Source organism: Staphylococcus gallinarum, assembly GCF_000875895.1.
Taxonomy (GTDB): Bacteria; Bacillota; Bacilli; order Staphylococcales; family Staphylococcaceae; genus Staphylococcus; species Staphylococcus gallinarum.
On sequence record NZ_JXCF01000026.1, the window covers coordinates 170,203 to 227,873 of the forward strand.

At 32.5% G+C, this 57,671-nt stretch carries 53 protein-coding genes and 2 tRNA genes (2 of these 55 only partly in view); 39 read left to right on the forward strand and 16 right to left on the reverse strand.

Annotation, left to right across the window (positions count from 1 at the left end; translation table 11 throughout):
- The 3 genes in view from SH09_RS11590 to SH09_RS11600 are tightly spaced (at most 18 nt apart) and all read left to right on the forward strand, a layout consistent with a single transcriptional unit that may run on beyond the window.
- Nucleotides 1-754: the 3' portion of an ABC transporter ATP-binding protein gene (locus SH09_RS11590; RefSeq protein ID WP_042739808.1), read on the forward strand. Its footprint begins 332 nt before the window's first position; 754 of the gene's 1,086 nt are visible here — the last part of the coding sequence; its start codon lies beyond the left edge, outside the window; it ends in the stop codon at nt 752-754.
- On the forward strand, nt 741-1,685 hold the full coding sequence (locus SH09_RS11595) for an ABC transporter ATP-binding protein (RefSeq protein ID WP_042739809.1): 945 nt from the start codon (nt 741-743) through the stop codon (nt 1,683-1,685). The genes SH09_RS11590 and SH09_RS11595 overlap by 14 nt, the downstream gene beginning before the upstream one ends.
- Nucleotides 1,686-1,703: 18 nt before the next feature.
- Nucleotides 1,704-3,359, forward strand: coding sequence for a peptide ABC transporter substrate-binding protein (locus tag SH09_RS11600; RefSeq protein WP_042739810.1), 1,656 nt, complete (start codon nt 1,704-1,706; stop codon nt 3,357-3,359).
- Between the two features lie 106 nt (nt 3,360-3,465).
- Here SH09_RS11600 and trpS read toward each other — a convergent pair whose 3' ends face one another.
- A complete protein-coding gene (gene trpS / locus SH09_RS11605; RefSeq protein WP_042739811.1) occupies nt 3,466-4,458 on the reverse strand; it encodes a tryptophan--tRNA ligase in 993 nt (330 codons plus the stop codon).
- Nucleotides 4,459-4,761: 303 nt separating this feature from the next.
- On the opposite strand from trpS, the gene spxA reads away from it, so the two are divergent.
- From spxA to SH09_RS11630, 5 genes are all read left to right on the forward strand, one after another.
- A complete protein-coding gene (spxA, locus tag SH09_RS11610) occupies nt 4,762-5,157 on the forward strand; it encodes a transcriptional regulator SpxA (protein ID WP_040030144.1) in 396 nt (131 codons plus the stop codon).
- Nucleotides 5,158-5,460: 303 nt separating this feature from the next.
- On the forward strand, nt 5,461-6,183 hold the full coding sequence (gene mecA / locus SH09_RS11615) for an adaptor protein MecA (RefSeq protein ID WP_042739812.1): 723 nt from the start codon (nt 5,461-5,463) through the stop codon (nt 6,181-6,183).
- 126 nt (nt 6,184-6,309) lie between these two features.
- Nucleotides 6,310-7,305: a competence protein CoiA gene (locus SH09_RS11620; RefSeq protein ID WP_042739813.1), complete on the forward strand. Its 996-nt coding sequence runs from the start codon at nt 6,310-6,312 to the stop codon at nt 7,303-7,305.
- 49 nt (nt 7,306-7,354) lie between these two features.
- Complete coding sequence (gene pepF / locus SH09_RS11625) at nt 7,355-9,163, forward strand: oligoendopeptidase F (RefSeq protein ID WP_042739814.1); 1,809 nt, start codon at nt 7,355-7,357, stop codon at nt 9,161-9,163.
- Between the two features lie 322 nt (nt 9,164-9,485).
- On the forward strand, nt 9,486-10,100 hold the full coding sequence (locus tag SH09_RS11630) for an NAD(P)-dependent oxidoreductase (protein ID WP_042739815.1): 615 nt from the start codon (nt 9,486-9,488) through the stop codon (nt 10,098-10,100).
- A 530-nt stretch (nt 10,101-10,630) separates the two neighbouring features.
- On the opposite strand, the gene yjbH is transcribed toward SH09_RS11630, so the two are convergent.
- The 3 genes from yjbH to SH09_RS11645 form a co-directional block, all read right to left on the reverse strand.
- Entirely contained in the window at nt 10,631-11,419 is a 789-nt protein-coding gene (gene yjbH, locus SH09_RS11635; RefSeq protein WP_042739816.1) for a protease adaptor protein YjbH, read from the reverse strand.
- 17 nt (nt 11,420-11,436) lie between these two features.
- Complete coding sequence (locus SH09_RS11640) at nt 11,437-11,808, reverse strand: truncated hemoglobin YjbI (protein WP_042739817.1); 372 nt, start codon at nt 11,806-11,808, stop codon at nt 11,437-11,439.
- Nucleotides 11,809-11,895: 87 nt separating this feature from the next.
- Nucleotides 11,896-12,480, reverse strand: coding sequence for a CYTH domain-containing protein (locus SH09_RS11645; protein ID WP_042739818.1), 585 nt, complete (start codon nt 12,478-12,480; stop codon nt 11,896-11,898).
- A 190-nt stretch (nt 12,481-12,670) separates the two neighbouring features.
- Here SH09_RS11645 and SH09_RS11650 point away from each other — a divergent pair, with 190 nt between their 5' ends.
- The 7 genes from SH09_RS11650 (at nt 12,671) to fabI (ending at nt 19,602) form a co-directional block, all read left to right on the forward strand.
- Nucleotides 12,671-13,018, forward strand: coding sequence for a UPF0738 family protein (locus tag SH09_RS11650; protein ID WP_042739819.1), 348 nt, complete (start codon nt 12,671-12,673; stop codon nt 13,016-13,018).
- Nucleotides 13,019-13,034: 16 nt separating this feature from the next.
- Complete coding sequence (locus SH09_RS11655; RefSeq protein WP_042739820.1) at nt 13,035-13,670, forward strand: GTP pyrophosphokinase; 636 nt, start codon at nt 13,035-13,037, stop codon at nt 13,668-13,670.
- A gap of 12 nt (nt 13,671-13,682) precedes the next feature.
- Nucleotides 13,683-14,492 (forward strand): NAD kinase, encoded by an 810-nt coding sequence (locus SH09_RS11660; RefSeq protein WP_042739821.1) that lies wholly within the window; start codon nt 13,683-13,685, stop codon nt 14,490-14,492.
- The gene (locus tag SH09_RS11665) at nt 14,492-15,346 is read left to right on the forward strand and encodes an RluA family pseudouridine synthase (protein WP_042739822.1); all 855 of its coding nucleotides are present in this window, start codon (nt 14,492-14,494) and stop codon (nt 15,344-15,346) included. The genes SH09_RS11660 and SH09_RS11665 overlap by 1 nt, the downstream gene beginning before the upstream one ends.
- Before the next feature lie 25 nt (nt 15,347-15,371).
- A complete protein-coding gene (gene mgtE, locus SH09_RS11670; protein ID WP_042739823.1) occupies nt 15,372-16,757 on the forward strand; it encodes a magnesium transporter in 1,386 nt (461 codons plus the stop codon).
- 9 nt (nt 16,758-16,766) lie between these two features.
- Nucleotides 16,767-18,614, forward strand: a complete 1,848-nt coding sequence (locus SH09_RS11675; RefSeq protein WP_042739824.1) for a monovalent cation:proton antiporter family protein — start codon at nt 16,767-16,769, stop codon at nt 18,612-18,614.
- Between the two features lie 217 nt (nt 18,615-18,831).
- Nucleotides 18,832-19,602 (forward strand): enoyl-ACP reductase FabI, encoded by a 771-nt coding sequence (gene fabI, locus SH09_RS11680; protein WP_042739825.1) that lies wholly within the window; start codon nt 18,832-18,834, stop codon nt 19,600-19,602.
- Nucleotides 19,603-19,882: 280 nt separating this feature from the next.
- Here the strand turns inward: fabI and cozEa are convergent, their stop codons facing one another.
- Nucleotides 19,883-20,968, reverse strand: a complete 1,086-nt coding sequence (gene cozEa / locus SH09_RS11685; protein ID WP_042739826.1) for a lipoteichoic acid biosynthesis protein CozEa — start codon at nt 20,966-20,968, stop codon at nt 19,883-19,885.
- A 331-nt stretch (nt 20,969-21,299) separates the two neighbouring features.
- Between cozEa and SH09_RS11690 the strand changes: the two genes are divergently transcribed.
- The 3 genes from SH09_RS11690 to SH09_RS11700 all read left to right on the forward strand — a co-directional run bounded on the left by SH09_RS11690 (nt 21,300) and on the right by SH09_RS11700 (nt 24,307).
- Nucleotides 21,300-22,874, forward strand: coding sequence for an alanine/glycine:cation symporter family protein (locus SH09_RS11690; RefSeq protein WP_042739827.1), 1,575 nt, complete (start codon nt 21,300-21,302; stop codon nt 22,872-22,874).
- A gap of 91 nt (nt 22,875-22,965) precedes the next feature.
- Complete coding sequence (locus tag SH09_RS11695; RefSeq protein WP_042739828.1) at nt 22,966-23,712, forward strand: esterase family protein; 747 nt, start codon at nt 22,966-22,968, stop codon at nt 23,710-23,712.
- A gap of 85 nt (nt 23,713-23,797) precedes the next feature.
- Nucleotides 23,798-24,307: a YjcG family protein gene (locus SH09_RS11700; protein ID WP_042739829.1), complete on the forward strand. Its 510-nt coding sequence runs from the start codon at nt 23,798-23,800 to the stop codon at nt 24,305-24,307.
- Between the two features lie 331 nt (nt 24,308-24,638).
- Here the strand turns inward: SH09_RS11700 and ltaA are convergent, their stop codons facing one another.
- On the reverse strand, nt 24,639-25,832 hold the full coding sequence (gene ltaA, locus SH09_RS11705) for a lipoteichoic acid biosynthesis MFS flippase LtaA (protein ID WP_042739830.1): 1,194 nt from the start codon (nt 25,830-25,832) through the stop codon (nt 24,639-24,641).
- Nucleotides 25,810-26,985, reverse strand: coding sequence for a diglucosyl diacylglycerol synthase (locus SH09_RS11710; RefSeq protein WP_042739831.1), 1,176 nt, complete (start codon nt 26,983-26,985; stop codon nt 25,810-25,812). The genes ltaA and SH09_RS11710 overlap by 23 nt, the downstream gene beginning before the upstream one ends.
- A gap of 431 nt (nt 26,986-27,416) precedes the next feature.
- On the opposite strand from SH09_RS11710, the gene SH09_RS11715 reads away from it, so the two are divergent.
- The 7 genes from SH09_RS11715 (at nt 27,417) to SH09_RS11745 (ending at nt 37,480) form a co-directional block, all read left to right on the forward strand.
- Complete coding sequence (locus SH09_RS11715; protein ID WP_042739832.1) at nt 27,417-28,901, forward strand: UDP-N-acetylmuramoyl-L-alanyl-D-glutamate--L-lysine ligase; 1,485 nt, start codon at nt 27,417-27,419, stop codon at nt 28,899-28,901.
- Nucleotides 28,882-29,130: a YueH family protein gene (locus SH09_RS11720; protein ID WP_261793607.1), complete on the forward strand. Its 249-nt coding sequence runs from the start codon at nt 28,882-28,884 to the stop codon at nt 29,128-29,130. Before SH09_RS11715 ends, SH09_RS11720 begins: the two co-directional genes overlap by 20 nt.
- Nucleotides 29,131-29,142: 12 nt before the next feature.
- Nucleotides 29,143-30,705 carry a peptide chain release factor 3 gene (locus tag SH09_RS11725; protein ID WP_042739834.1) on the forward strand — a complete coding sequence of 521 codons (1,563 nt, stop codon included), beginning with the start codon at nt 29,143-29,145 and terminating at the stop codon, nt 30,703-30,705.
- 466 nt (nt 30,706-31,171) lie between these two features.
- Nucleotides 31,172-31,966 (forward strand): TerC family protein, encoded by a 795-nt coding sequence (locus SH09_RS11730; RefSeq protein ID WP_042739835.1) that lies wholly within the window; start codon nt 31,172-31,174, stop codon nt 31,964-31,966.
- Between the two features lie 518 nt (nt 31,967-32,484).
- Nucleotides 32,485-34,398 (forward strand): S1C family serine protease, encoded by a 1,914-nt coding sequence (locus SH09_RS11735; protein ID WP_042739836.1) that lies wholly within the window; start codon nt 32,485-32,487, stop codon nt 34,396-34,398.
- 18 nt (nt 34,399-34,416) lie between these two features.
- Nucleotides 34,417-35,775, forward strand: a complete 1,359-nt coding sequence (locus SH09_RS11740; RefSeq protein WP_042739837.1) for a TrkH family potassium uptake protein — start codon at nt 34,417-34,419, stop codon at nt 35,773-35,775.
- A 196-nt stretch (nt 35,776-35,971) separates the two neighbouring features.
- Nucleotides 35,972-37,480: a bifunctional metallophosphatase/5'-nucleotidase gene (locus SH09_RS11745; protein WP_042739838.1), complete on the forward strand. Its 1,509-nt coding sequence runs from the start codon at nt 35,972-35,974 to the stop codon at nt 37,478-37,480.
- A gap of 102 nt (nt 37,481-37,582) precedes the next feature.
- Here SH09_RS11745 and SH09_RS11750 read toward each other — a convergent pair whose 3' ends face one another.
- Both SH09_RS11750 and SH09_RS11755 read right to left on the reverse strand, forming a co-directional pair.
- On the reverse strand, nt 37,583-38,185 hold the full coding sequence (locus tag SH09_RS11750) for a CPBP family glutamic-type intramembrane protease (protein WP_042739839.1): 603 nt from the start codon (nt 38,183-38,185) through the stop codon (nt 37,583-37,585).
- A 5-nt stretch (nt 38,186-38,190) separates the two neighbouring features.
- Complete coding sequence (locus SH09_RS11755) at nt 38,191-38,376, reverse strand: YkvS family protein (protein WP_042739840.1); 186 nt, start codon at nt 38,374-38,376, stop codon at nt 38,191-38,193.
- Between the two features lie 199 nt (nt 38,377-38,575).
- On the opposite strand from SH09_RS11755, the gene SH09_RS11760 reads away from it, so the two are divergent.
- Complete coding sequence (locus tag SH09_RS11760) at nt 38,576-39,565, forward strand: lipoate--protein ligase (RefSeq protein ID WP_042739841.1); 990 nt, start codon at nt 38,576-38,578, stop codon at nt 39,563-39,565.
- Between the two features lie 114 nt (nt 39,566-39,679).
- Here the strand turns inward: SH09_RS11760 and SH09_RS11765 are convergent, their stop codons facing one another.
- Entirely contained in the window at nt 39,680-39,898 is a 219-nt protein-coding gene (locus SH09_RS11765; protein ID WP_042739842.1) for an IDEAL domain-containing protein, read from the reverse strand.
- Nucleotides 39,899-40,146: 248 nt separating this feature from the next.
- On the opposite strand from SH09_RS11765, the gene SH09_RS11770 reads away from it, so the two are divergent.
- The 3 genes from SH09_RS11770 (at nt 40,147) to SH09_RS11780 (ending at nt 41,029) form a co-directional block, all read left to right on the forward strand.
- Entirely contained in the window at nt 40,147-40,710 is a 564-nt protein-coding gene (locus SH09_RS11770) for a competence protein ComK (RefSeq protein ID WP_042739843.1), read from the forward strand.
- A gap of 154 nt (nt 40,711-40,864) precedes the next feature.
- A tRNA-Asn gene (locus SH09_RS11775) sits at nt 40,865-40,939 on the forward strand.
- Nucleotide 40,940: 1 nt separating this feature from the next.
- Nucleotides 40,941-41,029 (forward strand) — tRNA-Ser (locus SH09_RS11780).
- A 123-nt stretch (nt 41,030-41,152) separates the two neighbouring features.
- Here SH09_RS11780 and SH09_RS11785 read toward each other — a convergent pair.
- Nucleotides 41,153-42,289, reverse strand: a complete 1,137-nt coding sequence (locus tag SH09_RS11785; RefSeq protein ID WP_082039225.1) for a CapA family protein — start codon at nt 42,287-42,289, stop codon at nt 41,153-41,155.
- Nucleotides 42,290-42,571: 282 nt separating this feature from the next.
- Here SH09_RS11785 and SH09_RS11790 point away from each other — a divergent pair, with 282 nt between their 5' ends.
- Genes SH09_RS11790 through arsC form a run of 3 tightly spaced genes read left to right on the forward strand, consistent with a single transcriptional unit; the run spans nt 42,572 to nt 44,592 of the window.
- Nucleotides 42,572-42,892, forward strand: a complete 321-nt coding sequence (locus tag SH09_RS11790) for an ArsR/SmtB family transcription factor (protein WP_042739844.1) — start codon at nt 42,572-42,574, stop codon at nt 42,890-42,892.
- Nucleotides 42,889-44,178, forward strand: a complete 1,290-nt coding sequence (gene arsB / locus SH09_RS11795; RefSeq protein ID WP_042739845.1) for an arsenite efflux transporter membrane subunit ArsB — start codon at nt 42,889-42,891, stop codon at nt 44,176-44,178. The genes SH09_RS11790 and arsB overlap by 4 nt, the downstream gene beginning before the upstream one ends.
- Nucleotides 44,179-44,190: 12 nt before the next feature.
- Complete coding sequence (gene arsC / locus SH09_RS11800; protein ID WP_042739846.1) at nt 44,191-44,592, forward strand: arsenate reductase (thioredoxin); 402 nt, start codon at nt 44,191-44,193, stop codon at nt 44,590-44,592.
- A 351-nt stretch (nt 44,593-44,943) separates the two neighbouring features.
- Here arsC and SH09_RS11805 read toward each other — a convergent pair whose 3' ends face one another.
- Nucleotides 44,944-45,156 carry a TM2 domain-containing protein gene (locus SH09_RS11805; protein ID WP_042739847.1) on the reverse strand — a complete coding sequence of 71 codons (213 nt, stop codon included), beginning with the start codon at nt 45,154-45,156 and terminating at the stop codon, nt 44,944-44,946.
- A 175-nt stretch (nt 45,157-45,331) separates the two neighbouring features.
- Here SH09_RS11805 and SH09_RS11810 point away from each other — a divergent pair, with 175 nt between their 5' ends.
- The gene (locus SH09_RS11810) at nt 45,332-45,886 is read left to right on the forward strand and encodes a GNAT family N-acetyltransferase (protein ID WP_042739848.1); all 555 of its coding nucleotides are present in this window, start codon (nt 45,332-45,334) and stop codon (nt 45,884-45,886) included.
- Between the two features lie 105 nt (nt 45,887-45,991).
- Here SH09_RS11810 and SH09_RS11815 read toward each other — a convergent pair whose 3' ends face one another.
- Nucleotides 45,992-46,930 (reverse strand): 1,4-dihydroxy-2-naphthoate polyprenyltransferase, encoded by a 939-nt coding sequence (locus SH09_RS11815; protein WP_042739849.1) that lies wholly within the window; start codon nt 46,928-46,930, stop codon nt 45,992-45,994.
- A 186-nt stretch (nt 46,931-47,116) separates the two neighbouring features.
- Between SH09_RS11815 and SH09_RS11820 the strand changes: the two genes are divergently transcribed.
- The 5 genes from SH09_RS11820 (at nt 47,117) to SH09_RS11840 (ending at nt 52,403) form a co-directional block, all read left to right on the forward strand.
- Nucleotides 47,117-48,469 (forward strand): isochorismate synthase, encoded by a 1,353-nt coding sequence (locus tag SH09_RS11820; RefSeq protein WP_042739850.1) that lies wholly within the window; start codon nt 47,117-47,119, stop codon nt 48,467-48,469.
- Nucleotides 48,462-50,144, forward strand: a complete 1,683-nt coding sequence (gene menD / locus SH09_RS11825) for a 2-succinyl-5-enolpyruvyl-6-hydroxy-3-cyclohexene-1-carboxylic-acid synthase (RefSeq protein WP_042739851.1) — start codon at nt 48,462-48,464, stop codon at nt 50,142-50,144. The genes SH09_RS11820 and menD overlap by 8 nt, the downstream gene beginning before the upstream one ends.
- Nucleotides 50,131-50,937: a 2-succinyl-6-hydroxy-2,4-cyclohexadiene-1-carboxylate synthase gene (gene menH / locus SH09_RS11830; RefSeq protein WP_042739852.1), complete on the forward strand. Its 807-nt coding sequence runs from the start codon at nt 50,131-50,133 to the stop codon at nt 50,935-50,937. Before menD ends, menH begins: the two co-directional genes overlap by 14 nt.
- Complete coding sequence (gene menB / locus SH09_RS11835) at nt 50,930-51,748, forward strand: 1,4-dihydroxy-2-naphthoyl-CoA synthase (protein WP_042739853.1); 819 nt, start codon at nt 50,930-50,932, stop codon at nt 51,746-51,748. The genes menH and menB overlap by 8 nt, the downstream gene beginning before the upstream one ends.
- Nucleotides 51,749-51,953: 205 nt before the next feature.
- Nucleotides 51,954-52,403 (forward strand): MarR family winged helix-turn-helix transcriptional regulator, encoded by a 450-nt coding sequence (locus SH09_RS11840; protein ID WP_042739854.1) that lies wholly within the window; start codon nt 51,954-51,956, stop codon nt 52,401-52,403.
- Nucleotides 52,404-52,515: 112 nt separating this feature from the next.
- On the opposite strand, the gene SH09_RS11845 is transcribed toward SH09_RS11840, so the two are convergent.
- Nucleotides 52,516-53,676, reverse strand: a complete 1,161-nt coding sequence (locus tag SH09_RS11845) for an aminotransferase class I/II-fold pyridoxal phosphate-dependent enzyme (protein WP_042739855.1) — start codon at nt 53,674-53,676, stop codon at nt 52,516-52,518.
- A gap of 116 nt (nt 53,677-53,792) precedes the next feature.
- Complete coding sequence (locus SH09_RS11850) at nt 53,793-54,797, reverse strand: acyltransferase family protein (protein ID WP_042739856.1); 1,005 nt, start codon at nt 54,795-54,797, stop codon at nt 53,793-53,795.
- 198 nt (nt 54,798-54,995) lie between these two features.
- Here SH09_RS11850 and SH09_RS11855 point away from each other — a divergent pair, with 198 nt between their 5' ends.
- Nucleotides 54,996-55,415, forward strand: a complete 420-nt coding sequence (locus tag SH09_RS11855; RefSeq protein ID WP_042739857.1) for a MarR family transcriptional regulator — start codon at nt 54,996-54,998, stop codon at nt 55,413-55,415.
- 112 nt (nt 55,416-55,527) lie between these two features.
- Here SH09_RS11855 and SH09_RS11860 read toward each other — a convergent pair whose 3' ends face one another.
- Nucleotides 55,528-57,671, reverse strand: the 3' portion of a protein-coding gene (locus tag SH09_RS11860; protein WP_052495448.1) for a GW dipeptide domain-containing protein. It continues 1,849 nt past the right edge of the window; the window shows 2,144 of its 3,993 coding nt (coding positions 1,850-3,993); its start codon lies beyond the right edge, outside the window — the gene reads right to left on this strand; it ends in the stop codon at nt 55,528-55,530.

Below are 57,671 nucleotides of genomic sequence, written 5' to 3' on the forward strand. Positions count from 1 at the left end.
TGGCAAACAAGTAATGGAACCATTAATGAAGCATAAAAATTATAGTAAGTCTAAGGCTAAAGAAAGAGCATTAGAAATTCTAAATCTTGTCGGTTTACCAAATGCGGAAAAAAGGTTTAATGCATATCCACATCAATTTTCAGGTGGGCAAAGACAAAGAATCGTCATCGCAACTGCGTTAGCATGTGAGCCCAAAGTATTAATTGCTGACGAACCTACAACAGCATTAGATGTTACGATGCAAGCTCAAATTTTAGATTTAATGAAGAAATTACAAGATAAAATTAGCACATCAATCATCTTTATTACACATGATTTAGGTGTAGTGGCAAATGTTGCTGATAGAGTTGCTGTAATGTATGGTGGCCAAATGATTGAAACAGGAGATGTAGATGAAATATTCTATGATCCTAAGCACCCTTATACATGGGGACTATTATCATCAATGCCAGATTTAACAACTGGTACAGATACAGAGTTATTGGCAATTCCTGGTACACCACCTGATTTACTACATCCACCAATAGGTGATGCTTTTGCTGAACGTAGTACGTATGCGCTAGAAATTGACTTTAAATCACCACCGCCATGGTATCAAGTGTCACCGACGCATTTCGTGAAATCATGGTTGTTAGATGAGCGTGCACCAAAGGTTGAACCACCAGAAATGGTACAAAAACGTTTGAGTAGTATGCCTAATAATTTCGACAAACCTCAACAAGTAGAAAGGGTGTCGTTTAATGAAGCAAAATAATGAAGTGTTATTACAAGTCAAAAACTTAAAACAGTATTTTAACGAAGGTAAACATAATGAAGTGAGAGCTATAGAAAATATTTCCTTTGATATTTATAAAGGTGAAACATTTGGTTTAGTTGGTGAATCTGGGTGTGGAAAATCTACTACGGGTAAAGCGATTATTAAATTAAATGATATTACAGATGGTGAAATCCTATATGAAGGTATCGATATTCAAAAGATTAAAAACCGTAAAGATTCTTTGAAATTTAATAAAAAAATGCAAATGATATTCCAAGATCCATACGCATCTTTAAATCCTAGACTAAAAGTTATGGATATCGTTGCAGAAGGCATAGATATACATAAACTAGCAACGAGTACGAGAGATCGTAAAAAACGTGTATATGATTTATTAGAAACTGTAGGTTTAAGTAAAGAACATGCCAATAGATATCCACATGAATTCTCTGGTGGCCAACGTCAACGCATTGGCATCGCTAGAGCCCTTGCAGTAGAGCCAGAATTTATAATTGCCGATGAACCGATTTCTGCATTAGATGTATCGATTCAGGCACAAGTCGTTAATTTACTATTAAAATTACAAAGAGAAAAAGGGATTACTTTCCTATTTATTGCACATGATTTATCCATGGTGAAATACATTTCGGATAGAATTGCGGTCATGCATTTTGGGAAAATCGTAGAGTTAGGTTCTGCCGATGAAATTTATAATCACCCTATGCATCCTTATACTAAATCGTTACTTTCAGCTGTGCCACAACCAGATCCTGAAAGTGAACGCGTACGAAAAAGAACAGTTTATACGGAAGATTCTGCTAATAATAGTCGAAGAACATTACACGAAATCACACCAAGTCATTACGTGTTTACTACTGAAGATGAAGCAGAAAATCTCAAAAATCAATTTAAGCAGACAATAGTATAGAGGGAAAGGGGGATTTCTATGAAAAGGATAAAATTATTTATTGTACTGTTAGCTTTAACTGTAATCACAGCAGGCTGTAGTAGTGCAGAGGGTGTATATTCTGATAAGGGACAAGTATTTAGAAAGGTGTTACCTCAAGATATTTCATCTCTTGATACGGCTTTAGCTACAGATACAGTGTCATTTGATTTATATAACCAAATTTATGAGGGATTATATACTTTAGATAAAGATGATAAAGCAGTACCTGGTGTTGCCAAATCAATGCCTAAGAAGAGCGATGGTGGCAAAACATTAACTATAAAATTACGAAAAAATGCTAAATGGTCTAATGGAGATCCTGTGACAGCACAAGATTTTGTATATGCATGGCGACGTGTAGTAAATCCAAATACTGCATCTGAATATGCATACATAATGTATGATATTAAAAATGCTGAAGAAATCAATATGGGTAAAAAGAAAGTTGATCAACTAGGGGTTAAAGCACTAGATGATTATACGTTACAAGTGAAGTTAACAAAACCTATTCCGTATATTAATGAAATGCTAGCCTTCGCTACATTTATGCCTCAAAATGAAAAAATAGTAAAAAAATACGGTGAACAGTATGGTACAACAGCACAAAAAACAGTATATAATGGACCATTTAAATTGAATGATTGGAAAGTCGAAGATAAACTTCAACTTTCTAAGAATAAAGACTATTGGGATAAAAAGGCAGTTCATTTAGATCGTGTGAATTATAAGGTGTTGAAAGACCAACAAGCCGGAGCTTCGTTATTTGATACTGGTTCAGTAGATGATACTGTTATTACAGCTGACCAAGTAGATAAATATAAGGATAATCCAGGTTTGAAAAAACGTTTGTTGGCAAGTACATTCTATATTAAATTAAACCAAAAAAATGTACCGGAATTTAAAAATAAAAACTTACGTCTTGCAATTTCACAAGCTATTGATAAAGAAGGATATGTTAACTCAGTGAAAAATAATGGTTCTACGGGTATGGATGGCTTTACATCTAAGATGACAGCTAAAACACCTGATGGTAAAGACTTCTCAGAAACTATAGATTCACCACTGACATACAATCCTAAGTCAGCAAAAGCACACTTAGAAAAGGCTAAAAAGGAGCTTGGTGTGAATCAAGTTACATTCACGATGAATACTGAAGATACGGCAGATGCAAAAGTATCAGCAGAGTTCATCAAATCACAGGTAGAAAAGAATTTGCCTGGTGTTACATTGAAAATCAAACAACTTCCTTTTAAACAAAGAATTAACCAAGAACATGCAGAAACATTTGAAGCATCATTATCTGGTTGGGGACCGGATTATCCAGACCCATTAACATATTTAAGTATTATGACAACAGGTAATGCATCAAACAACACTGGTTGGGGTAACAAAGAATACGATAAATTAGTTAAAGATGCTAATGGCAAATTATTGACTAAACCTGACGAACGTAATGCAGCAATGAAAAAAGCTGAGGAATTAATGTTAAGTGATGCACCAGTTGCACCCATTTATCAAAAAGGTGAAGCACACTTAACAAACCCTCAAGTTAAAGGACTGATATATCACCAAATTGGTGGAGATACAACATTGAAACATGTGAAAATAGACAAATCCATCGATAGAGAAACTGGAAAGAAGAAAGACAAATAATTTAAATTTAATGACCTAACCTTTACTCAAGGTTAGGTCGTTTTTGAAACTGAAAAAAAACTGTCACCAAACATCACCGTTTGTTAACAGTTTTTATAAATAATATTTATCTTTTGCGTCCAAGACCCATAGCTTTTTCCATTTTTTTCAATGTTTTAAATGAAACTTTTTGAGCTTTGTCGCGACCTTTATCTAAAATATCATCTAACTCTGAAGAATTGAAGTAGCCTTCGTATTTTTCTTGGAAGTCTGTTAAGAATGTTTTAACGATTTCAGCAAGGTCTGTTTTAAATACACCATAATTAGATTCTTTATATTTTTCAACGAGTGCATCTATTGATTCGTCAGTTAAGCTTGAATAAATAGATAATAAGTTTGAGATACCTGGTTTATTTTCTCTATCGAATTTAATAACGCCATCAGAATCAGTTACAGCACTTTTTATTTTCTTAGCTGCCACGTTTGGTTCATCTAATAATGAGATAAAGTTTTTTTGATTGTCATCGCTTTTACTCATTTTTTTAGTAGGATCTTGTAAACTCATCACACGTCCGCCAACTTTTGGCATTCTTATTTCTGGTTTCACTAAAATATCATTATAACGTGAATTGAAACGATCAACTAAGTTACGAGTTAACTCTAAATGTTGCTTCTGATCATCTCCTACTGGAACGATATTTGTATTGTAAATCACGATGTCTGCTGCCATTAAAGGAGGATATGTTAGTAATCCTGCTGGAACACCTTCAGATGATTGTTTCGCTGATTTATCTTTGAACTGTGTCATGCGTTCTAATTCGCCAATTGAAGATATCGTCGTTAACATCCAACTTGCTTGAACGTGTGCAGGAACCTCAGATTGTATAAATAATGTAGATTTATCTGGGTCTATGCCTGCAGCTAAATATATTGCTGCAAGTTGTCGTGTTTGTTTACGCAATTTTAAGCGGTCTTGTGGCATTGTGATTGCGTGTTGATCGACGATGCAAAAGAAACAATCGTAATCGTCTTGGACTTCACGAAATTGTTTCAATGCACCAATGTAATTACCAAGTGTTGGAATTCCGCTTGGCTGGATACCTGAAAATAATGTTTCCATTTTATGATGCCTACTTTCTAAATTATTATTTTATGCATATTACGTATAGTATAACAGTATTTCTTTCATTTGTAAGTTATGTTAGACTAAACATATATCAATATTTTTAACAAAAAATTGAACAAGAATTGCTTAGTTATGAAAAAAAATTTAAATAATTAAGAAATTCTCATTTAATTTTAATGTTAGAAGGGTATACTGTGTATTGTAAGGTTAGGAAGAGGAAGATACTTAGTATTTCTTAATCATATAAATAATGAAATCAAATGAATTTTATTCATGAAAAATAGGAGAGTGAGATGTATGGTAACATTATTTACTTCACCAAGTTGCACATCTTGCCGTAAAGCGAAAGCATGGTTACAAGAACATGACATTCCGTATACGGAGCGTAACATTTTTTCAGAACACTTAACAATTGACGAAATCAAACAAATTTTAAAAATGACTGAAGATGGAACAGACGAAATCATTTCTACACGTTCTAAGACTTATCAAAAATTAAATGTAGATATTGATGCATTACCACTTCAAGACTTATATTCTATTATACAAGACAATCCAGGTTTATTACGCCGTCCAATCATTTTAGATGACAAGCGTTTACAAGTTGGATATAACGAAGATGAAATTAGACGTTTTTTACCTAGAAAAGTGCGTACGTTCCAATTACAAGAAGCGCAACGTATGGTTGACTAATCAACACATAACAAATCAAAGATTGAGCCATAAAGTAGCATTGCATAGTGTTGCTTTATGGTTTCTTTTTTGTACCATAACAGATAACTACCGTACTAGGTCAACTCATCTGATTTTCAATTGTTTTATGCGTTATAATTATAGTTTAAAGCGTGCTGTTTTTTTGGCTTATGTCAGGGTATATGTTAATATAAGTAACCGGATAGAAAAAGGTGAAATTTAATCAAACAAAAGAATTGTAATTTTTTATATATTCTAATACAATAATGAGTACTATTCATCGACTGTAAGGAGTGAGATGATATGAGAATAGAGCGAGTTGACGATACTACTGTTAAATTATTTATAACATATAGTGATATTGAAGCAAGAGGATTTAAGCGTGAAGATTTATGGACAAATCGTAAGCGTGGGGAAGAATTCTTTTGGAATATGATGGAAGAAATAAATGAAGAAGAAGATTTTGTCGTTGAAGGCCCACTTTGGATTCAAGTGCATGCGTTTGAAAAGGGCGTAGAAGTTACAATTTCTAAATCTAAGAATGAAGACTTGGTTAATATGTCAGATGACGATGATGAAAATGAACAATTTGATTATCAAGTTAATGAATTATTATCACAAACATTTGAACAAGATGATAGCTTAGAAGAGCTATTCGATCAAAGACAACAACAAAAGACTAATGAGCAACCTAAAGGTCGTAAAGAACGCAAACCACAAGATGTTCGCACTGTTATTGTTAAGTTTGATGATTTAGAAGAAGTAATCGAATTTGCTTACCATAATGATCCTAAGACAGACGAATTTGAAGATTTATTATATAGTTTTAACAATGTTTATTACTATGCTGTTCATTTTGATGCAACAGTGGATCAAGAAACAATTAATGATAGTTATAGTCAATTACTTGAATTCGCATATCCAACAGATAAGACAGAAGTTTATCTAAATGACTATGCAAAAATTATTATGAGCCATAATGTTGCAGCACAAGTTCGTCGATATTTCCCAAGCACATCAGAATAAAGCAAGCTTTAATGAAAGCATCAATAGATAGACCTATCGAAGTATTACTTTGATAGGTTTTTTTAATTTTTTATATAAAAAGAGTAATAATCCTTTCTACAACGTGTATATTTATGAGGTGAGAAAATGATATATGCAATTGATCAATTACACCAACTCATTGATGCACGTAGGGCCAACAGACAGTTTACTTATTGGTGTCCACATTGTTCACATAAAGTATATTTGCGCGATGGGACAAAAAAGATTGCACATTTCGCACATTATAAACAGGATGACGCATATTGTAATAAAGGTGAAGGTGCTGAACATTACTTATTAAAATATAAACTAGCAGAATATTATAAAGTTTACGGATATGCGGTAAGTATTGAACCTTATATTAAATCGGCATTGCAGTATCCTGATATCGTAGTTGAACAAAGATATGCCATTGAAATTCAATTTTCTCAAATTAATTGTGATTTCGTGTTGAAAAGAACAAATGGTCTAACATTAAATAATTTAAATGTAGTATGGATTATAAAGAATCCTAATTATAATAAACGTAAATATTTATTGTTCTTGACTCGTTTTCAACGGGCATTTATTAATCCACGTAATAGAACATTGTTTGCTTGGGACTGGGTAAATCAGAAATTATTGTTGTATTATAATATTCAATTTTTAGGTGGTAAGTCATTTAGGGCGCAATGTAAGGTGATTTCGCCCGTTGAAATTATTTTAACAAATCAAATTTCAGAAGATATAAAGTTATATAAGTTGAGCTATAGCAAAGTAAAGCAATACATAAACCAGTGTCAGCATCGTCACTCAGTGTTAGAACCAACATTAAGCGTCATTTACAATTTAAGATTACAAATCAATGATGTGTGTAATTGCTTTGGTTTGATATTCAAGGAGCAGTTATTTATTCAATCACATCCAGTTTATTGGCAGTTACAACTGTATTATTTATTCTATACAGGGACTTATACTTTAGACAGCTTTAAAGAATTACTCAAATTTAATACATTTTATTTAAATGATATGAATCAAACAGAGATTGTACAATCAATTGTAAATCAATTTAAATTATATTATCGTATTTTCAATTGTAATAACGTGCAAAAAAACCGCTGAAATGAGAAAATTAAAGATAAGGAATTATATAGGAGGTTTACAGCATATTATGAGTCAACAATTAACAAGAGAAGAACAAGAACGTAAATATCCAGAATATACATGGGATTTATCAACTATATTTGAAAATGACGAAGCATTTGAAGCTGCCTTTAAGGAAGTAGAAGGTGAATTAGGTAAAGAGGAACAGTTTAAAGGACACTTAGGTGATAGTTCTGAAAAGCTATACCATGCCTTAGCTTTAGAAGATGAACTTGGTTCTAAACTTGAAAAAATTTATGTTTATGCGCATCTAAAGCAGGATCAAGATACAGCAAATGATAAATATAAAGGACTTGAATCACGTGCATATCAACTGATTATCAAATTTAGTTCTAGTTGGAGCTTTTTAATACCTGAAATTTTACAAATTGACGAATCTACCATTCAAGAATTTGTAGATTCAAATGAAGCATTGAAACGATATGCATTTGATCTTAAATTGATTAACGAAAAGCGTCCACATGTATTGAGTGCAGATAAGGAAAAATTATTAACAGAAGCACAAGATGCCTTATCTACTGCGGATAATGTTTATGGTATGTTTAGCAATGCAGATTTAGAGTTTGAAGATGCAATTGATAAAGACGGTAATGCACATTCATTAACACAAGGCACATTTATTAAATGTTTAGAATCAGATGACCGTGTATTACGTAAATCAGCATTTGAAAATTTATATAAAGCATACGGTGCATTTAATAATACATTAGGTTCAACATTAGCTGGTGAAGTTAAGAAAAATGTATTTAACGCAAGATCACACAATTATAAAAGTGCTCGTGAAGCAGCACTAAGTTCTAATCATATACCAGAAACTGTTTATGATAACCTTATTAAAACAGTTCATGATTATTTACCATTACTACATCGTTACACAGAGTTACGTAAGTCACTATTGGGATTAGATGATATGAAAATGTATGATTTATATACACCATTAGTTAAAGATGTAAAATTTGAAATGCCATACGAAGAAGCAAAAGATTGGATGATTAAGGCACTACAACCAATGGGTGAAGAGTATATGAAGGTCGTCGAAGAAGGCTTGAATAATCGTTGGGTAGATGTATTTGAGAATAAAGGTAAACGCTCTGGTGGCTATTCATCTGGTGCGCATTTAACAAACCCATTTATCTTATTAAATTGGTCTGATACAGTATCTGATTTATATACTTTAGTACATGAATTTGGCCATTCTGCACATAGTTATTTCAGTAGAAAGCACCAACCTTCAAATTCAAGTGATTACACTATCTTTGTGGCTGAGGTTGCATCTACATGTAATGAAGCTCTATTAAGTCATTATATGGATCAACATTTAGATGATGATAGACGTTTGTTATTACTAAATCAAGAATTAGAACGCTTTAGAGCAACATTATTCAGACAAACAATGTTTGCAGAATTTGAACATAAGATTCACCAAATTGAAGAAGCAGGTGAACCATTAACTGCTAATAGAATGAATGAAGAATATGCTAAATTAAATAAGCAATATTTCGGTGATTCTGTTGAAACGGATGAAAACATTAGCAAAGAATGGTCTAGAATTCCTCACTTCTATATGAATTATTATGTTTATCAATATGCTACAGGTTATAGTGCAGCACAAAGTTTGAGTCATCAAATTTTGACTGAAGGTCAACCAGCTGTAGAACGTTATATTAATGAATTCTTGAAAAAAGGTAGTTCAAATTATCCTATTGAAATATTAAAAAATGCTGGTGTGGACATGACAACTCCTGAACCAATTGAGCAAGCATGTAAAGTATTTGAAGAGAAATTGGATGCATTTGAAAAGCTTATGAAAGCTTAGTATGAATGAATTCGTTTTCAATATGACAAGTTTGTGACAAAGTGCATTTATTTAATTTAAATGCTTGAAAGGGTCATTTGACCGTGTTATATTATAAACATGAAATTAATCACATAACAAACATACCCCTTTGTTAGAAGTGAAAAAATTTCTCCCATCCCCTTTGTTTAGCGCCGTGTAATCAGACACGGCGTTTTTTTTTATGCTCTTTTTTAAATAATATCTCACTTGTATTTCACAGGAACATATATTTGACATCATAAAGAGAAGTAACTATAATTAACTTGTATCTAAAATTAATACATGTAGGAGTTGGTTAATTATGAAAATAGCAGTCGTAGCAGCGAATGGTAAAGCAGGTAAATTAATAACAAATGAAGCGGTAGAAAGAGGGCTTGACGTAACAGCCATAGTGCGTAGTGAAAATAAAACAAAAGCCACACAAGTCATTCAAAAAGATTTATTCGATTTAACAAAAGAGGATATTGCAGAATTTGATGTAATTATTGATGCATTTGGTCAACCAGATCAGGATAAATTGGATCAGCATAGTAAATCATTAGCATTATTAAGTGACTTAGTGAGTCATAGTGACCAACGTTTGTTGATTATTGGAGGAGCAGGAAGTTTATTTGTGGATGAAGCACACACTATGCGATTAGTAGATTCACCTGATTTCCCAGAAATGTTTAAGAAAACTGCATTGGCACAAACTAAAACATTAAATGAAATACAAGAACGCAATGACGTATTATGGACATTTATTAGCCCAGCACCTGATTTTCAAGTTGATGGTGAAAGAACTGGTGAATATCAAATTAGTGATGATGAAGTAATTGGTACTAGTGTAAGTTATGCTGATTATGCAATTGCAATGGTTGATGAGGCAATAGAAGGTAATCATATTCAAAAAAGATTTGCTGTATTTAGTAAGTAGTAATCAAAATAATTTGCTTTAGCAGTAGTTGTAAGTAAATATTTAATTAAAGTTAGTAATATAAATAGTTTCATCTTGAGTAATATTAGAAAATGCAATTCCATAGGTATTATATATAAATGGTAATAATTTATAACAAAAATAGAGTGTTTTCGACATCAAACCAAATCATACAAAAGAGAGCTAATCCTTGAAGGATTAGCTCTTTTTTATATATAAAATCATAAATTCTGGCTGAGTATTTGAGTGCATTCTATAATGTTTTAGAGTTGTATATTGGTGAGACACTTGTTGAAGTTATGCCAGTCGATGACAAAGGGTGAGACAGCATTCTTAGAAAACGAGTCAATCATACTAAAGTATTGAAAATAGCTATTCATATAAATAGAATTCATGCATCTAAGTAATAGTTATGTTGAATTTAAGGGCCTTAAGTTCTATAACAAAAAATAGCTATGAAAATATCTATCATAATAGATTTCTTCATAGCTAAGTTTAATATGTTTTTTATCAAACATAAAAAGCGTGTTTCAAATTTTTGATCTCCAAAATTTGCCCTCTGGAGATTGCAATTTTTCAATTTTTTGTTGCAATGCTAATTTTTTAAGTTCTTTATTCATCAGTTTTTCAGGCCACTCATAAATAGTTAATAATTCCTCTTTAGTTACTAATTGTTGTTGTTTGATGTAATCTTCTAAACTTGGTGGTAATTCTTTTTCAATTGTAGTACCAATGAGTTCATTTATGATATACGTATAAATGTGATACGGATATAGACCTTCAACTTTCAAACCTTCTTCATGTACATCTTCATTAAAGAATACAAGAGTAGGCGCTTCTTCGATATCCATTTCTCTAGCAATATGCAAATCAACTTGTAAGCTTTCTTTAAGACAACTATTGTGTAAGTCTTCCTTGAATACCTCATAGTCGAGGCCGGCATTGGTAATGCAATTATTAACCATAGATTCTGTGATGATGTCTCGCTTAGGGATGATTTCATTTTGTACAAGATGAATAAAGCGTTCTGCACGTAATCTACCTTGTAATTCGGCAGCTTTATAAGATAGTGCAATATTGTCTAAGTCTGATGTACTTTGTGCTTGGCACTTTGTCAAAACACGTAATGAAGGGTTAAGTATATGCCTAATGCTGACATATTGCTTATATTCAATTCTCAGTTTTGAGAGTATTGCAGATAGTTTAAAACATTCTTTACTAAATGGATCGAAAAATGAATAAATTTCTATTTTACTCACAGGTGAAAGATTTGCATCTTCACGACTATTAGCATGTATCAATTTTAGTTCTTCAGTCATGTTTTTTTCACCTACAATTAAATTTCGGAATTTACCATATGGTTTGCTGTTAAACGTAATCTTTCAAATAAATAATCTCCGACACCTGCTGGCAATTGTGCATGTTGTATTGCACTATACATATTTTCGAGCCAAGCGTCACGCTCATAATTTGAAATTTTAAAATCTAAATGACGTCTTTTTAACATAGGGTGACCATGTTCTTCTGAATATAATGGCGGTCCACCTAAAAACTGCGTCAAAAACTGCTTTTGCTTTCGACTTGTTTCACTAAAATCTCCCGGAAAAAGATGATTAATTCTATCATCCTTTTCTACGAGTGAATAAAAGTAATCAATCATGTTATATAAGGCATCTTGTCCTATAATTTCATAAGGTGTTTGCGTCATATTATCACCATGTTCTCTTAATATAATACTAATATAACATGAATATTTACATTTGGAAGTAATTCGACTTTTAGGCAATTGTGTTGACTATTCTTCGTTGAGTTTTGCTTTGCGTGAGAAGAATCTTTGGACTTTATTATCAGGTGTTTGGTGTTGGATACTGAATTGTTCTAACAATGATTTGAAGTTCTGTAGTCCTTGATTATAATCGCTCACTTCATATTCCAATTCATAATCCTCTTGGTCTAAATAGCTACTGTGATCAAGTACAAGTAAATTATCTGACACCTTACTTTCAACACGATTCGTTGTAAGTGCTCCTAAGATAGTTAATTCATCTAATGTTATATCCATCTGTTTAAGTTGCTCTATAATGTCTGGTGGTATTGTATCTGGAGTTATAACTTTATCTAGCTGTGGGACAATAGAGGTCTCAAAGTTATACTCCATTAAACCAACTTCTGCTGGGACCTTTAAAGTCATTTCATTATAATCGGCTTTAACACGAATTCTTAAGGCAGATTTATGTGCTTTTAATTGGAAATCTGGGGTATCAATATAATAATTCGTTTGGCTAAAAGGAATAATTCCTTTAAAATACGTGTCGTAAATTTGTTGATATTCTGTTTGCGACAAAAGTTGTTTAAATTCAATTTCATTATTCGTTGACAATATATACACTCCTAAGTTTAGGCAATTAATGTATTAATTTTAAACTACAGAGCGAATAATTTAAATTGAAGTGCATTATTTTGAAAAATAATTTAATAGCGAACATCGGTTGATGATATTTGAGTAGTCATGTAACGTGTTATGTAACTTCAAATTATGTTAAAATAGTGGGGAATAAGGAGGAACAAGCATGCGTATATATGTAAATGAGATTAAAGTAACAGAGGATAGTATAAATTGTTATACAGTAGCGTCAACAGAAGGTTTACAGGAAGCTGGACAAATGCTTGTTGACAGTGATAATTATAGTTTTGCGTATATTTTAGATGATGGGCAATCGTATTCCTATCTAATCTTTGTACAAGAAACTTGGTCGATGTTACATGAAAATAAGGGTAAAAAGATTATAGTTAATGATGATTTAGAATTAGAACATTTCGAAAGAGAATTCAATTACATATTGGATAATATCCAAGGTAATTCAAATTATGGTAAGGAGTTTGTTTCCGTTGTTGAAGAGACTTTCGAATTAGAGTGAAGCGGAGTGAGGCACAATGAATCAATGGGATCAATTTTTGTCGCCCTATAAACAAGCAGTCGATGAATTGAAAGTGAAACTAAAGGGCCTTAGAAAACAATATGAGGTTGATGATAATGCATCGCCAATTGAATTTGTCACAGGTAGAGTCAAACCAATGACAAGTATCATTGATAAAGCAAATAAACGTGGCATTCCTTTTGATCGATTGCATGAGGAAATGTATGACATTGCTGGTTTGCGCTTAATGTGCCAATTTGTCGATGACATTGATGTCGTAGTCAATTTATTGAGACAACGACAAGACTTTAAAGTTGTAGAAGAGCGTGATTACATTAGTAATACAAAGCAAAGTGGTTATCGTTCATTTCATGTCATAATTGAATATCCGATTGAAACTTTACAAGGGGAGAAAAAGATTTTAGCGGAAATTCAAATTAGAACGTTGGCGATGAATTTTTGGGCAACGATAGAACATACCTTGCGTTACAAATATGATGGTGATTATCCACCTGAAATCCAACATCGATTAGAGAGAGCAGCCGAGGCAGCATTTTTACTAGATGAAGAAATGTCAGAAATCAAAGAAGAAATTCAAGAAGCGCAAAAATATTATTCTAAAAAGCGCGCAAAAAAGCAAAATGATAACTAGAGAGGTGCAATCTTGCGATATACAATTTTATCTAAAGGTGATTCGAAATCAAATGCATTAAAGCATAAAATGATTAATCATATGAAAGATTTCCAAATGGTTGAAGATCCAGATAATCCTGAAATTGTTATTTCAGTTGGTGGTGATGGGACTTTACTTCAAGCATTCCATCAATATAGCCATATGTTGTCTCGATGTGCCTTTGTCGGTGTACATACTGGACATTTAGGCTTTTACGCTGATTGGCTTCCTCACGAGGTTGAAAAGTTAATCATAGAAATAAACAATTCTGAATTCCAAGTGATAGAATATCCATTGCTCGAGATTATCGTACGTTATAATGATAACGGATATGAAACACGTTATTTAGCATTGAATGAAGCAACGATGAAGACTGAAAATGGCTCTACTTTAGTTGTAGACGTTAATATACGTGGTAATCAATTTGAACGCTTTAGAGGTGATGGTTTATGTGTGTCAACGCCATCAGGTTCAACAGCTTATAACAAAGCTTTAGGTGGTGCATTAATCCACCCATCATTAGAAGCAATGCAAATTGCCGAAATTGCTTCTATTAACAATAGAGTGTTTAGAACAGTAGGTTCACCTTTAGTATTGCCAAAGCATCATACTTGTTTAATTACACCAGTTAATCACGATACAATATTGACGTCTATTGATCATGTGAGTATCAAACATAAAAATGTAAATGCAATACAATTTCGAGTTGCTAATGAAAAGGTAAGATTTGCAAGATTTAGACCTTTCCCATTCTGGAAAAGGGTTCATGATTCATTTATTTCTAGTGGAGAAGATGAATAATGGAATTTAACTTTCATATTCGTCATCACGAAACAGTTAAAGCTTTTTTACAAAATAATGATTTTTCAAAGAAAAGTATAAGCGCCATTAAACGTAATGGCGCTTTATTAGTTAATGGACAACCAGTAACCGTTAGACACAAACTCTTGGAAGGTGATAGCTTATGCATTCAATTACCCAAAGAGCAACCTAGTGGTAATTTAGTGCCTTATGATAAAGCACTTACTGTTTTGTATGAAGACGAATATTTGCTTATTGTATCTAAACCAACAGAGCAAAATTGTGCGCCTTCTAGAGACCATAAACATAAAAGTTTGGTAGAACAAGTGTTGAGCTATTTTCAACAACATTCCCTCGAGTTAACACCACATATAGTCACACGTTTAGACCGAAATACCTCAGGCATTGTAATTATTGCTAAACACGGTTATATTCATCATTTAATGTCGCAAACGTCTATAGATAAACGATATATTTGTGTTTGTCATGGGAAAGTGAAACAACAGAGCATGATAGAAGCGCCCATTGCGAGGCACCCAGATAGTATCATTCAACGTCATGTTCATGATTCTGGAAAGTATGCACAAACAATGTTTCAAAGATTAAAGGTTAAATCACAATATAGCTTATGTGAGGTCCAATTGTTAACTGGTAGAACGCACCAAATTCGTGTTCATTTTCAATATATAGGACACCCGTTAGTCGGTGATGATTTGTATGGTGGAAAACAGGATATATATAATCATCAATTATTGGGATGTAAAAAAGTTTCGTTTATACATCCAATAACAAACCAAAAAATTGAAGTAATTGATCAATATGACACAATAGAAACAAAATTTAATATGCTATAATTTAATCATTCATGGAGGTGTGAATATGGCAAATGAAAGAGATTCAATCACTTTAGAGGACGAACAGGTATATGATAAAGATTTACTCGATCGATTACTACATGAGAATCAGATTGACGCGTTTAGAGAAGAATTTTTATCAATGCACAACTATGAACAAAGTGAATATTTTGAAGACAGTGATGATGATATTCGTCAACGAATCTATGAAGTATTATCGCCAGAAGAGGTTGCAGATTTCTTCGAACAACTAGAAATTGATGAAGAAGATTATGAGGCATTGTTTGATACGATGGATGCTACATATGCGAGTAAAGTGTTAGAGGATATGTCATATGATAACGCCGTTGATATTATGAACCAATTGTCTAAGCAAAAGGTCGTCAGTTTACTGACATTGATGAATCGTGAGGACGCTAAGGAAATCAAAGCGTTATTACATTATGAAGAAGATACTGCCGGTGGTATCATGACTACCGAGTATATTTCGCTTAAAGCAACAATGCCAGTAAAGGAAGCATTGATGCATGTTAAAGAACAAGCTCCAGATGCTGAAACAATTTACGTTATATTTACTGTCAATGATGATAAACAATTAGCAGGTGTGTTATCACTGAGAGATTTGATTGTTGCAGAAAATGATGCTTATATCGAAGACATTATGAGTGAACGTGTCATTAGTGCTAATGCTGCCGACGACCAAGAGGATGTAGCACAGAAGATGCGAGACTATGACTTTATCGCAATGCCAGTTGTCGACTATCAAGATCATTTGTTAGGGATTATCACTATCGATGATATCTTAGACGTTATGGATGAAGAAGCAAGTGAAGACTACTCTCGTTTAGCCGGTGTATCAGATGTCGATGCGACAAATGATTCTATTTTGAAAACAGCAACGAAACGTTTGCCGTGGTTAATCATCTTGACGTTCTTAGGCATGATTACAGCAACAATATTAGGTTCATTTGAAGATACATTAGCGAAGGTTGCATTACTAGCAGCATTTATTCCTATTATTAGCGGGATGTCAGGGAATTCAGGGACACAATCATTAGCCGTATCAGTACGTAATATTTCAACAGGTGAAATTGATGAGGAAAGTAAATTTAAGGTTGCTTTACGTGAAGCAGGGAGTGGCTTTTTAAGTGGCTTGGTTTGTGCAATATTACTCTGTATTATCATTGTGATTATTTATGGACAACCAATTTTAGCAATAATTGTCGGATCAAGCTTGACAATTGCAATGACAGTAGGTACATTAGTTGGTTCAATGATTCCTTTAGTAATGAATAAATTGAAGATAGATCCAGCCGTTGCTAGTGGACCATTTATAACAACAATTAATGATATTGTTAGTATGTTAATCTATTTTGGATTAGCTACATCATTTATGTCTTATTTAACATAGGGGGGTTATATGGAATTCGTATCACTTGTTGTAGTAGTTTTAGCAGCATTTTTAACACCTATTTTAGTAAATCGACTTAGAATTACATTTATACCCGTCGTCGTTGCAGAAATATTAATGGGTATCGTTATTGGTCACTCATTTTTAAATTTAGTAGAACGTGACGAAATGCTAAATATATTATCAACATTAGGATTTATATTTTTAATGTTTTTAAGTGGATTGGAAATAGATTTTAAAGCTTTTAAAAAGGATAAAAGTGGAGAACAGCAAGAAGAAGGAACACGCAAAAAGAAAGAACCGGGGCATTTACAATTAGCACTTGTAGTATTTATGTTTATCATGATTATTTCAATTGTTTTTGCATACATGTTTAAATGGTTTGGATTGATTGATGATGTCTTATTAATGGTCATCATTATTTCAACGATATCACTTGGCGTGGTAGTTCCAACATTAAAAGAAATGAATATCATGAGAACGACAATTGGACAATTTATTTTGCTCGTTGCAGTCTTAGCAGATTTAGTAACCATGATATTACTTACAGCCTATGGTACCTTACATGCGTCTGGTAGCACTTCACTTTGGTTAATAGGTAGCTTGGTTGTATTTACAATTATCTTTTACTTATTGGGTGGTATCTTTAAGAAGGCCCAATTCTTGCAAAAATTAATGGACGGTACGACACAAATTGGTATACGTGCAGTGTTTGCATTGATCATTATGCTTGTAGCATTAGCAGAAGGTGTTGGCGCAGAAAACATTCTTGGTGCATTTCTTGCAGGTGTCGTCGTATCACTATTAGGACCTGATGAAGATATGGTTGAAAAGCTAGATTCATTTGGTTATGGTTTCTTTATTCCTATATTCTTTATCATGGTCGGGGTTGATTTAAATATCCCAAGTTTAATCAAAGAACCGTCATTATTATTAATTATTCCATTTTTAATAATTGCGTTCTTAATTTCTAAGCTGATTCCAGTATTTTATATACGTAGATGGTTTGATATGAAGACGACAATTTCATCTGCCTTCTTACTCACATCTACGTTATCATTGGTTATTGCATCTGCTAAAATTGCAGAACAACTAGGAACAATTTCTCCTGAAATTTCAGGTATTTTAATACTAAGTGCAGTAATTACATGTGTATTTGTGCCAATAGTATTTAAAAAGATGTTCCCAATACCAGATGAAGCGACAAGACAAATTGAAGTGAGCTTAATCGGTAAGAACCAACTGACGATTCCAATTGCTCAAAATTTATCATCACAGCTATATCAAGTTTCGCTTTATTATAGAAACGACCTTAGCGATAAGCGTAAACTATCTGATGCAATATCTATGATAGAAATTGCAGATTATGAGGAAGAATTATTAGAGCGACTAGGTCTATTCTCTCGTAATATCGTTGTTTGTTCGACAAATGATGATGCCATTAACCGTAAAGTAGCATTAATGGCTAAAGCGAAAGGTGTCAAACGTGTAATTTGTCGTCTAGAGTCAAGTTCTGAAGATGAAACATTACAGAAACAAGGTATCGAAGTCTTTAGTAGTTATATGAGTAATAAGATTCTCTTAAAAGGTTTAATTGAAACGCCTAACATGCTTAATCTCTTAAGTAATGTTGAGACATCATTATATGAAATTGCCATGTTAAATCATCAATACGATCAAATTCAATTACGTAATTTCCCATTCGATGGCGATATTATCTTCGTGCGCATTATACGTAACAATGAATCAATTGTTCCACATGGAGATACTCAATTACGTTATAGAGATAGATTAATCGTTACAGGTTCTAAAGAATATGTAGATGAATTGAAACGAGAATTAGAATTATATTACTAATGATAGAAGACAATGGTCTAAAGCAATTGCTTTAGGTCATTGTTTTTTTATGTGGTGAAATAATTTAAGTATATCTAAGCACAATGTTAGTAAAATAAATTGTTCAAATAATATAACCAATGTTAAAATAAAGAGTATTGAAATTGGTATCGAGTGGGCACCATTATTCATTATCTCGAACCAGTTTAAATTGAATATTTTCAAAAGGAGTTATATCATGTTTAATTTAGAAAATAAAACATATGTTATTATGGGTATCGCTAATAAGCGTAGTATTGGTTTTGGTGTAGCTAAAGTATTAGATCAACTTGGTGCGAAATTAGTATTTACATATCGAAAAGAACGTAGCCGTAAAGAGTTAGAAAAGCTTGTTGATCAATTAAATCAAAAAGAACATCATATCTTCCAAATTGATGTTCAAAATGATGAAGATGTTATTAATGGTTTCTCAAAAATTGGTGATGAAGTAGGTCATATTGATGGCGTGTATCACTCAATTGCATTTGCTAATATGGAAGACTTACGTGGTCGTTTCACTGAAACATCTCGTGACGGTTTCTTATTAGCACAAGACATCAGTTCATATTCATTAACAATTGTTGCACGTGAAGCTAAGAAATTGATGCCTGAAGGTGGTAGTATCGTTGCTACAACTTACTTAGGTGGCGAATTTGCAGTTCAAAATTATAATGTAATGGGTGTAGCTAAAGCAAGTTTAGAAGCAAACGTACGCTATTTAGCATTAGACTTAGGTGAAGATAACATCCGAGTAAATGCCATTTCTGCAGGTCCAATTCGTACGTTAAGTGCTAAAGGCGTTGGCGGATTTAACACAATTTTAAAAGAAATTGAAGAACGCGCACCATTAAAACGTAACGTAGATCAAGAAGAAGTTGGTAAAACAGCTGCATATCTATTAAGTGATTTATCTAGCGGTGTAACTGGTGAAAATATTCATGTCGATAGTGGATTCCACTGTATTAAATAATATATAAGATTGAACAATAATGAACTACTACTGAAGTATTGTTACTTCGGTAGTAGTTTTTTATGCTTAATTTGATGCAGTAAAGAATTTCATAGAATAGATTGAGTTACAGTCAAAGGTTGAATATATAAAATTAATAGAATATTTTTATTAGTGGATATATCGACTGTCATCATAGTCTAAAAATCTAAAAAAATAGAGAGCTAATCCGTATTGAATCATACGGGTTAGCTCTCTTATTTAATATTAAAACTTTATTACTTAATGATTTAGCATAATGTTAATCTTTGACATCACTGTTTGCTTTATCGATGATTTGTTGTCTATAGTTATAAATATTTCTGACTATCGTTTTTATCACTGCGTAAAGTGGTACGGCTACAAGGATTAAAGTGAAGCCACCTAAATTACCCGCAGCAAGGATTACTACAATGATTGTGAGTGGATGAATGTTTAATGATTTCCCCATAACATTTGGTGTAATAACATTACCTTCTAACTGTTGAGCAATTAATGTAATAATACAAACCCAAATAAATGTTGCTGGACTTTGGATGATAGCAATAATAGCTGCTGGTGCAAATGCCATCCATGGTCCTAAGAAAGGAATCATATTAGCAATACAAGCAAACATAACTAATAGTAATGTGTAATTTAAACCAACAATTGTGTAACCGATGTATAAAATGATTCCTAAGATAATACTTACGGTAACTTGACCTTGGATATAAGATTTAAGTGTGTTATCTAAATCTTTTAACAATTCTACAACAAAAATCTTTCTATTAGATTTAAATAATTTTGCGATAAATGGAATGAATTTCTCGTGATCTTTTAACATATAGATTAAGAAAAACGGTACCATTATGAGTAAGAATAATGTAGAAATGAATGACGTAATATAAGTGAATGAGTTTGAAAGGATATCTGCAACGCTATCACTCATATTTTGTACCATTTTATTGATTCGATCAGTCACATCTGATGGTAGTCTCTCCATCTGATCAAGAGAGAAATTAATAATATGTTGTACCTCATGTTGTAACGTAGGAATTTGATTAATTAAATTCTCTATTTGCTCCATTAATAATGGACCAACGATACCTACAATAATACTAATAATAATGATTAAACCAATAAAGATGATTAAAATGCTTCCCCATCGAGGGACTTTGTATTTTTCCAATAACTTTTGAAATGGTAAACAAACATAGAATAGAAATCCACTCAGTAAGAATGGAATCAATACTGACTGAATAATCACAATAAATGGAGTAAAGACGCTATGGACTTCCATTGCTAGTTTAATAAGTAGAAACAGGATTAATAGCGCGATACCTGTTCTAAACCATACTTTATTTAGCATGGGGCAGTTCCTCCTAAATTTAACTTTAATTGAAGTACTTTTCAGTATATATCATAAATAGAGAGAACAAAAGATAAAACTTAATAGTAAATAAAGAAGATAAGCTACAGTATAGTCTTTATTTAAAGATTTAATTATAATTACTTCAACGTTTCTTTATAGTAGTATTACGTTAACACTATAATACGATAAAATGTTTATAAATTAGTGTTTATTAACTTTATAGATAATTAAAAAATAACTTTAGAAATTCATTGCGAGGAACTTTTCGCACGTGTATAATGAGTAAAAATATATCATTTTACATATTGTACAATAAGGGGGATACATTATGTTCGAAAGTTTTCTTACTTGGATTTATGATATTGTGTGGAGTAAGCCATTAGTTTACGGATTATTATTAACGGGGATTATTTTTTCATTGATGATGCGCTTTTTCCAAGTGCGTCACTTTAAGGAAATGATTAGATTGATGTTTCATGGTGAGAAATCACCAACGGGTATTTCAAGTTTCCAAGCGATTGCATTATCGCTTGCAGGTCGTGTTGGAACCGGGAATATTGTTGGTGTGTCAACTGCTATATTTATTGGTGGTCCTGGAGCAGTGTTTTGGATGTGGGCTACGGCGTTCTTAGGTGCGAGTAGTGCATTTATAGAATCGACGTTAGGTCAAATATATAAACGAGAAGAAAAAGGTCAATACCGTGGTGGTCCAGCGTTTTATATTGAATCAGGTATTAAGGGGAAAATGGGCAAAATATATGGTTTAATATTTGCTGTTGTAACGGTTGTATCCGTTGGTTTACTTCTACCGGGTGTACAATCCAATGCAATAGCTAGTTCGATGAAGAATGCATTTAATATCCAACCTTGGATTATTGCTATCGCGCTTGCAATTATTTTAGGTCTCATTATATTTGGTGGAATAAAATGGATTGCGAATGCAGCAACAGCAATCGTACCTTTTATGGCAATAGCTTATATTTTAATGGCAGTTATTATTATCTTTTTAAACATAGAGCAAGTTCCAGCGTTATTTGCACTTATCTTTAAATCAGCATTTGGTTTACAAGCAGCATTTGGTGGAATTTTTGGAGCAATGATTGAAATTGGTGTTAAAAGGGGACTTTATTCTAACGAAGCTGGTCAAGGTACTGGCCCACATGCGGCAGCAGCTGCGGAAGTATCGCATCCAGCTAAACAAGGATTAGTTCAGGCATTCTCAGTATATGTTGATACATTATTTGTATGTACAGCTACTGCATTAATTATTTTGTTATCTGGCACGTATAATGTATCTAGTAATAATGGTGAGACAACAGATAAGTCTAATTTAATTAAAGATAATGGTATTTTTGTTGAAATGTCTAATGGAGATAAGGATTACTCAGGAACTGCAATGTATGCACAAGCTGGTATCGATAAAGCATTCCAAGGTGGTAGTTATCACTTCGATCCAGCATTTTCAGGTATAGGTTCATATTTTATTGCTTGTGCATTGTTCTTCTTTGCATTTACGACAATTTTGGCATATTACTATATTGCTGAAACTAATATTTCATATTTAACTAGAAAGCGTTCAAAAAACTTTAGTTTCTTCTGGATTAATGTCACAAGAATTGTACTGATTGTTGCAACGATTTATGGTGCAGTTAAGACGGCAGATATTGCATGGATGATGGGGGATTTAGGTGTCGGAATGATGGCATGGTTGAATATCATTGCGATTTGGATATTGCATAAACCTGCTATCAATGCACTTAAAGACTATGAACAACAGAAAAAACAACTGGGTTCAGGCAAAATGGCAATTTATAAACCTGACCCTAAAAAGTTACCGCAAGCTACATTTTGGTTGCATGATTATCCGAAACGCTTGAAAGAAGAAGAGAATATTAAGTCATAGAACTAATACTAATAAAATATAAAGCGAATTATTTTAAAAAATTGCGTCTCTTGGTACAATGTCATTAAGACAACTAGGGGGCGCTTAATTTATGTATGAATTTCAACCGGGAAACATTAATAAAATAGAATTTCCAAGTGAAATATTAGAAAGAGATGTCACGTTATCGATTTATTTACCTAAGGACTTTACTGAACTTTTTAAATATAAGGTTGTATTTTGTTTTGATGGTTTGGACTTTTTTAGTTTTGGTAGAATTCATCGAACATATGAGCAATTAAGAGCAGAAAATAAAGTTGAACGTGCTATATTTGTTGGTTTTCATTATGAAGATGTGGACAAACGCCGTGCTGAATTTCATCCACAAGGTGCTAGAACGCCATTAACTGTGAAAGCTGTTGCAAATGAAATATTGCCATTTATAGATCGAACATTTCCGACATTTAAAGTGGGTAATAGTCGCATATTATTAGGCGATAGTTTAGCTGGAAGTGTCGCATTAATGACTGCATTATCGTATCCTAGGGTATTTAGTCAAGTAGGTATGTTAAGTCCGCAACATGATGAGGTTATAACTACAATGTTTGACCGTTGTCAATTTCAAGAACAGCTTACTATATGGCACATTGTAGGGCTTGAGGAAGATGATTTTGAATTACCAACAACTGGTAAGCGAGCTGATTTTTTAACGCCGAACCGTGAATTAAATCAACTTATTGCAACATCTGGTGTTACATATCATTATTTCGAATTCGATGGCGGCCATAGATGGAAATCGTGGAAGCATTACTTAGACGATTTACTAATTTATTTTTTATCAGATAATATTTCTTTTTAATTATCTGAAGTAAATTTAGTTTAAAGTAACGAATTTTTAGAAAATTTGATATAATGAAAGTATGTTAAACAAAGGAGGAATTTAAATGATTTTAGGATTGGCATTAATTCCGTCGAAAGCATTTCAAGATGAGGTAAATGCATATCGTAAACGTTATGATAACCATTATGCGACAATTATGCCGCATATTACGATTAAGGGGCAATTTGAAATAGACGATAGTGAATTAGAGTCTGTAAAGGATGTCATTAAATCTAGACTTGAAGGTATTCCAGCTGTAGAGGTACATGCTACAAAGGCATCTAGTTTTGCTCCTACAACGAATGTCATTTATTTTAAAGTACAAAAAACAGAAGCGCTTGAAAAATTATTCAATCAGTTTAATAAAGGCGATTTTTATGGTGTAGCAGATCATCCATTTGTGCCTCACTTTACGATTGCTCAAGGACTTACAAGCCAAGAATTTGAAGATATTTACGGTCAATTAAAACTTGCGGGAATTGATTATAAAGAAACGATTGAACAACTTTCTTTAGTTTATTATGAGGAAAAAGAAGAAAAATGGAAGTTACTAGAAAGCTTTAATTTAGCTTAAGCTAAAGCCCATTAATTGTTAATCAACGTTTACTTGTTATATTTAGGAATTAAAAATAGTACCAGTTAATATATTATGGTGCTCAATGACTGATGGTCTCTATTGTTATATAGATAGGGGCCATCTTTTTTTGATTTTATTCAATAATTAAAATCAAAATATTGAAAGTAGAAGTATAATCCATTTTCGAAAATTAGATTTTCGAAGTAAATACAATTAATAAATGGAGCGAATAACAATATGTAAGTTATTAATATAAAAAATAGAGTTAATCCGCAATATGCGAACTAACTCTTATGTGGAAAATGGATTGTGATAATCCAAGCTATATTTAATCACGCTGTGCTTTTCTAACTTTAATAAAGTAAACACCATAGAAAATGGCTAGGAATAAAAAGACGAACGCTGAGAAATAAAATGTGTTATTAACAGATTTAGTGAATTCTGTAATCAATCCACCGACAATTGGACCAATCATAGAGCCGAAACCTTGAATACTATTAAATACACCCCATGTTTCCTCTTGTTCTTCTTGATGAATGTGACTTGCCATAAATGTATTCCAAGCTGGTAACAATAAACCATACATTAAACCAATAAATACTGCTAAAATCCATACAAGGTAAATATTTGTAATTAAAGATAGTGCAAATATCATCAATGTATAAAGTAAAAATCCACCAAAGATCATGCTATACATAAATTTGTGTCCATTATTATCAATAATCTTTGATAAAAACAACATTGAAAATGCACAAGCAATACCACCAAAGACGATAGCTAAAGTATATTCAACAGTAGAAACGCCTACCACTTTAGTTGCATATGTAGGTAAGATTGGTACTAACGCCGTAATTGACGCACCTTGTAATAAAATACCAGGAAATAGTAGTAAATGTCTCTTGGTTACATTTACAATTTGACCAACTTGTTGCTTTACTGGACGCGTATTATAGTTTGTTAATCTGATTTTTACAAAATAATATAGAATCCAAGCGATTAATACGACAAATGACATTAAAAAGGCGAATTGTGTAGGGTGGAATTTAAATATAATATTCATTCCAACCATTCCGACAAGTAAACCTAATAACCATGAAAAGTATACATAACCCATCTGTTTACCGCGATGGTTCTCATCTACACTAGCCAACATAATCACCCAGATTGGACTGACCGCAATACCGAGTAAAACAGCACTAAGTATTAATACAATTGGAGCAGTAGGGAACCATATAACTAAGAATAAGCTAACAAAGGCTAATAAAAAGCCTAGTGTTAATACGAGCTTTGCACCTAAACGCTTTAAGAGAAATCCTATCACAAAATTGGTTGCAGCATCAGCAATAAAATGAATAGAAATAGCAGTAGATGTTATACCTACCGCTATTGACGTTGCTGTTGGTAACAGCGATAGGTAACTTAACACGTACATACCTCTCGCAAATTCCATCAAAAATAGAATGATTAACATAATTATGAAATTTTTAGAAATGCCATTTTTATTTAACGAAGAGCTTTGCATATAAAGGAACCTTTCCGTAAACATCCTCATAACGAGATGAATGGTCAATTAAGTCTAATAAATCTATACATAATTTATACGTAGAATAAGGTATACGTGAATCATTCATTGCTTGCGACATTGAAGCTAAAGCTGTAGGTGTATTAGTTAAAGCTGCAACTTGTTTAATCGCTTCTTCGGGCGTATCTGCAATGCGGCCGTATCCCTTTTGCTCAAAGTAGAGTGCATTCTCTAATTCTTGACCTGGTGCTGGATTTAAGAAAATCATTGGAATTTGTCGTGTTAATGCTTCAGAAATCGTAATGCCACCTGGCTTAGTAATCATAAGTTGACTCGAAGCCATCCATTCATTCATATGTTTGGTATAACCAAGAATTAAAACATTATCATAATCTTTAAATATTGCTGATAATGAACGTTTAAGTTCTTTACTCTTACCACAAATCATCACGACTTGTGAATGAGGACTGCTTTCAAGTATTTCTTGAATCATTTGATCAAAACCTTTAGATACACCAAATGCACCTGCCGACATTAAGATTGTTGGTTTATCTGGATCTAAGTTGTTCTGACGTAACCAAGTTGCTTTATCAATATCTTGTTCAAATTTATCTGAAATCGGAATACCTGTAACTTTAATTTGTTCTCTTGGAACACCAATATCCATAAATTCACTCTTCAACTCATCTGTTGCTACGTAGTATCTTTGTGAATGTGGGGTAATCCAGTTCTTCTGTAAGCGATAGTCAGTCATAACAGTTGCGATAGGAATATTCATATCGAATTGTTCTGTGAGTACTGACATGACTGGTGTAGGAAAAGTTAATAAGATTAAATCAGGTTTTTCCTTTAATAACAGGTTAATCAATTTATTTAGTCCATAATACTTATAGAAACATTTATCTATTTGGTCTGGGCGACTATAGTAAAATGCCTTGTACATTTTTCTGAAATATTTAAAGCTATTAATGTACCATTTCTTACATATAGAAGTCAGAATTGGGTGAGCTTCTAAAAATAAATCGTGTTCAATAACAGTTAAATTGTCTAGATTCATTTCATTAAATTGATTTACGACACTTTGCGTCACCTGTAAATGACCATTACCAAATGAGCCAGTAATAATCAATATTTTTTTATTTTGAGTAACCATTAATAGCCACCCTCCAATAGTATAATTTATCTCATGCTAAGTTTAACGCATTTTTTTATCATGCGAAAGAAAAAACACAATAATTAAAGATTATATCATTTTACTTTACGATATGAAATAATTCATACTGAATCATGAGTTTATATAGCATAGAAATTATATTGTTTTATACATTACCCATACCACTAAAGTGAGATTATATGCCATGTATAAGTGGAATTAAGAAATATTATAAGAAAAATTAACATGGATAACATACAAAGTTAATATTATTAGTATATCGTACAAATTCAATCTATAGAATCAATTGAATATTGTGAACGATAATTATTAGCATTATATTTTAACTTTAAGTGAGTAACTATTAGATTCTATAAAATAAAACGAAAATGTGTATAATAGTAGTATTGGAAATAAAGGAGCGATTAAAGTTGGACGCGAATGTGTTATTTGAAAAAATTAAAGTAAAACAAGTCAAAGGAACATTAAATAGAGCGGTAGATGATATTACTACAGATTCAAGAACTGCAACAACAGGTAGTATATTTGTAGCTTCCAAGGGTTATACAGTCGATAGTCATAAATTCTGTCAAGATGTTGTTGATAATGGCTGCCAAATTGTTGTGGTAAATAGAACTCTAGATTTATCAGGTGATGTAACACAAGTGGTAGTTCCAGATACGTTAAGAGTTGCAAGTTTATTGGTTAATTTATTGTATCAATATCCAAGTAAGCAACTTGTTACCTATGGTGTGACGGGTACAAATGGTAAGACTTCTATAGCAACAATGATTCATCATATTTATAGAAAGCTTGGAAAAAACAGTGCTTATTTAGGTACCAATGGCTTTCAAATTAATGAAGATAAAACGAAAGGTGCAAATACGACTCCCGAAACTGTTGCACTAACAAAAAAGATAAACGAAGCGGTTGAAAAAAGTGCTGAAGCAATGACTTTAGAAGTTTCAAGTCATGGATTATCACTTGGACGTTTAAGTGGTGTAGATTTTGATGTTGCTATCTTTTCAAATTTAACACAAGATCATTTAGACTTTCACGGTACGATGGAAGCATATGGTCATGCTAAATCTTTATTATTTAGTCAATTAGGTGAGGATTTATCCAGAGAAAAATTTGCAATCTTGAATAATGATGATACATTCTCAGATTATTTGAGAACTGTAACACCATTTGAAACATTTACTTATGGTATTGAAAATGATGCACAGTTTAAAGCACAAAATATTATCGAATCATTACAAGGTGTGACTTTTGACTTTGTAACACCTGAGGGAACTAAAGTTGTAAAATCACCATATGTGGGTCGCTTTAATGTTTCAAATATTATGGCTGCAATTATCGCTGTATGGAGTAAAGGTATTGCGATGCAAGACATTATTGAAGCAGTTGAAAATTTAGAACCTGTTGAAGGTCGTTTAGAAGTTCTAGATCCAGAACTACCAATTGATTTAATCATTGATTATGCACATACAGCTGATGGTATGGATAAATTAATTGATGCTGTTAAACCATTTGCTAAGCAAAGATTAATCTTTTTATGTGGCATGGCCGGTGAACGAGATATGACAAAGACACCAGAAATGGGCCGTGTTGCTTGCCGTGCTGATTATGTCATCTTCACACCGGATAATCCAGCAAACGATGACCCTAAAAAATTAACCGCTGAGTTAGCAAAGGGCGCAACACACAATAATTATATTGAATTTGAAGACAGAGCAGAAGGTATTCGACATGCGATTGAAATTGCAGAACCTGGTGACACAGTAGTACTAGCATCTAAAGGACGTGAACCATATCAAATTATGCCTGGACATGTTAAAGTACCACATCGTGATGATTTAATTGGTTTAGAAGCAGCGTATAAAAAATTTGGTGGTGGACCTGTTGAAGGTTAAAAATATACAATATAATGACATAAAATCACATGTCTATATATATGATAATAAAGTCGGGCAATGTTACATGATTGCGTTGCCTGATTTAAATTGGTCTCTAGAGATAGATATGTCTTTAAATGAGGATGAATTAAAGGAAGAAATTGTGATACACTTATTTACGTTATTAGATGAGGAGACGGCGAGTCGTATTGCTGATGACCTTATTCAATGGATAATTGAGAATTAAAGGAGATTATAAATGAGTATTAAGGAAGAAGTTGAATCAAGAAAAACCTTTGCAATCATTTCTCATCCAGATGCTGGTAAAACAACGTTGACTGAGAAATTATTGTTATTCGGTGGCGCGATTAGAGAAGCTGGAACAGTTAAAGGTAAAAAAAGTGGGAAGTTTGCAACAAGTGACTGGATGAAAGTAGAGCAAGAACGTGGAATTTCGGTAACAAGTTCAGTAATGCAATTTGACTATGATCATTACAAGATTAATATCTTAGATACACCTGGTCACGAAGATTTTTCAGAAGATACGTACAGAACACTTATGGCAGTGGATAGCGCAGTCATGGTAATTGACTGTGCGAAAGGGATTGAGCCACAAACGCTAAAGCTATTTAAAGTTTGTAAAATGCGTGGTATTCCTATTTTTACTTTTATCAATAAATTAGACCGTGTCGGTAAAGAACCATTTGAATTACTAGACGAAATTGAATCTACATTAAATATTGAAACATATCCAATGAATTGGCCTGTGGGAATGGGGCAAAACTTCTTTGGTATTATCGATCGTGAATCACGTACAATTGAACCATTTAGAGATGAAGAAAATATCTTACATTTAAACGATGATTATGAACTTGAAGAAGACCATGCAATCACTAATGATAGTGCCTTCGAACAAGCGATTGAAGAATTGATGTTAGTCGAAGAAGCAGGAGAAACATTCGATAATGAAGCATTATTAAAAGGAGACTTAACACCGGTATTCTTTGGCTCAGCTTTGGCTAATTTCGGTGTTCAAAATTTCTTGAATGCTTATGTAGATCATGCACCAATGCCAAATGCACGTCAAACAAACGAAGATGTTGAAGTAAGTCCATTTGATAAAGATTTTGCAGGATTTATCTTCAAAATCCAAGCTAATATGGATCCAAAACACCGTGATAGAATTGCGTTTATGCGAGTAGTAAGTGGTGCGTTTGAACGTGGTATGGATGTTACATTACAGAGAACGAAGAAAAAACAAAAGATAACGCGTTCAACTTCATTTATGGCTGATGATAAAGAAACAGTAAACCATGCTGTTGCAGGAGATATTATCGGTTTGTATGATACTGGTAACTACCAAATCGGAGATACTATTGTGGGCGGCAATCAAAAATTCAGCTTCCAAGACTTACCACAATTTACACCTGAATTATTTATGAAAGTTTCGGCGAAAAATGTCATGAAGCAGAAGCACTTCCATAAGGGAATTGAGCAGTTAGTTCAAGAAGGTGCGATACAATACTATAAAGCATTACACACTAATCAAATTATTATAGGTGCTGTTGGTCAATTGCAATTTGAAGTTTTCGAACATCGATTGAAGAATGAATATAATGTTGATGTTGTAATGGAACCAGTTGGTCAGAAGATTGCACGTTGGATTGAAAATGAAGATGCCATCAAAGATAATATGAGTACTTCTCGTTCAATTTTAGTAAAAGACATTTATGATAATTTTGTATTTTTATTTGAAAATGAATTTGCAACTAGATGGTTTGAAGAAAAGTTCCCAGATGTAAAATTATATAGTTTGTTATAATTCTAAAATTTGTGTATAATACGTTTATCAATAGAATACCTATGACTTTGTGGTCAGAGGGGAGTAACTCAACTGTTATATTTAAACAGCTTAATTAATGATATTTCGTCTATTATTGGTGAATATTGTTAACCTGTTTATAAATAGAGTCATCTTATCGTCATTACGAAGATGATTGGTTTAGCATTGAACCGTAACTCATTCAGTTATTGGTATAGTGTCGTAGATATATGTTATGGATAAATGAGCATGTATCATATAAACGACTGTATAATGTTAAGTCAGTTTAATTTTCCGGTAAGGTGGGCAACAGCTGTTGTCGAGTGAGACCTTTGCTATAAGTGAAATCGTTTTATTTTTTGTGCTATTTTTTATTTTAAAATAAACAATTAATATCTTGGGATTTGCACTGACTTAGCTTAGGTCTCTATTTTTATGCTTAAATTTAAAAGGGAGTTGTACAAAGATGGATGCGAGTTTGATTTTACAATATTCGTGGGTATTAATCGTATTAGTCTTCTTAGAAGGCTTGTTGGCTGCGGATAATGCCGTAGTTATGGCTGTGATGGTAAAGCATTTACCGCCTGAACAAAGAAAGAAAGCATTATTTTATGGTTTATTAGGTGCATTGATTTTCCGTTTTATTTCATTATTCTTAATCAGTATTATTGCTCACTTCTGGTGGATACAAGCACTAGGCGCAATTTACTTAATCTACATGTCAATTAAGAATTTAGTCGCCTTCTTTAAAGCTAAAGATAGTCACGAACAAGAAGGTGGCGACGATCATCATTATGATGAAGATGGTGAGGAAAAGAAAGCCAGTCCAAAGGAATTCTGGGGTACAGTACTTAAAGTTGAATTTGCTGATATTGCCTTTGCGATTGATTCGATGTTAGCAGCCCTTGCAATTGCTGTTACATTACCAAAGGTTGGTATTCATTTTGGCGGGCTTGATTTAGGTCAATTCATCGTTATGTTCTTAGGTGGTATGATCGGTGTTGTAATTATGAGATTTGCAGCATCATGGTTTGTTAACTTGTTGAATAAATATCCTGGTTTAGAAGGTGCTGCCTTTGCCATCGTAGGCTGGGTAGGTATTAAATTAGTTATCATGGTCTTATCACATCCTGATATAAAAATCTTGCCAGAAGAGTTTCCACATACAGCATTATGGCAATCTATTTTCTGGAGTGTCATGATTCTATTGGTAATTATCGGTTGGTTAACTTCATTAAGAAAAAACAAAAAAAATAACTAATATAATAATGGTGGATATAGAGTATCGCACTAGTAAAGTGTCAACCCAAGAGATGTATTCTTTTGGGTTGTTTTTTTATTAATAACTAGTTTGTTGGGAAACTTAGGACAATATTTTGTAACAATCATCATATACTTTGTATAGAGGTCTCTAAATTTTATATGTTGTACATAGGCGTTTCTCAATAATATACAATCGATACAATTTATGACAAATACACAAGAATATAGCCGTGGATTTTATAAATAGAATTCACAATGTTAGATTTATCTATAGTTGGAGTATCCAGGATGAAATTTTATAAAAATAATACATAATTAGATGAACAAAGTGGTAAGCATGTAGGGTATAGAAATTAACGTTATTTTTAAAATTATGTTCACTTAGTTAGAAAATTATGCCGAAAGTGATTATAATCAAATTAAATCTACTTTTATAAAACAAAATAAAGAAGAAATATTAATTTTAATATGGCATAATAGAAAGATAAGGTATATGTAGTTTTAGGGGGAATTATGATGGCGAACAATAAAAAACATGTCATCCCAAAAGCCAAATATGGTCGGAAAAGAAGGGAATACTTTCACAATGAAGAGCGGGAACAACGTCTTCAACAAGAACGGCAAGAGCAAAAGGAACAGGCAGCGAAGGAACAAAAGCTTGCCAAAAATAATGAAGAGCGCGTGAAAGATAATTTAAGGAAAGCAAGAATTGAGAAGTTAACTCAAGAAGAAATTCAGCAACAACAAGCAATAGCAGCTGCTAAGCAGAATGAAACTCAAGCTGACGCAAAGGATATAGATATGCCTTCAAAGCAGGAAGAAGATGCAAAAAATAAATCTTCTGAGCAACTAGAGTCAGAGTCTAAAGCGCAGTCTTCAAATGAGAAACAGCAGAAATTAAGAACTGATAAAAATATTCATGACGGAAAGACGAATAAAAATCCTAAAGAAGAACATTTAATGTCAAATGGAAATCAACAACCACATCATTCTAAAGCTCAAGATAATGATGCAGAGCGTGATGGTAAAGAAAAGGATCAACCAGAGACAACTGCACATGATAAAACAACAACTAATAAAGCAAAAACTGATTATACAACAACAGATAATAAAAAAGAAAGTGCAGCTATTGCTACAGATAAACAGCAAGATTATTTCTATTCGGAAGAAGCACAAAAACATCGCGTGAATAAATATGTTGATGATGAGAAAGACTATCGTTACAATTCAGCTCAAAATACATCACAAAGAGATGAAGGCAAACAACATCAGAATGCGTCAACAAAGATTAAACATTTCTTTAAAACATATTGGGCTCAAATATTAATTGTAGTTGCAGTTATACTTGTACTTACATTAATAAATGCAATATTCTATAATGTTGATCAAAGTGGTAAGACGAAAGATAGTATATTCCAAAGTAATAAAGATGATAATAAAACTTATACAGCAACAATGAAAAATGCCAATAATGCAATTCATTCGGTAGTAACAGTAGATAACGATACATCAAGTGGATACTCATCTGCAGATAAGGAAACACAGGAAGCGGATAAACAAAATGAACTTGGTTCAGGTGTCGTCTACAAAAAAGTGGACGACTCTATTTATGTTTTAACCAATGCGCATGTTGTTGGTAATAAAAAAGAGCAAAAAATTACATATGGTAATGATAAGATTACAATTGGTAAAGTAATCGGTTCTGATAAATTTTCAGATATTGCAGTAATCAAAGCAAAAGTGAAGGGTAATCAAGATGTAAAACCGATGAAATTGGGTGATTCAAGTACACTTGTACTAGGTGAACCTATTATTGTTGTCGGCAATCCACTTGGAAATGACTTTAAAGGTAGTGTATCTGATGGTATTATATCCGGGTTAAATAGACATGTTCCGGTAGATATTGATAAAGACGATCAATATGACGTGCTGATGAATGCATTTCAAATGGACGCTCCGGTTAACCCTGGTAATTCAGGTGGGGCTGTTATTGATAGAAATGGGAAACTTGTTGGTATTGCATCGTTAAAAATAGATATGGATAATGTGGAAGGTATGGCCTTTGCAATTCCAATTAATGATGCACAATCTATCGCAAAGCAATTGGAAACTAAAGGTAAGGTGAACTATCCAAATACGGGTGTTAAAATTGTAAATGTTGCAGATCTTGATGATGCTGCTCGTTCTACAATAAACTTGCCAAATGATGTAAATAAGGGTATAGTCGTAGCCGATATTAAAAAAGATTCTCTTGGTGATAAATCTGGCTTGCAAAAAAATGATGTCATAGTAGAATTAGATGGTAAAGATGTTGAAGATAATCTAAGATATAGACAGATCATTTTTGCGCATAAAGATGATTTAAAGACATTGCCAGCAAAAATATATAGAGATGGTAAGGTTAAAGATATCAACATTAAATTGAAATAACGTTGGGGTGAATATAGATTGTCCATTTTCAATCAATTATTAAAGAAATCTAGCCCACAACAAGGGATTGTATTATATTATCTTGTTGCGATTATCGTAGCGTTCTTATTGCTTAATTTGCCATTTGTTCATAAACCGGGCGTACATGTCGACCCGGTTGATTCTTTATTTGTGGCCGTATCGGGCGTTAGTGTTACAGGGCTTACACCAATCAATATTGCTGATACATATAGTACATTTGGACAAATCATCATTATGATTATATTAAATATTGGTGGTATTGGTGTCATGGCAATTGGTACAATGCTATGGGTTGTGTTGGGCAAACATATTGGTATGCGCGAGCGTAGATTAATCATGTTAGATAATAATAAAGATACAATGAGTGGTACAGTTAAGCTGATTTTAGAAATTGTGAAAACAATCTTAATGATTGAGCTTATTGGTGCAGCATTGTTAACTTTTTATTTTTATCGAGATACACCTGATTTACAATATGCCATCATGCAAGGTGTGTTTGTTGCTGTTTCAGCAACTACTAATGGCGGATTAGATATTACGGGTCAATCTTTGATTCCTTATGCTAGTGATTACTTTGTGCAAACTATAGTGATGTTTTTAATTGTATTGGGTTCTATAGGTTTTCCTGTGTTATTAGAAGTTAAAGCATATATAAAAAACAGAATTCCAAACTTTAGATTTTCACTTTTTGCAAAGATAACAACAGTTACTTATTTGGCATTGTTTGTCTTTGGAACGATTATTATCTTGTTATTAGAACATAATCATTCATTTAATCATATGTCATGGCATAAGTCATTATTCTACGCACTGTTTCAATCTGCATCCACAAGAAGTGCAGGTTTGCAAACTATAGATGTCAGTCAATTTGATGAAGGTACGAACGTAATTATGAGTATTCTGATGTTTATTGGTTCTTCTCCAAGTTCAGTAGGTGGGGGAATAAGAACCACAACATTTGCGATATTGATACTATTTTTACTTAACTTTAGTAATACTGCGGAACGTACATCAATAAAGGCATTTAATAGAGAGATTCATGCTACAGATGTTCAACGATCATTTGCAGTTTTTACAATGGCTTCAATATTAACCTTTACGAGCATGATTGTTATACTAGTAGTGGAAAATGGAAAACTAAGTTTTTTACAAGCATTCTTTGAGGTCATGTCAGCCTTTGGTACTTGTGGTTTATCATTAGGAATAACTGGTGATGTGAGTAGTACGACGAAGCTGATATTAATGTTATTGATGTTTATCGGTCGTGTCGGTTTGATAAGCTTCATCATTATGATTGGTGGCCGAAGAGAACCCGATAAATTCCATTATCCAAAGGAACGCGTTCAAATCGGATAGATACGTTAATTTATATTCAGTTTAAATATTAATAGGATAGGCATAACGGTATTAGAATTATTTCTAATGAAAACGTTGTGTCTATCTTTTTTATTGCTTAAAATAATAAGCATATTAGAAAATTTTTATTAGTGTTGTAATTAGTGTCAACAAAAAATATATCATGTTAAACTGTTGTTAATGAGGAGAGAGGCTTATGAAACAAAGTGAAAAAATAGCGATTGATGTTATCACAACTTCAGATATGCACAGTCATTTCCTTAATGGCGATAATGGCTCGAATATCTATCGAGCAGGCACATATGTAAATAAAGTAAGAAATGAAAACAAGCATGTTATTTTATTAGATAGTGGCGGCAGTTTGGCAGGATCATTAGGTGCATTTTATTATGCTTTGGTAGCTCCTTATAAAAGGCATCCAATGATTAAATTGATGAATGCAATGCAGTATGATGCGAGTGGAATTAGTCCCAATGAATTCAAATTTGGACTGTCCTTTTTCTCGAGATCTATTGCGTTGTCTAGATTTCCATGGTTATCAGCAAATATCGAATACCAACAAACACGCGAGCCATATTTTTCAACCCCTTATACAATTAAACAAATAGAAGGGGTTAAGATAGCCATAGTCGGTTTAACTTCAGACGGATTGATGGAACGCGAGCATTTTGAAATGGAAGAAGACGTTCAGATAGAGAAAACATTACTTTCTTCTAAACGCTGGATTCGTTATATTCATGAGACGGAAATGCCAGACTTTCTTATTGTTATTTATCATGGTGGCTTGAATCAATTGAATAAGTCCGGTAAAGAACGCGAAGAAAAGGTAAATGAAGCGGAAAAAATCATGCAAACGCTTGGTGTTATTGATTTACTTATTACAGGGCACCAACATCAAACCTTTATAGGTAGAGATGATCAAACACTTTATGTACAAGCAGGACAAAATGCAGAGCAATTAATTCATGTGAATATTAATTTTAAAAAACGCACAAGTTCGTATGAATTGGAAAATGTTGACTCACATATTGTCGATTTAAATGAGTACGAAGAAGATGAACATTTATTGCATTTAACACATTATGACCGTAAAGCTGTTGAATATTGGTCAACAGAGACGCTAACCAATCAAGGGGTAAATGTCACTGTTGATGGTTTGGCCGATGTTATATGTAAACCACACAAATTTACGCAACTACTACATGATAGTATTAGATTGAAATATAATTATGATATTTCCTGTGTTCATTTACCTACAAATGGAGAAAGTGGCTTAACAGAAAGTGTGACAAATGGCTCCTTGTATTATGCATATCCTCACCCAGATGTACCAGTAGATTTAACATTAAAAGGTCAGCATATTAAAGATATACTTGAATATGGATATTCACATATTGAATTTAGCGATGGAAAATTGAGCCTGACTATTATTGATGAAACGCTTTGTACATTTTGGCAAGGTGTAGATTATACTATAGATATGAACGCAAAACCTTTTGATAGGGTTACGTTAAATAATATTAAATTGGATCATGTCTATAGAGTAAGTATGACAGACTATTGTTATAGAAATTACCGCCAATATTTAGAAAATGCCGTTATACATGATACAGGTGATGTTACTATGTTTGAGTTAATATCAAAAAATTTAAAAGATGAAACATATACCATTAAACAACAGCAAACATTTAATGTCCTCACATAACGAAAGCAGCTAGGCATTGGGTAACATAAAATGTTTGAGAATACAAAAAAGCAGGTTACTATGCATTAGAGCGGTAACCTGCTTTTTATCTTAATTATTAAACTATGCGTGGAATAATAGAAGAATTACAACAGCAACAATTTGAGCTACTACAGACGTTGCAATTCTTCGTGTATAAAGATAACTTATTGAAAGAACGATTTGAACTAAGAATACGAAAAATACAATCCACATCTTATCTAGATAGAAAAATAATGAAGCCGAACATAATGCCGAAATAATTACACCTATCCAGCCTGGGATATTTAATTTAAGTAATTCCTTTTGCAAAACCGTTCTCATATAAAGTTCATGACACGGTATAACAAAAACTAATGTTACTAACATTTGCCATTTAAAATATACACCAGTTCTTGTCAATTCTTTAATTAATTCTGAGTATTTCAAATCAGCAACCATTGCCGATGTAATAAGCTGTATGAGAATGAGTACCACACCAACTAATATCCCTATACCTAGTGATGTAAGGAGGCGCTTGGATTCAATATCTCTTTGGTAAAAAACATAACTTATGCCTGCAATTAACATAATGCCTGTGTACAGATACCAATATACTTGCTTTTCACCCCACATAACATACAAGATGACGTGAAAGATAATAAAGCTTATTACAAACCATATTAAAGCTTTTGACATTTTATTCATTGAGCTTAACCTTCTTGTTCAACGATTTTGTATCGTTTATGATTAATGACAGTCTTCTCTGGCAAGTCTAGATCATTGAAGTTCTCCATAATTGTTAGATCAACAATTACTGAATTATCATTAATTTTTTCTACGCGGCCTTTTAATCCGTCATAAAATTCTACTATATTTCCAACTTCTGCAACAGTCATCTTTAATCCTCCCTAGAAATGCTAACTAGATAGTATTATACAAAAAAATCATCTACAAATAAACAAAAAACCATTAAATTGCATGTTCATAAAGTGATTTTAAATTTATTTGAAATTTTGGAGTGAATGATTGGCATTTTAAGTGAAAATGTAGCATAAATATTATAAGGGCGTATTTATGGGAAAAGGAGTGGAACAAATGAAATTTATTAGCAACAATGACATCACAGATCCAACACTTAATTTAGCAATGGAAGAGTATGTTTTGAAACATATGCCCAATGATGATAGCTATTTTTTATTTTATGTAAATAGACCATCTATTATAATTGGTAAAAATCAAAATACAATCGAAGAGGTCAATCAACCATACATTGATGAACATGGTATAGATGTGGTGCGACGAATTTCTGGTGGGGGCGCTGTATATCATGATACGGGCAATTTAAACTTTAGTTTTATCACTGATGATGATGGCAATAGTTTCCATAATTTTAAAAAGTTCACAGAACCAATTGTTGAAGCCTTAAAAAGTTTAGGCGTTGATGCTGAACTTAGTGGAAGAAATGATATACAAGTAGGGAATGCAAAAATTTCGGGAAATGCAATGGTCAAGGTGAAAGAACGTATGTTTAGCCATGGTACACTTATTTTAAATAGTGAACTGGATGAAGTACAAAATGCCTTAAGAGTAAATCCAGCAAAAATCAAATCTAAAGGAATTAAATCTGTCCGCAGTAGAGTAGCTAATATTGTTGAATTTTTAGATGAACCTATTGATATTGATACCTTCAAAGAAATTATTTTAAAAACAATTTTCGGTGAAACAAATCAAGTTGAAGAATATAAACTAACTGATGAAGATTGGGCGAATATTGAACAATTAAGCAATGAAAAATATCGCACTTGGGATTGGAATTATGGCAAGAATCCAAAATATAACTTTGAGCGTGAGGAAAAATTTGAAAAAGGTTTTGTTCAAATTAAGCTAGATGTTAAAAAAGGTAGAATTGAACATGCGAGAATATTCGGTGATTTCTTTGGTGAAGGTGATATAACAGAATTAGAAGCAGCTCTAGAAGGCACTTTACATGATTTTAATAGTATAGAAGAAGCGTTAGCCGATTACGATATACACCATTACTTTGGTGCAATCGATAGAAACGAATTAATTAGATTAATGTCTTAATAATTGAACAAAAAATTCATACAAATGAATATATAAAATACGAAAAGGTCTATCCACCGACAATATCAACTGATAAGTAGGGATAGACCTTATTTTAAATGGCAATCGATTAAATTATCCAACGAGAAATTCCTCCAAGTTTTTGTATTCATCTGTATAGCGTTTGAAATCATTCTCGTTTTTATTTTTTAGAGCATCGTCTATTAAATGTTCTAACTCATGCTTACGAACGTTACGTAGTGATTCATCAATTATTAGTTCGATACCCAAATCATTGATAGTAGATACAAAGGACTCTAATGTATTATATTTAACATGTGTGTTATGTTTCATTTTAACCACTGCCTTTCTATATATTTACATGTAGTATACAGTTTTTTTATATTGAAATCAACAAATATTCTGACTATTCCGAAAAAATAAGTGTAAAATGCAACTTTCGAAAAATAAAAAATGGCAAAAACTTTTTTACAAAATTTAAGTTGATGGTAATTAAGAAGGATTTTTATATTATTTTATTGATTTTAAATTCTTAATGTTATATTATTTGCTTATCACCAAAGCGTAAGGAGGCATCAATTATGAATTTGCATTATGTAATTAAAAAAGGTGATATGGCATTGCAACCTTGTAATGTGTCATTTGGTTTGTTAGAAGGTACCCGGGTGTTTAAATATAAGGATGAATGTACAGTAATCAAAGATCGAACACCTAAAATTATTGATCGGTCATGTAGGTTTTACGGTAGTAGTTATAATTTTAAAAAAGAGGATACAATGCGAATTACAGGCATTAGTAGTAAACCGCCACTTCTATTTACTCCATTATTTCCCACTTATTTTTTCCCAACTCACTCTGATAGAAAAGACGAAAACACATGGATTAACATTCACTATGTTGAACAAATAAAGCCACTAAAGGATAAAAAATGTAAAGTTATCTTTGTAGATGATCAAACGATAACAGTTAATATCTCTGCTCACAGTATGCATCATCAATACTTGAATGGTATATATTATTACTACATGATGGATAGAGCAGCTAGAGTAGCTACATTTGATCCTGATTCCCCAATTGATTATACAAAACCACAATTAAATATTTATGAAGCATTAGCCAAATACTCTTTATTCGAGCACAAATAGCTAACGAAAATGAATTTTAAATGTAAAAGATAAAGTATGTGGAATATTATATTAAATTAGTGTAAATATTCCGCATATTTTTTTAACATTTATACTTGAAAAATCTGCTGTTATTGATATAATTATATTTGTGCTTGATAAGAGAATACATTAATCCACAGTAGCTCAGTGGTAGAGCTATCGGCTGTTAACCGATCGGTCGTAGGTTCGAGTCCTACCTGTGGAGCCATGGAAACGTACTCAAGTTGGCTGAAGAGGCGCCCCTGCTAAGGGTGTAGGTCGCGAGAGCGGCGCGAGGGTTCGAATCCCTCCGTTTCCGTACATAGAGAATACCCGTTAAGTTAACGTAATTAAACGTTGATTTAACGGGTTTTTTGTTGTGTTTGGATAAATATCGTTAATAGAGATAATTAACCTTTACACTAACAATACGTTCATAATGCTAATAGCTGCTATTGTCTAAAAAACGTTTATCAATAACATTTGTCGTAATTTGTTGTAATTGTGATTTAGACATATTAGCATTTCTTTGATATTGCAAACCATGTTGATTAGCTAATTTATTAGGATAATCATTTAACATATAAACTTTGAAGTGATGCCTACTGTCATCATTATATGGAGCAGTCATTTCATAATGATTAACGATTGAGCGCCATTTTACGTCGGAGATTTTGGTGTCGTTATGATTATTTGCAATTTTAAATTGAATACTGCCTCCTAAATGATTACTTTCAGTCCCTGTTTCTTGGCCATTTAAAAAGTTGCCGAGAGAATAAGCGACTAATGTCTTATGGTTTTGGGTACCTTTAACCCATTCAACAGGTTGTATTACATGTGGATGCATACCTATAACGACGTCGACATTTTGTTTGGCTAAGAATTTAGCATATTCCTTTTGTTTTTTACTTGGCTTGTGGCTGCCTTCCTTACCCCAATGCATAGAAATGACAATAAAATCACTATGTTGTTTTGCTTTTTTTATATCTCTTTTGATTTGTTTCTTGTTAATATATTTTATTTGATAGGGCAATTTGGGTGTTAAATTATTTGTGCCAAATGTATAACTTAACATGGATACTTTAGTATTTTTGATGTTTATGGTAGGTGTTTTATTATAATCGTCCTTACTTTTAAACATACCAGTGAATAGTGCTTTATCTTGGTATTTATGCCATGTTGATAAACTGTTATTGATACCACTAGTGCCTTGATCTAAGGAATGGTTGTTTGAACCATTAATGAGATTAAATCCAGTATCAATTACAGCTTTTGCGACTACAGAAGGGGTATTAAATCTTTTAAAACCTGAAAATGGGCGATCATCACCACCTAGAGGTGATTCTTGATTAATATATGCAAGGTCTTTGTCTTGTATGTAAGGAGCAATAGGTCGGTACATTTTTTGGAAATTATATGAATCTTTTCCGTTATTAGCATCTTGATAGACAACTGGATGTATTAAATTATCACCTACAGCTATAAAATCAATTTGTTGTCGTTGATGATTGATTAACAAGCTGATAAACATCCAACAAGTTATTACGAATATCAGAATGTATGTAAATATTCCTTTCATCGTGTCACTCCTATAATTGTGAATAATAGCTATTTGCATTGATACCATAATCTATCTGTTAATTAATAAAGTTACTTATATAAATCAAGCAATTATTGAATTTGAATCACAATTTAATGTTGTTAAAATACATTACCCTTTAAATTAAGAAATATAATAATTAGGTGACTTTTTTATTAAAAATAATTTGAATATCAGTTCTAGTGATCTATTGATTTAAAAAGTATATAGACAGATATCTATATAGATGATAATCTATATAGAAGTATGGAGGTGCTATGATTGGCATATCAAAAAATTGCAAGGCTGTTAAAGGTATTAGCAGATCCAAATAGACTCGAGATATTAGATTTATTATCATGTGATGAGCTTTGTGCACATGATTTATTAGGGCATTTTCAATTTTCTCAACCTACATTGAGTCATCATATGAAGGCATTATTAGATTCTGAACTAATAACAATGCGTAAACTAGGCAATAAACGGATGTATCAATTAAATCATAAATTGATGACTGAAGTGACTGAGCATTTGGATAATATAAACACGAATCATGTACGTTGTATTTGTAATGATATCGATAAAGGTGAGTGTAGTTCATGACTGTGTTTGCAATTGTCTTGTTTTTAGTGACTTTATTTTTTGTAATTTGGCAACCTAAAGGGTTAGATATTGGTATTACGGCGATGATCGGTGCAATAATTGCCATTATAACTGGTGTAGTGAGTTTCTCAGATGTGTTTGAGGTGACTGGAATTGTTTGGAATGCGACGTTAACTTTTGTCGCAGTAATATTAATTTCTCTAATACTTGATGAAATAGGTTTCTTTGAATGGGCAGCATTACATATGGTCCGGGCATCGAATGGTAATGGTCTAAAGATGTTTATTTATATAATGGTATTAGGGGCGGTCGTCGCAGCATTTTTCGCTAATGATGGGGCAGCGTTGATATTAACACCGATTGTGTTAGCAATGGTTCGGACACTAGGTTTTAATAAAAAAGTTATTTTCCCATTTATTATCGCAAGTGGTTTCATCGCAGATACTACATCGTTACCACTGATAGTTAGTAATTTAGTGAATATAGTATCGGCGGATTATTTTGATATTGGTTTTGTGGAATACATGGCACGAATGATAATACCAAATTGCTTTGCATTGATAGCAAGTATCATCGTTCTGTGGTTATATTTTAACAAATCAATTCCAAATTCATTTGAAACGAAACATATTGCAGAACCTGTAACGGTAATAAAAGATATGAAATTATTTAAATTTTCATGGGTTGTCCTGATTATATTATTGATTGGTTATTTAATAAGTGAATTTATTCAAATACCAGTTTCAATTATAGCTGGTGTGTGTGCTTTATTATTTATATTATTAGCCAGACGTTCAGCTGCAGTGAATACTGCGACGGTAATTAAGGGAGCACCTTGGAATATCGTTGTTTTTTCAGTAGGAATGTATTTAGTAGTATATGGTTTGAAAAATGTTGGCATAACAACGTTATTAAGTAGTTTGTTAAATGATATTGCTCATTATGGCTTATTTGGTAGTGTAATGGGAATGGGCTTTATTTCTGCAATACTTTCATCTGTTATGAATAATTTGCCAACGGTACTGATTGATGCTATTGCGATAGGGCAATCAAATGTAACAGGAGTGTTAAAGGATGGCATGATATATGCAAATGTCATTGGTTCTGACTTAGGTCCAAAGATTACGCCTATTGGTTCTTTGGCTACATTGCTTTGGTTACATGTATTATCACAAAAAGGTGTCAAAATATCTTGGGGAACATATTTTAAAACAGGTATTGTAATAACAATCCCAGTATTGTTTTTTACGTTATTAGGATTATATTTAACACTTATTATATTTTAAAGGAGAAATAAAATGAATAAGAAAACGATCTATTTTATATGTACAGGTAATGCTTGTAGAAGTCAAATGGCAGAAGGATGGGCACATAAAATTTTAGGTGATAATTGGAATGTTTATTCTGCAGGAATTGAGACACATGGTGTTAATCCGAAAGCAGTAGAAGCTATGTTAGAGGTAGGTATCGATATTTCAAATCATACCTCGGATTTAATTGATAGTGAAATATTGAACCAGGCTGATTTAGTTGTTACTTTATGCAGTCATGCTGATAACAATTGTCCTGTATTACCTAAGCATGTGACTAAGCAGCATTGGGGATTTGATGATCCAGCTGGACAGGATTGGACAAAATTTCAAAGCGTACGTGATGAAATAGGAGATAGAATTCAACAATTCAAATTAGAAAATAGTTAGTATAGTGTTCAAATTGCATTTTAAATTAAAATTAGCTATCTTTTTAACTTAAATGTGTGTTTACTTATTAATTAGTTAGTTGCATATATATATAAATACAAAACACCGGATGAGACATTTATAGTGCCTCACTCGGTGTTTTTATGATTTATAATATATAATGGTTGGTTTATTTTTTACTTATTAAATTCTTTATCGCCTTTACTATATAACTTACAGCAATAGCTCTAAATACACGTTTGATAATATTTCCCATAGGTAGTACCCCCTTAACAATTATGCAATTTATTCAAAATGTTATATATAAAAGTACATACCCGTTTTTTGTTATTTTAACTAGTATATTATGATTTATTTTTCAAATGAAATTAAGCCATTATCATCAGCTTTTTTGAAAAATATAGTAATAATCCCACTTATAATTGCGATAATATATGGAATCCCTGTCCAAAAGAACACTAAATGGAGCATACCTTGTAACAATTGATTGGAATAAAATTTGTGAACGCCTATCCAGCCAAGAAAGAAGCATAATACAACATATATCACTTTGTTAACTTTCACGATCTCTTACCTCTCTTTGAATAATAATAAATAAATTATCTTATAAATTAGTATAAACAACAATTAAAAACTATTAAATGTGAAAATTAGTGACATTGTAAGTAAGAACTTCGAATTTTAAAATAATTTCAGATATAATAATAGGTGATTAAATGTGTAAATGAGGAGAGCAATTATGATTAGAAAGGCACAACCTAAAGATAGACAACAGTTAGCGCAATTATGTTATATCATATGGGAAGAACTAGAAATTCCGTTGGTACGTCATGTGCAAAAGGAGCGTTTGTTGCAAATTATAGAGCGCAGTATGATTGAGGTACCTTATAGGGGACATATAGACAATATTTGGGTTTATGAAATAGATGGAGCAGTTGCAGGATGTTTAATTGCTTATCCAGGTGATAAGGAATTAGCATATGAAAATGCTTGGCTCGAGCTAGAATTGGATGAAGATGTCTCACGTTTGGGGACGCCAATGCCAACTAAAGAAGCAAGCGATGATGAGTGGTACATTGAAACAGTGGCAACATTTGCAGAATACAGAGGTCAAGGAGTTGCTACACAATTGATTAAACATGTAATCAATACAGCACCTGACCAAAAATGGAGTTTAAATTGTGATTTAAATAATTCTATTGCTTTGAGTGTATATAGTAAGTTGGGTTTTGCAAGTGAGCGTCAAATAGACTTGTATGGTCATATGCATCACCATATGATTTATACGCAATAATATAAAAGCAGCCGGCCTATTGACTAAAGGTACCGACTGCTAAATAACTCGTATTAAGTTGTTGTATCGCTTGTATTATGAGTTAAGTGAGATGGAACTCTAAAATTAAATACCACCCAGTAATGCGCTGATATAAATACCTAGTGCATATAAAACACCGAAAAATGTGTTGGTTTTACCTGTTGCTGCCATTGCAGGCATCATTGATTCTGGCGTGTCATATTTTTTGAAACGTCGAACAGCCTTTATTGGTAAAGGGAATGAAAGCAACGCTAATAAGAAGAAAATAGAGCCACCAGGTTTGAAAAATGTTATATAGATTACTAGAACATATGCGACGATATACATAAATGCTAAGAAATAAATCGAGAAGCGTTTGCCTAAAAGAATAGGTAACGTTTTACGACCGCTTTCTTTGTCTTTAACACGATCTCGGATATTATTGGCCATATTAATTAAACCAATCGTTATAACAATTGGAATACTAATCCAAATCGCTAAACTCTGAATATTTTCTGTTTGAATAAAGAATGAAATTAAAATAATAAACATACCCATAAACACACCAGAAAATAGTTCGCCGAATGGAGTCCATGAAATAGGGAATGGTCCACCCGTATATAAATAACCAACGGCCATACAAACGAGACCAATAGGTAATAACCAGAATGAACTATTCATTGCAATGAATATACCTAGTAATGCGGCAATGATATAAAATGCAATAGCTAAATTCATTACACGCTTTGGCGTCATTCCGTTGCGTACAATCGCACCACCGATTCCCACGGAAGTATGATCGTCTAGCCCTTTTTTGAAATCATAGTATTCATTAAACATATTAGTTGCCGCTTGAATTAATAAACAAGCAAGTAACATTGCTAAGAATAGACTAAGGCTGAGATGGTCTTCGCTGCCTAATAAGAAAATCTTTGCAGTAGCAGTACCTACGAGCACTGGAACGACAGCTGCTGTTAATGTATGTGGTCTCATCAAGTGCCAATATTTTTTGACAGTTGAATATTGTTGATATTGAGATGCCATAGTGTAAATACCTCTTATCCTTTAAATTAATAATATTTTATCAAATCAATTTTAATAGAAGATGTTATTTAGGTCAAATAACGTAAAATTAGTACAAACGAATTAAGCTCATATCCGTACACACATTGTGAAAAGTGGTACAATATTATAATGAGTGAAAACTGATAAATGAAAGAAGTGAAATAGATGACATTGGACGTCAAGGAAAGTGAAATTGTCGAAGCGGTATATGAGAGTAAGCATACTTGGGTTTCAGTTGAAGCAACATTGGACTATGAATTAGACCCGACTGAATTATTTCATATAACAGAAGATAGTGCAGGTGACCGTTTTTATTTTAGAAAAAATGACAACGAAACTTCATTCTTTGGCTATCATGCTATTAAGAGGTTTAAAAATGACTTTGAAAATAAACAGTCTATTTTCAGAGAATGGGAAAAATATAAAAATGACATTGCTTTAATACATCCGAGTTCTACAAAGCATCATCTTAAGATATGTGGAGGATTTCAATTTTCTTCTCATAAATCGGGAGATGAATGGCGTGAATTTGGTATCAATCACTTTATTTTACCTGAAGTGTTGGTAACAATGGAACATGGGAAATCATATATCACTTATACTGTTGAGACAGATAAATTTGAAATTGAAACATTTTTAGCAATTATTGAGAAATTAACTCAACCGAATATTTCACCAGATTTTGAACGTGGAGAGATTAAACGCATCGAAGATATATATAAAGATGAGTGGCGTGATTTAGTTAAAGATACAATCGATATTTTAGACGAAAATAAAAAAATTGTACTTGCGCGTAAGCGAATGATTCAATTTGATAAAGATATAAACATCCCCTATATATTAAAACAAGCAATACAAGGTGAACGAAATAGCTATTTATTTGTTCTGGAATCACAAGGAAGTGTATTTTTCTCACAAACTCCAGAACAATTAATGGAAGTGAATGACGATGTATTATCAACTAAAGCTGTTGCAGGGACGATTAAGCGCACGCATGAAGATGCAATCGATAAAGCAAATATTGATGCATTCTTAAATGATGAAAAGAACTTAAATGAACATCGTTTTGTTGTTGAAAGTATATTGCATGATATTAAACCATATGTTGAACATATTGAATTTAATAAAGAACCACAAATTTTAACTAATGATCATTTGTATCATTTATATACAAAAATCAAGGGACAATTAATTGATGAGTCGTATATTGGTTTGTTGGATAGTTTGCATCCAACCCCTGCGTTAGGTGGCTTTCCAAAGAAAGAAGCCATTGAGTATATTGAACAAAATGAATTCGGTACACGAGGTTTGTATGGCGCACCAGCTGGTTATATTGATATGTATGATAACTGTGAATTTATTGTCGCGATTCGTTCGATGCTTATTAAAAAGAACCAAGCTACATTATATGCTGGTTGCGGTATTGTATTTGATTCGGATGCCGATAGTGAAGTTGAAGAAACAGCGGTCAAATTTAATCCTATGATGAAGGCTTTAGGAGTCGATGATTATGAGTAAGCATATTGAAGCTTTAACCGATCAAGTATTTACTTTTGTTTCAGAATTATATGCATATGGTGTGCGAGAAGTAGTAATTAGTCCTGGATCACGCTCGACACCGCTAGCAATAGCAATTGAGGCGCATCCGTTAATGAAGTCTTGGGTTCATCCAGATGAACGTAGTGCGGCATTTTTTGCGCTTGGATTGATAAAGGGTAGTGAGAAACCTGTTGCGATTTTATGCACTTCTGGGAGTGCTGCTGCTAACTATACTGCAGCTGTCTCAGAGAGCCAATTAAGCCATTTGCCACTAATTGTATTAACGAGCGATCGTCCTCATGAGTTGAGAGGCATTGGGGCACCTCAAGCTATTAATCAAACGAATATGTTTGAGAACTTTGTTAACTATCAATTTGATTTACCAATAGCGGATTCAGGTGATACTGCTAATCATATGATTCAAACGATACAATTTCAAATGCAGAAGGCAAGTCAATATTTATTTGGACCACATCGAGGGCCAATTCATTTTAACTTACCATTTAGAGAGCCATTAACACCTGATTTAGACAAAGATTATTTATTAACAACTGAAACGAAACAATTACCGCATTATCAAAAAACGACTAGTTTAGATAACATTTTAAATATTGTACAAAAACGTAAAGGCTTGATTATTGTCGGTGATACACAACATCAAGATGTTACACAAGTCCTAACATATTCGACTATTCATGATGTGCCCATATTGGCCGATCCATTAAGTCAACTTAGAAAGGAACATCATCCGAATGTAGTTACAACGTATGACTTGTTGTATAGATCAGGTTTAGATGTTGATCCGGATTTCATTATTCGTGTTGGCAAGCCTGTGATTTCTAAAAAGTTAAATCAATGGTTGAAACAAACGGATGCATTTCAAATATTGGTACAAAATAATGATGTTCCAGATGCTTTTCCTATTCCACCTAGCATATCATTTGAAATGTCAGCCAATGACTTTTTTAGACAATTGTCTGAAACAGCGACAGTCGAACGTAAGCGTTGGTTAGAAAAATGGCAAACCCTTGAAAAGCAAGCTCAAGTTGAGGTTAAGGATTACATTAAATCTGCAACAGATGAGGCTGCCTTTGTAGGAAATGTATTAGATAAATTGACTAACGAAGACGCTTTATTTGTGAGTAATAGTATGCCTATTAGAGATATAGATAATTTATTTATGACTTGTGAAGCAAATATCTATGCTAATAGAGGAGCCAACGGTATAGATGGTGTGATATCAACGGCTTTAGGTATGGCAGTCCATAAAAAGACGACACTCTTAATAGGTGATTTGGCATTTTATCATGACATGAATGGCTTATTAATGTCTAAGTTAAATGATATAAGTCTAAATATTATTTTATTAAATAATGACGGTGGTGGCATCTTCTCTTATTTACCTCAGAAGGATGCAGCTGATCAGTATTTCGAACGTCTATTTGGAACGCCAACTGGTCTAAACTTTGAACATACGGCATTACTTTATGACTTTACATTTGAAAGGTTTGAAAGTATAGAGTCATTTAAATATGCTGCTCTCTCAAATTTTGGCGCACATATTTATGAAATTATAACGGATAGACAGGATAATTTAGAACAACATCAAAAATTATATAAAAAGTTGAGTGATATTATCAATGTTACATTATAAATTTCATCAATCACAACAAGATTCGAAAAAGCTATTAATTATGTTACATGGCTTCATAAGTGATCAGAGTACGTTTGATGAGCATTTAGAGACCATGTCAGAAGCTGTTAATATCTTGACCGTTGATTTACCAGGACATGGTCAAGATGCATCTGATAAAGATAAAGTGTGGGATTTTGACTTTATTTGTAATGAATTAAATGATACATTGGCAAATTTTACAGATTATCAAATATATTTGCACGGTTACTCAATGGGAGGCAGAATTGCACTGTATTATGCTTTAAATGGTGTAGTTAAGCTTCAAGGATTACTGTTGGAAAGTACTTCACCAGGATTACAAGAAGATGCAGCTAGAACAGAACGTCAGCAAGTTGATTTTGCTAGAGCCAAGGTACTGGATATTGCCGGATTAGAAATATTTGTAAATGATTGGGAAAAGTTACCATTATTTTATACACAATATGATTTAGATAAGGAACTAAAAAAACGTATTAGAAAGATGCGTTTAAGCCAAGACCCAAATCGTTTAGCCAAAGCATTGCGAGATTATGGCACAGGAGTAATGCCAAATTTATGGCCAATGATTTCACAAATTACAACACCTACTTGTATAATAGTTGGTGAATTAGATAAAAAGTTTTGTAAGATAGCTGAGTCTATGAAACAATTGATTCCACAGAGTGATATCTATGATATTTCTAAGAGTGGTCATACAGTTCATGTGGAACAACAGCAAGAATTTGATAAAATAGTATTAGGTTTTATTCATAAGGAGGAGCAAAATGACTAGACAGTGGGAAACATTAAAAGAATATAAAGAGATTAAATATGAATTTTTTGAAGGTATTGCAAAGGTTACGATTAATCGTCCTGAAAGAAGAAATGCCTTCACACCAAATACTGTACAAGAAATGATGGATGCATTTTCTAGAGCTAGAGATGATCAACGTATTTCAGTGATTATTTTAACTGGTGAAGGTGACAAAGCATTTTGTTCAGGTGGAGACCAAAAAGTGCGCGGCCATGGTGGCTATGTTGGTGACGACCAAATTCCTCGTTTAAACGTATTAGATTTACAAAGATTAATACGTGTTATACCAAAACCAGTCATTGCAATGGTAAGAGGTTACGCAATTGGTGGCGGTAACGTATTAAATGTTGTTTGTGATTTAACGATTGCTGCAGACAATGCAATCTTTGGTCAAACTGGACCAAAAGTGGGGTCATTTGATGCTGGGTATGGTTCTGGGTACTTAGCTCGAATCGTTGGCCATAAAAAAGCGCGTGAAATTTGGTATTTATGTCGCCAATATAATGCACAAGAAGCCTTAGATATGGGTCTTGTAAATACTGTTGTACCTTTAGCAGATGTTGAAGATGAAACAGTAAAATGGTGTCAAGATATCATGAAACATTCTCCAACTGCATTAAGATTCCTTAAAGCAGCAATGAATGCTGATACAGATGGATTAGCAGGTTTACAACAAATGGCTGGAGATGCAACATTACTATACTACACAACTGATGAAGCTAAAGAAGGTAGAGATGCCTTTAAAGAAAAACGCGATCCAGATTTCGATCAATTCCCTAAATTCCCATAATATTGAAAAAGATTAATCCATAACTGGATTAATCTTTTTTTATGATATATCAAAAATATATTAATTAATTTCTTAAATTAGACTTTGTAGGATTGAATTGCTTGTGTAAATTGAGTTTTATAAACTTCTTTTCCTATTTATTATTATATTTGACTAAATTTAAACTATATATTAATATTATAATAAAAGGATTGAGGAGAGAACAATGACATCAACTGTAGATAATAAAATGCGAAAAGAAATGTGTTATCTGTTTTATATAACTAGTAAAGAAGTTGTTAATCGTTTTAATAGATATTTAAAGCAGTATGATATTAGCTTTCCAAATTACATTGTATTACTATATATTGAAAATGATAAACCAATATATATTAAAACATTATGTGATGAATTATATCTAGACTCAGGTACAATTAGTCCTATAATTAAAAGACTAGAGAAGAAATCATTGATCAAACGTATGAGAAATGAAGATGATGAACGTAGAGTAAAGGTACAATTAACTGATAAAGGTATAGAATTAAAGGAACATTTTAACCAAATTAGTGAAGATGTAATTAGTCAGTTTAATATGAATGATGATGAGTCTTTTGCGTATCATGACATGTTAAGAAACTTTGCAGAGCGTAATATTTACAATATAGAAAAGAGATAAACAGATCGTGCATTTATTAAAAAGCATATACATATTAAAGACACCACATTTACGAATAATGTAAACATGGTGTCTTTTTGATTTATTGAAATGTTGTGCTGTTTAAAAATAATTACTTGTAATATTGATTAATATAACTTTCTAATCTACGCATACCTTCTTTTAACGCATCTAATTCATATGCATATGAGATACGAACATAGCCTTGTCCAATATCAGTAAACGAAGATCCAGGAACCATGGCAACATGTGCCTTTTCCAAGACATCTACACAAAAATCAAAGTCATTGTCAGTGAATTGCTTGATGCTAGGGAATATATAGAATGCGCCTTCAGGTTTTGCGTCTAATTCAAAACCTAATGTTTCAAGACGTTCGATTAAATAGTCACGACGTTCAATATATGCTTCATTCATATATTGTGGTGCTTCTAGTCCTTCGTTTAAAGCAGCAATGCATGCTATTTGAGCAGGCACATTTGCACAAATACAATTATATGCGTGCATAAATGTTAGCTTTTCAATTAAATATTCTGGGCCAATTAAAAAGCCTATACGAATACCTGTTGCTGAGTGTGACTTACTCAGGCCACCAATTAATAATAATTGGTCGCGTAATTGGGTGAATTGAGCAAATGATGTATGTTCTCCAGAAAATGTATTTTCAGCATAAATTTCATCACTAATTATAAATATTTCCTTGTCTTGTAAGGACTGAGCTAAAGCTTCCACTTCATTATAACTTAATGTGACACCAGTTGGATTGGTTGGATAATTTAGCAAAATGGCTTTTGTATTTTGGGTTATATGTGATTCTATTAATTCTGGAGTTAATTTGAAGCTACTTTCCGTAGTATCAATAAAGACCGGAATACCGCCTAAAGTTTGAATTAATGGTATGTAACCAGCATATACAGGACCAGGAATTAAAATTTCATCCCCTTGATTTATAATGCTTCTTAATGCCGTATCTAAAGCTTCACTAGCACCATTTGTAATAATTATTTCCTCTGGATCATATGTAAAATGATAACGTTGCTCGAAATATTTACTAACACTCGTTCGAGTTTCTAGTAATCCTTTATTGTGCGAATAAGTCGTCTTATTCTCTTTAATTGCATTAATATAGGCATCCTTAACTACTTTTGGCATTGGAAAGTCAGGTTGGCCAATGGTTAAGTTAATACAATCATCGATATGTTTCATGCGATTTGAGAATTGACGTATACTTGGTGCCTTTAAAAATTTTGAGTTTTCATTTAAAGATAATTTCATTTATATTCCACCTCAAGAAAAAATACCGAATTGTAATCATATGTATGATTGTCGATACATTGTAAAGTATGTCTATCATAACATATTTGAAATAATTACAATTCAGTATTTTAAAATTAACCCTTAAAGTTAGAAGGGGATTGTAAATTGATTATTGGGTTTGTCCATTTTGTTACAAACCGCGTAGATAATATAAAAACTATAAGTGTTGTAACTAAGACTAAATATACATAAGTAAGTGTTGAAATATCATCTTTAAATGGATATATTTTGTATCCACGTAGAACGCCTATAACTAAACCATGTAGTAAGTAAATATACATGGTTCTTTTACCTATGTATGTAAAGAATCTTTTTGTTTTAGGTACTAATATTAAAAATGAAAACATTGTAATTAATATTACAAAGTATAAAAGCAATCTTTTAACTGGACTATATAAATCTTGCTTACCTTCCAAAGAGATATATGGTGAATCTCCGAGTAACCAATCAGAATTGATAGGGTGAAGGTAATAAATTGTAAAGAACCCAGCCAATACAAGTAACGCTATTGGTATGAATTTTTTATTTCTAAATAGTTTAGTATGTTCAAATTTAAATAAGTAGCCCAAATAGAAAATTGGGAAGAACATAATTGTTCTTGAAAAACTCAAATACGTATCAATATCGTCTGAGTATCCGGCAAATAGAGATACAATAATTGCTATCGGTAAAACAATGTATGATTTATATTCTTTTACTATTACTAAAATAACATGGAAGAAAAATAGTGTGAGCAAGAACCATAATGCAAATACTGGATCAAATGGATCCATACTAACACTGTCTTCTTTGCCAGTTAAAAAGTAATATATCGAAAAGAATGCAAAGAATATAAAGTATGGAATTAATAGTTTTTTTGATACTTTTTCAATATATCTACCTTCACCAGCTTTTTTGGCAAAGTATCCTGATATAAATAAAAAACCAGGCATATGGAAGCTATATATTGTCAGATATAAAGATGATAAAAAACGACTTTCACCAGAATATGGTTGTAATAAATGACCGAATACGACGAGGAAAATCAATAACGCTCTTGCATTGTCAAAGAAGTAATCCCTGTTTTTTAATTGATTCATCATGATTCTCCTTTTGTTTACTCTGTAGAAATTAAATACTACTGTTACTAATTTATTATAAAATGAATGGGTTATGCAACGAAATAGGTCACATTGTAGATTTTTATTGTATATATACCCGAATAACATTATAATATTATAGAATAAAATAATTAAATATATAGATAGATAACAACTAAATAGTGGAGATGAAACAACATGTATAAACAGCTAGAACAATTAATCACATTAACAAGCAATGATTTAAACTTGGTAAGTAGACGCTTTGGTCAGCGTACAGATTTAACATCAGAGCAATTAGAAATGTTAAGAATCTTATATAGTTATGATGTATTATCGCAATATGATCTTACGATGAAAATTAACAAAGAACAATCCATTGTATCGAGATGGATAAAGAAGTTATGTAATATGGGTTATATTACTAGTAAACAATCAAGTCGTGATTTAAGATGTAAAGATTTAACGTTAACGGATGAAGCTAAAGCATTAGTACGACAAATCAATGAAGTACGCGTTGCTTTAATAGAAGCACGTTGTCAAAACTTAACAGCAGTGGATATAGAAAATTTAAATGCATTACTCAATAAGTTAAATGTCCATCATGCTCATATTTAGTTGATCTATTTGTAATAAGTCTTAAATTAAAAATTAAAGAGAACATGAATCCTTGTAGTAGGATACATGTTCTCTTTATTTAGTTTGTCATAAATTTTATGAAATTGAAGCTTTATTTATAAGTGTTTACATCAAAGTATTTACCTACTTTGTCCATTGAATCATAGAATGATTTAATTCTTGTAGCATTATGTTTGGCCCAAGCAACGTCTGTTGCATATTGGTGTACACCAGGATTATCAGGGTTCCAACGCATTTTATATAATGTGTTTTGTCCTTGATTGATATAAGAGCTTGCGATAAATTGTGCACCACCGACAATCGCTTTCTTAACTGAGTCCCAACCGTTATTTTTAGCAGTAATAAAGCCTTGCTTAACAGCATCGTGATCAACAGCGCCAATACCAAACATATTATAATATTTAGTAGGTTGGTTTGTAACTACTTTATTATTCACGACGTTGCCACCATTAGCTAGGGTAGATGTACCGTTACCAGTTTCTAATAAGGCATGTGAAATTAAATACACTTCATTGATATTATTTTCTTTAGCAGCTTGACTAAATGCAGCACCTTGACCTTCTAAGATACCTTTACCAACTAATAGTTTATTTAAATCTGTTGCATTAATATTTTGAGCTTTATCTAAACGTAAGAATTGGTATTTTTGAGTTGCATCTTTAACTAATTTGTTTGAATCCATCGCTGATTTGATTTCAGCAGAAGTTGCATCTTCCCATTTACCTGGTACGCGTTGGATTTGTGGTTTTGTATTTAGACCTTTTTGTAGCGCAACAGCTTGATCTAAAGTCATTCCAGTTGCATAGTATTTTACAAGTTCTTTGCGTAAATCAGCTGCTTTAATCCATACCGTTTTACCATTCGATAACTTACCATGATACCAAGTAATACCATTAATTGTTTGTTGTTCAAATACATCAAAGATACCTTCATAGAAGTCTCTTAATGAACCAGCACCTTTAGTAGCAGTAGGGTCTAAGTAATATTGGCCATTTTCATTATAGATAATGTAGTCATATTTGAGTGGTGTAGGGTTGCTTTGAGTTGTTGCTTGGTTTAAATCTTTAGCAGCAATCCAGCCTGTCTTGTTGTTTACATTTCCATAAATATATTCATCTTTATCAACAAATAATGATTTCGATGCATTAAATTTATTGTTACCAACTTTGTTTAAAGTATCAATTTGTTGTGCCTTTGTACCCCAAGGAATCGCATATAGACCATTGTTTGTAGGTTTAATTGTATATTGACCTTTTTTAGCTTCTGCCTTAGTTAAATTACGCGTATTAATATCTTTAGTGTTAACCCAACCGATAGGTGTTTTTTGGTTTGTATTCTGAATTAATACATACGTATTATCGCCTTGAGTACGTTGCTTTGAAATCGTGTATGTCTTACCTGAGAATTTAGAAGCATCTTTACCTTGCTCATCAAATACTGTTGTCTTGATTCCAGAATTTTGCGTATTTAATTGACCAATTTTGCTTACATTTGTTGTTTTATTTACAGTGTTGTTTGCTTTTGTAGCTTCTTTAACTTGGATATCTTTAGTAAGCATCCAACCCATATTTGTATTCGTCTTATTATCTGTAATTAAGTAAAATTGTTTACTACCTAGTGCAGCTTTTTTACTTAGTTTAAATGTTTTACCATTAACGTATGATTTTTGTACACCTTGCTTATCATAAACAGATGTATAAACACCGCTATTTGTTTTATTAACTGTACCTTGTTGGTTTGTTAGGTTAGTTACAACTAATTTATTTGTATCAGTAGAAGGGGTTGTAGTACTGTTTGATGTTAATTTACTTAAACTTACCCATCCAGATACTTTATTAACTGTGCCATAAAGGTAGTTTGTTTTGCCAATTTGTTGTTGTTTCGTTGCTTTAAATGTTTGTGCAGATTTACCAGATACTGTGCCTACCTTTTGTGAACTTGTTCCCCAAGGTACGCTGTAAAGAACTTCGCCTGGTTTTATCTTGTAGCTCTTATTAATTTTAGCAACTGATTTTGCAGTGTTATAATTCACATCATTTTGTTTAACCCAACCAATTAAATTACCTTTATTATAATCTGATACTAAATAGTATTTTTCTTGGCCTAGAGTAGCTGTTTTTGTAACTTTTAAGGTTTGGTTTGTACGGTTTGTTGCTTTACCATTTTTGTCATATACAGTTGTGTAGACGCCATTGTTTTTACTATTGATACGTCCTACACCGCTATTTGTCTTAA

What these genes read in the sequence shown, in the direction of transcription:
- SH09_RS11765 (WP_042739842.1), bottom strand. Translation starts at nt 39,898, where the DNA reads ATGAAACATAACACACATGTTAAATATAATACATTAGAGTCCTTTGTA.
- arsC (WP_042739846.1), top strand. Translation starts at nt 44,191, where the DNA reads ATGAATAAGAAAACGATCTATTTTATATGTACAGGTAATGCTTGTAGA.
- pepF (WP_042739814.1), top strand. Translation starts at nt 7,355, where the DNA reads ATGAGTCAACAATTAACAAGAGAAGAACAAGAACGTAAATATCCAGAA.
- SH09_RS11760 (WP_042739841.1), top strand. Translation starts at nt 38,576, where the DNA reads ATGAAATTTATTAGCAACAATGACATCACAGATCCAACACTTAATTTA.
- menH (WP_042739852.1), top strand. Translation starts at nt 50,131, where the DNA reads ATGTTACATTATAAATTTCATCAATCACAACAAGATTCGAAAAAGCTA.
- menB (WP_042739853.1), top strand. Translation starts at nt 50,930, where the DNA reads ATGACTAGACAGTGGGAAACATTAAAAGAATATAAAGAGATTAAATAT.
- SH09_RS11820 (WP_042739850.1), top strand. Translation starts at nt 47,117, where the DNA reads ATGACATTGGACGTCAAGGAAAGTGAAATTGTCGAAGCGGTATATGAG.
- SH09_RS11735 (WP_042739836.1), top strand. Translation starts at nt 32,485, where the DNA reads ATGGCGAACAATAAAAAACATGTCATCCCAAAAGCCAAATATGGTCGG.
- mgtE (WP_042739823.1), top strand. Translation starts at nt 15,372, where the DNA reads ATGGCAAATGAAAGAGATTCAATCACTTTAGAGGACGAACAGGTATAT.
- SH09_RS11595 (WP_042739809.1), top strand. Translation starts at nt 741, where the DNA reads ATGAAGCAAAATAATGAAGTGTTATTACAAGTCAAAAACTTAAAACAG.
- fabI (WP_042739825.1), top strand. Translation starts at nt 18,832, where the DNA reads ATGTTTAATTTAGAAAATAAAACATATGTTATTATGGGTATCGCTAAT.
- cozEa (WP_042739826.1), bottom strand. Translation starts at nt 20,968, where the DNA reads ATGCTAAATAAAGTATGGTTTAGAACAGGTATCGCGCTATTAATCCTG.
- SH09_RS11750 (WP_042739839.1), bottom strand. Translation starts at nt 38,185, where the DNA reads ATGAATAAAATGTCAAAAGCTTTAATATGGTTTGTAATAAGCTTTATT.
- yjbH (WP_042739816.1), bottom strand. Translation starts at nt 11,419, where the DNA reads ATGACTGAAGAACTAAAATTGATACATGCTAATAGTCGTGAAGATGCA.
- SH09_RS11600 (WP_042739810.1), top strand. Translation starts at nt 1,704, where the DNA reads ATGAAAAGGATAAAATTATTTATTGTACTGTTAGCTTTAACTGTAATC.
- mecA (WP_042739812.1), top strand. Translation starts at nt 5,461, where the DNA reads ATGAGAATAGAGCGAGTTGACGATACTACTGTTAAATTATTTATAACA.
- SH09_RS11785 (WP_082039225.1), bottom strand. Translation starts at nt 42,289, where the DNA reads ATGAAAGGAATATTTACATACATTCTGATATTCGTAATAACTTGTTGG.
- SH09_RS11630 (WP_042739815.1), top strand. Translation starts at nt 9,486, where the DNA reads ATGAAAATAGCAGTCGTAGCAGCGAATGGTAAAGCAGGTAAATTAATA.
- SH09_RS11640 (WP_042739817.1), bottom strand. Translation starts at nt 11,808, where the DNA reads ATGACGCAAACACCTTATGAAATTATAGGACAAGATGCCTTATATAAC.
- SH09_RS11725 (WP_042739834.1), top strand. Translation starts at nt 29,143, where the DNA reads ATGAGTATTAAGGAAGAAGTTGAATCAAGAAAAACCTTTGCAATCATT.
- SH09_RS11845 (WP_042739855.1), bottom strand. Translation starts at nt 53,676, where the DNA reads ATGAAATTATCTTTAAATGAAAACTCAAAATTTTTAAAGGCACCAAGT.
- ltaA (WP_042739830.1), bottom strand. Translation starts at nt 25,832, where the DNA reads ATGCAAAGCTCTTCGTTAAATAAAAATGGCATTTCTAAAAATTTCATA.
- SH09_RS11620 (WP_042739813.1), top strand. Translation starts at nt 6,310, where the DNA reads ATGATATATGCAATTGATCAATTACACCAACTCATTGATGCACGTAGG.
- menD (WP_042739851.1), top strand. Translation starts at nt 48,462, where the DNA reads ATGAGTAAGCATATTGAAGCTTTAACCGATCAAGTATTTACTTTTGTT.
- trpS (WP_042739811.1), bottom strand. Translation starts at nt 4,458, where the DNA reads ATGGAAACATTATTTTCAGGTATCCAGCCAAGCGGAATTCCAACACTT.
- SH09_RS11710 (WP_042739831.1), bottom strand. Translation starts at nt 26,985, where the DNA reads ATGGTTACTCAAAATAAAAAAATATTGATTATTACTGGCTCATTTGGT.
- SH09_RS11855 (WP_042739857.1), top strand. Translation starts at nt 54,996, where the DNA reads ATGTATAAACAGCTAGAACAATTAATCACATTAACAAGCAATGATTTA.
- SH09_RS11730 (WP_042739835.1), top strand. Translation starts at nt 31,172, where the DNA reads ATGGATGCGAGTTTGATTTTACAATATTCGTGGGTATTAATCGTATTA.
- SH09_RS11840 (WP_042739854.1), top strand. Translation starts at nt 51,954, where the DNA reads ATGACATCAACTGTAGATAATAAAATGCGAAAAGAAATGTGTTATCTG.
- SH09_RS11675 (WP_042739824.1), top strand. Translation starts at nt 16,767, where the DNA reads ATGGAATTCGTATCACTTGTTGTAGTAGTTTTAGCAGCATTTTTAACA.
- SH09_RS11770 (WP_042739843.1), top strand. Translation starts at nt 40,147, where the DNA reads ATGAATTTGCATTATGTAATTAAAAAAGGTGATATGGCATTGCAACCT.
- SH09_RS11810 (WP_042739848.1), top strand. Translation starts at nt 45,332, where the DNA reads ATGATTAGAAAGGCACAACCTAAAGATAGACAACAGTTAGCGCAATTA.
- arsB (WP_042739845.1), top strand. Translation starts at nt 42,889, where the DNA reads ATGACTGTGTTTGCAATTGTCTTGTTTTTAGTGACTTTATTTTTTGTA.
- SH09_RS11690 (WP_042739827.1), top strand. Translation starts at nt 21,300, where the DNA reads ATGTTCGAAAGTTTTCTTACTTGGATTTATGATATTGTGTGGAGTAAG.
- spxA (WP_040030144.1), top strand. Translation starts at nt 4,762, where the DNA reads ATGGTAACATTATTTACTTCACCAAGTTGCACATCTTGCCGTAAAGCG.
- SH09_RS11665 (WP_042739822.1), top strand. Translation starts at nt 14,492, where the DNA reads ATGGAATTTAACTTTCATATTCGTCATCACGAAACAGTTAAAGCTTTT.
- SH09_RS11745 (WP_042739838.1), top strand. Translation starts at nt 35,972, where the DNA reads ATGAAACAAAGTGAAAAAATAGCGATTGATGTTATCACAACTTCAGAT.
- SH09_RS11655 (WP_042739820.1), top strand. Translation starts at nt 13,035, where the DNA reads ATGAATCAATGGGATCAATTTTTGTCGCCCTATAAACAAGCAGTCGAT.
- SH09_RS11815 (WP_042739849.1), bottom strand. Translation starts at nt 46,930, where the DNA reads ATGGCATCTCAATATCAACAATATTCAACTGTCAAAAAATATTGGCAC.
- SH09_RS11650 (WP_042739819.1), top strand. Translation starts at nt 12,671, where the DNA reads ATGCGTATATATGTAAATGAGATTAAAGTAACAGAGGATAGTATAAAT.
- SH09_RS11755 (WP_042739840.1), bottom strand. Translation starts at nt 38,376, where the DNA reads ATGACTGTTGCAGAAGTTGGAAATATAGTAGAATTTTATGACGGATTA.
- SH09_RS11695 (WP_042739828.1), top strand. Translation starts at nt 22,966, where the DNA reads ATGTATGAATTTCAACCGGGAAACATTAATAAAATAGAATTTCCAAGT.
- SH09_RS11700 (WP_042739829.1), top strand. Translation starts at nt 23,798, where the DNA reads ATGATTTTAGGATTGGCATTAATTCCGTCGAAAGCATTTCAAGATGAG.
- SH09_RS11850 (WP_042739856.1), bottom strand. Translation starts at nt 54,797, where the DNA reads ATGAATCAATTAAAAAACAGGGATTACTTCTTTGACAATGCAAGAGCG.